Origin of the sequence: Aureimonas sp. AU4 (assembly GCF_001463765.1) — a bacterium.
Lineage (GTDB): Bacteria > Pseudomonadota > Alphaproteobacteria > Rhizobiales > Rhizobiaceae > Aureimonas.
On record NZ_BBWK01000073.1, the window covers coordinates 1 to 50,791 of the forward strand.

Here is a 50,791-nt window from a genome sequence, read left to right on the forward strand (position 1 = left end):
CGCGGAGGCCGCGCCGGTTCCGCCCAAGCGCGCCACCACGCTGCCCGCCGGACTGCCCATGCCCGAGCGCGACTCCTTCGACGGCACGGCGCCCGCTCGCGCGACGCCGCCCGCCGGCATCCCGGCACAGGAGCCCGAGGTCCAGGTCGCGGCCCTTGCGCCCGGCCGGGTTCCGGTTCCGACCTTCGTCGCCAACCGCCCGGCGCCGGCCGGCGGCGCCGCCCCGCCCGCTCCCCCCGCCGAGCTGCCCAGCCAGCTCGTGGCGGAGATCGAGGAGCAGGAGGTCGCCCCGTCCGCGCCCGGACAGCTCGCCTACTCGGTTCCCATGCCGCGCGAACGTCCGCCCTTCGAGGCCGTGCTGCGAGCCAGCGCGCCCGCTCCCTCGGAGTCCCTGGTTGCAGCCCTCGTTTCCCCGACGCCTCGTCCCGGCCTGAACGCGCCCGGCGCCGCCGCTCCGGCGTCGGACCTGACGCCCGAGGCGATCATCGCCGCCTCCGCGTCGCTCGAGGCGCCCGCCGCCAGCCGCGCCGCCCATGTCGCCGCCTCGCCCATCCTGGCGGCGGTCGTGGCACCCGCCCCGCGCGCCGTCGGCAAGCCCGTGCAGATGGCCTCGCTCCAGCCGTCCGCCGCCGCCGCCACCCCGGCGCCGGTCCGCTCGGGCAAGGGTGGACGCGTCGTCGGCGATACGGCCGTCCAGCCGCGCAGCGCTGCGCGTTCCAGCACGGTCACGCCGGCCTCCGCTCAGGCGATCGCGCGTCGCATCGAGATCGCCTCGCTGATCACCGCGCCCGAACGCCGCGCCATCGAGACCCCCATGGCCCGTCCCGTGGCCGACGGCCTGATCGCCGACCGACCGGACACGGTGTTCGACCGCGGCTTCACGCGCAAGAGCATGATGCCCTCGGCGTCGGGCCGCTTCGAAGGCAAGGCCGTGAACTTCCTGCCGGTGCGAAAGCTCGACTGACCGGTCAGGTCCGACCCACGATCCCGAGGCCCGTTGCCCCGCGCAGCGGGCCTTTTTCGTGATGGTCCCCGCGCTTGCGGGCAGGGGGTCGCATGCGCCGCGCCGTCCGCTACTTCAACCCCGTCCGCTACTCCACCCCTTCTTTGAACTGCCGGTTGTTTGCCGGGCTTGCGAAAGATAGCGCGGTATCTGTGGATGATGCGCCGGGGCCAAATAGTTGACACAAAGTATCGCCGTCTTACATGTCTTGCGGAACTTGCCGCCCCACTTGAGTCGCGGCAGAAACAGCCGTCTCGAAGCGACGCCGACATTTGCCCAAGACCGCGTGCGGCGCCAAGGCGCCGTCGCAGCTAAGGAAGACTGATGGATACGATCGAAAACACGGACGGGCGGGACGCGTTGATGGAACTGACGGCCGATGTCGTGGCCGCCTATGTCAGCCACAACTCGCTGCCCACGTCCGACCTGCCGACCCTGATCCGCGACGTCTACGCGGCTCTTGACCGCGCCGGGCCGGAGCCCGTCGTGCCCGAGCCCGAGAAGCCGCGCCCGGCGGTCCCGGTCAAGAAGTCCGTCACCGACGACTACATCGTCTGCCTGGAGGACGGCAAGAAGTTCAAGTCGCTGAAGCGTCACCTCATGACGCACTACAACCTATCGCCCGAAGAATATCGCGAGAAGTGGGATCTGCCGGCGGACTACCCGATGGTCGCCCCCAACTACGCGGCGGCGCGTTCGCGTCTCGCCAAGCAGATGGGCCTCGGCCACAAGCGGCGTCGCGGGGCGCGCGCCTGACGCGCGGCCGAAAGCCTCACCGATACGAAAACGGGCGCCCTCGGGCGCCCGTTTTCGTTGCGGGAGATTTTGTCGTTCAGCTCATCATGCCGAGCGCCTGCAGGTAGAGATCGAGGATCGCCTCCTGCTCCTGGCGCTCATTGGCGTCCTGCTTGCGCAGCGAGATCACCTTGCGCAGCACCTTGGTGTCGAAGCCCGTTCCCTTGGCTTCGGAATAGACGTCCTTGATGTCGTCGCTGATCGTCTTCTTCTCCTCCTCGAGGCGCTCGATGCGTTCGACGAAGGAGCGGAGCTGGTCCTGTGCGACTTCCTCGGTGGCGTTGGACATGGGGTGATTCCTCGATTGGGCAGAAGGCGGACGAAGGGGTCTGGGCGGGTGGCAATCGCGGCCGCGCCCTTATCCCCTTTGATGCCGTGGAATGGTTTCCGCTCCGTTACGAGCCGCCCTCGTGCGGCTTGCGCGCCTCGAAGGCGGCCAGCGCGTCCGGGCTCGCCTCGCGCTGGTAGCGGTCGCGCCACTCGGCATAGGGCATGCCGTACACGATCTCGCGCGCCTCCTCCTTGCCGATCGGAGCACCGCCGTCTCGTGCGGCGGCGTCCGCATACCAGTTCGACAGGCAGTTCCGGCAGAAGCCGGCGAGGTTCATGAGGTCGAGGTTCTGGACGTCGGTGCGCGAGCGCAGGTGGTCGCGTAGGCGGCGGAACACGGCGGCCTCGAGCTCGATCTGGCGCTGGTGGTCGTCGGACATGGCGCGTCTCCTCGCATGGGGGATTTTCTCTCCCGCCATATCGGCGCGTGCGACGCGGCGCGCAAGCAAGGGGAGGGGGGAGGCCTTGCGTCCGGATGCGGCTTGCGGCCCGCTTCGCCATGCTTTGCCCCAGTTCGGCTCTGTGGCAGAAGAGCGTTCACCGCCCAGCCGTCAGACGAGGACCATCCATGCCCGCCGCTCCCCCGTTCCGCCGCTTGCCTGCCCTGGCGCTGGGTGCCGTCCTGGCGGGAGGCTTCCTCGCGCTCGCCGCGCCCGGCGAGGCGCGCGCGGATTTTCGCGTCTGCAACGGGACGCAGACCCTGGTCGGCGTGGCGGTCGGCCAGCGCACCGCGGAAGGCTGGGTGTCGGAGGGCTGGTGGCGCATTCCCGCCACGACCTGCCGCTCGGTGGTCGAGGGCGAGCTCAACTCGCGCTACTACTATCTCTACGCCGAGGACGCCGAGGGGCTCGGCCGCTGGGCCGGCACGGTCGACCTCTGCATCGCCGAGAACGAGTTCAAGATCGTGGGCGTGAAGGATTGCTTCGCTCGTGGGTTCCAGAAGATGGGTTTCCGGGAGTATGACACCGGCGGACAGGGCAGCTGGATGGTTCAGCTGACCGAATCCCCCCGCGAAGGTGCCGAGCAGCCATGAAACGCAATCGCCGCGTCAAGATCCTAGCCACGCTCGGGCCGGCCTCGGCCGACGAGGGCATGATCCGCAAGCTGCACGAGGCGGGCGCCGACGCCTTCCGCATCAACATGAGCCATGCCGACCACGACCTGATGCGCGAGCTCGTCGCCCGCATCCGGCGCGTGGAGACCGCGGTCGGTCACCCGATCGCGATCCTGGCCGACCTGCAGGGACCGAAGCTGCGCGTCGGCAAGTTCGCTGACGGCAAGGTCGATCTCAAGGCCGGCGACGAGATCACGCTCGACGACAATCCCGAGCCCGGCAACGCCAGCCGCGTCTACCTGCCCCATCCCGAGATCCTCGAGGCCGTGAAGCCCGGTCACCGGCTTCTGATTGACGATGGCAAGCTGCAGCTCGTCGCGGTCGCCTCCGACGGCCGCTCGATCCGCTGCCGCGTCGTGGCGGGCACGCGCATATCCGACCGCAAGGGCGTGTCGCTGCCCGACACCACGCTCGCCACCGGCGCGCTCACCGAGAAGGACCGGCGCGACCTCGACGCCGTGCTCGCCGAGGACGTCGACTGGATCGCGCTCTCCTTCATCCAGCGCCCCGAAGACCTCGCCGAGGCCCGCAAGGTCTCGCGCGGCCGCGCCGGCCTCCTGTCGAAGATCGAGAAGCCGCAGGCCGTGGAGCGCCTCGACGAGATCATCGAGCTGTCCGACGCCATCATGGTGGCGCGCGGCGATCTCGGCGTCGAGATGCCGCTGGAGCAGGTGCCCGGCATCCAGAAGCGCATCACGCGCGCCGCCCGCCGCGCCGGCAAGCCGGTGGTGGTCGCGACGCAGATGCTGGAATCCATGATCACGGCGCCCGTGCCGACCCGCGCCGAGGTGTCGGACGTCTCGATCGCCGTGTTCGAGGGCGCCGACGCCATCATGCTGTCGGCCGAGTCGGCGTCCGGCGACTATCCGGTCGAGGCGGTCGCCACGATGGACCGCATCGCCCGCGAGGTGGAGAAGGACCCGCTCTATCCCGGCATCATCTTCGCCCAGCGCCCCGCCGCCGAGGCGACGGGCGCGGACGCGGTGTCGCTCGCCGCGCGCCAGATCGCCGAGACGCTGAACGTGGCGGCGATCGTCACCTACACCGCGACCGGAACGACGGGCCTGCGCACCTCGCGCGAGCGCCCGCAGATCCCGATCATCGCGCTCTCGCCGATCCTGGGCACGACGCGCCGCCTGACGCTCGCCTGGGGCCTCGACTGCGTCCATACCGAGGACGCGACCGACCTCGACGAGATGGTGGACAAGGCGTGCCGCATCGCGGTCCAGCAGGGCATCGCGCGGGCGGGCGAGCGCATCATCGTGACGGCCGGCGTGCCATTGAGGACGCCCGGCGCCACCAACATGATCCGCATCGCCTATATCGGCTCGGACGGTCTCAGCTCGATCTGAGGCAAAGGGGCAGGCGGTCCGGGCCTCGGGTCAGGCCGGCTGTCCCGCCAGTTCGTCGGAGATGCGCAGGACCGCGTCCTGCGCCTCCTTGAGGGCCGGATAGACCGCGAGTGCGCGGGCAAAGGCGTCGAGCGCCTGCCGGTTTCGCCCGAGTTCCTGCTGCATGGCGCCAAGGCCCATCAGCGCGCCGAAGTGCCGGGGCTCGCGCTTCAGAACCTCCTCCACGTCGCGGATCGAGGCGCCGTACCGGTTCGCCGCGTAGTGCAGCGTGGCGCGGCGATTCCAGGCTTCCGCAAAATCGGGATCGAGCACGATCACCTGATCCAGAAGGTCGAGCGCGGCCGCCTCGTCCTTCTTTCCCATCGCGGTCGCGGCCCGGTCCATCAAGAGGTCGACCGTCGCGCTGCCGCTCTGCGACCAGAGCGCCTGGATGCGCTCGGCTATGGCCTTGGCCTTATCGGCGTCGGGCTCGCGCTTCAGCTCCACGAACAGGGCGTCGAGGCGCTCCTGCCGGCTCGGCTCGGGCTTGGTCGGGGCGGGGGCTGCGGGAGGCTCGGCCGCGGGCGCGGCGGCCGGCTGGGCGAGGGCGGCCGGGCTGCCAAGAAGAAGGGCGGCGAGAGCAAAAGAAAAGGCGCGCATGGGAGACGAGGTTATCGCCTCCCAGCGCGCCGTCCAGTGCAAAATGCGGTGATGCGGGCCGCGCGGTGCGCGGCCCCGTGTCGCCTCAGCCCTGGCGCGCCTTGTAGCGCGGGGCTTCCTTGTTGATGATGTAGATGCGGCCCTTGCGGCGAACCATGCGGTTGGCGCGGTGGCGGCCCTTCAGCGACTTCAGCGAATTCTTGATCTTCATGGCTCTCGACCGTCGATGGCTGCGACGTTCGGATGCGAAAACGCCCGCGCCGCTCAACAAAAAACGCGCCTCGGACAAGGCGCGCGACCTGGGCGTTCGATACAGGCGGGAGCGCGGTCCTGTCAACCGGTCCGCCCCGCCGCCCGCAGCGAAATCAGGCTCGCGACAGGGGCAGGAGGCGGGTCCAATGGCCCATCTTGCGTCCCGGCCGGGCCTCGGCCTTGCCGTAAAGCGTCAGCATCACGTCCGGCTCCGCGAGGAGGGCCGGGGCGCGCTCCACCTCGTCGCCGATGAGATTCTCCATCACGCAGTCCGAGTGGCGCGCACCCGAGCCGAGCGGCAGCCCGGCGACGGCGCGGATATGCTGCTCGAACTGCGAGACGCAGCAGGCGGCCTCGGTCCAATGACCGGAATTGTGGACGCGCGGAGCGATCTCGTTGACGAGGAGGCGACCGTTCGCGGCCACGAAGAACTCCACGCCGATGACGCCGACATAGCCGAGCTGCTCCAGGATGCGGTCGGCGATCCCCATCGCCTCGGCGGCGAGCGCGGGGGAGGTGGCGGGAACCGTCGAGCGGCGCAGGATGCCCGCGCCGTGGCGGTTCTCGGCCGGGTCGAAGGCGACGACCTCGCCCGAGCGCGAGCGCGCGGCGATCACGGAGATCTCGCGCTCGAAGGGCACGCGGCCTTCCAGGATAGCCGGAACGGCGCCCAGGCTCTCGAAGGCGCCGTCGGTCGAGGCGTCGCGCGCGATCGTGGCCTGGCCCTTGCCGTCGTAGCCCAGGCGACGCGTCTTCAGGATCGTGTCGGTGCCGAGGTCGAGATGGGCGTGGGCGAGCTCGGCGGGATCGTCCACCGCGCGCCACGGCGCGGTCGCGATGCCGATCCCGTTAAGGAACGCCTTCTCGACCACGCGGTCCTGCGCGACCTCGAGCGCCTCGACGGGCGGAAAGACGTCGCGGGTGCGGGCGAGCGAGCGCATCGGCTCGACCGGCACGTTCTCGAACTCGTAGGTCACCACCGCCGTGCGCCGGCCGAGTTCGGCCAGCCCCTCGCGGCTGTCATAGGCGCCGACGATCACCTCGCCGGCGAGCTGCGCGGCGGGGCAGGCGGGGTCGGGGTCGAGGACGAGGGTCCGGAAGCCGAGCCGGGCGGCGGCCGAGGCCAGCATGCGCCCGAGCTGCCCGCCGCCGACGATGCCGATGGCGGAGCCGAAGGCCAGCGGTTCATGCGTCACGGTTCGGACGCTCCGCCACGGCCTCGCTCTGGCGCTGCCGCCAGTCGTCGAGCCGTCCCGCCAGGGTCTCGTCCGAGAGCGCGAGCACGGCGGCCGCGAGCAGCGCCGCGTTGACCGCACCCGCACGCCCGATCGCGAGCGTTCCAACCGGGATGCCGGCCGGCATCTGCACGATCGAGAGAAGGCTGTCCTCGCCCTTCAGCGCGTGGCTCTCGACCGGCACGCCGAAGACCGGCAGCGGCGTCATGGATGCAGTCATGCCGGGCAGGTGGGCCGCCCCGCCCGCGCCCGCCACGATCACCTTGAAGCCCGCCTCGCGCGCCCCGGTTGCGAAGGAAACCAGGCGCTCGGGCGTGCGGTGCGCCGATACGATCAGCGCCTCGAAGGGGATGCCGAGCGCTTCCAGCGTCTCGGCTGTGTGGCGCATGGTCGCCCAGTCGGACTGGCTGCCCATGATCACCGCGACGGGAGGCGCGCTCACGCGCTGATGTCCGGGATGACCTGATCCTCGAGGTCCTGCAGCCGATCCTTGATCATCAGCTTCTTCTTCTTCATGCGCTGGACCTGCAGGCGGTCGCAGCCCATCGCCTCCATGGCGTTGATCGCCGCGTCGAAATCCGCGTGCTCCTGGCGAAGCCGCGCGAGCGCGAGCCTGATTTCCGCCTGTTCCTGATCCGCCACCAACGTCCCCTCGAACACCGCCGTACAACTCCCCGAGAGCGCGCCGCGAGCATGAGCCCGGAAAGGGGCCCCGGTCGCGGACGGAAATCGCTGCCTGCCGCCCTGCCGGGCCCCGGTCTCCGGGGCTTTCGGGTCGCGCGGCACGCCATCCGTAGAATTCGTCCAACCGTTACCAGCCCGTCGCCGAAACGGGAAGACGGGCTTGAACCTCGTTCGACAGTGCAAACTTTATGTGACACCCTTCCTCCGTCCGGGCCGGTTCCGGCACGTGCGGGAGGCGGGGACGGACGCCACAACAGAGGAGCTCGTACATGTCCTTGGATGCTCACCTTGCGACCCTGGAACAGCGCCATTCCGCGCTCGACGACGAGATCGCCACGGCCCACACCAAGCCGGCGATCACGGATGGCGAGATGCGCGAGCTGAAGCGACGCAAGCTGCAATTGAAGGACGAGATCGAACGCCTTCGGGCGTCCCGCGACTAGGGCGCGGCGAAACCCGTCCGGCGCTCGTAGCGGCGCCGCTGATCGAGATGCATGGCCGAAGCGCGGGCGGTTCCTGCCGCCCGTGCTCCCCACGACATCCCAGGTCCGGGCCCCGGATGCTTGCAGTCGCGCCGCAATCGGGCTTTAGAGCCGATGTGCCGGCTTCGTGGCCGGCCTGCCGTCCATGCCCGCGAACGCGACCACCCGACCGGATCCGATGACCCCCGAAGACTTCATCCGCCCGCGCCTCGTCCTCGATGCGTCCGTCCTGCCCGACGGGCCGGCGGGCGAGGAGCGTCTGCGCGCGGCGCTGGACGCGGGCGACGTCGCGACCGTCGTCTTCTCGGCGGGCGACCGATCGGAGGCCGCGTTCCAGGACCTTTGCGAGGCGCTCGTGCCGATCGTCCAGGAGGCGGGGGCCGCCGCAATCGTCGCCGAGGACACGCGCTGCGCGGGCCGCGTCAAGGCCGACGGCTTCCACACGGGCACGGGAAGCCTGGAGGCGCTGGGCGAGGCGGTCGCGCGCTTCTCGCCGCGCCTGATCGTCGGCGCCTCGGGCTTCACGACCCGGCACGACGCGCTGGAGGCGGGCGAGCGCATGCCCGACTACGTCCTGTTCGGAAAGCTTGGCGCCGACGCCGAGGCCGAGCCTATGCGCCGCAACCTCGAACTTGCCGAATGGTGGGCCGAGATCGTGGAAATCCCCTGCGTCGTGCAGGGCGGTGCCTCGCTGGACACGCTCGAGGCGACGATCGCAACGGGCGCGGAGTTCGTGATGCTCGGCCGCGCCGTGTTCGGCGAGGGCGTCGATCCCGCCGAGGCCGTGGCCGGCGCCAACCGTCTCTTCGACGAGGCGCAGGCCCGCGCCCGGGCGGCCTGATCCGATGCGCCGCGCGCTCGCCCTCTGTCTCTTCCTGTCCTCCCCGGCGCTCGCGCAGGTGCCGGGTCTCGGCGTGCCGCCCGCTCCCCCCGAACCCGCGGCAAAGGCGGAGACCAGCCTGCCCACCCCCTCCGAACCCGCCCAGCCGACCGGCGGCGAGGGCGAGGGGACGGCGGCGGCCGCCTACGGCCTCTTCCAGCGCGGCTACTACCTGTCGGCGCTGCGCATGGCCGAGCCTCTCGCCAATCTTGGCGACGCCTCCGCCCAGACCCTGCTCGGCGAGATCTACGCACGGGGCCTCGGCGTGCCGCGCGACGAGGCGGAGGCCGCGCGCTGGTACGGCGTCGCCGCCAAGGCCGGCGTGCCCGAGGCGCAGTTCCGCTATGCCATGATCCTGATCGAGGGACGCGCCGTACCGCGCGACGACGCCTCGGCGCGCGATCTCATGAAGGCGGCGGCCGATGCCGGCAATCCGCTCGCGGCCTTCAACTACGGGCAGATGCTGATCCAGGCCTCGCCGACCGGCGGCTTCTCGGACGCGCTCGGCTACTTCCGCCGCGCGGCCGAGGCGGGCGTGCCGGATGCGCAATACGCCCTGTCGCAGCTCTACGCCTATGGGCGCGGCATGGCGGCGGCCGACGACGCGCAGGCCCGCGACTGGCTGGAGAAGGCCGCGCGCGCCGGCCACGACACGGCACAGATCGAGCTCGGCATCTGGCTGATCAACGGCCGGGGCGGCCCCAAGGACCCGCCCGAGGGCTTCCGCTGGCTGAAGGGGGCCGCCGAGCGCGGCAATCCCATCGCGGTGAACCGCCTCGCCCATCTCTACAAGGACGGCGTCGGCGCGCCGGCCGACCGCGCCGAGGCCGCCCGCTGGACGGTGCTCGCGCGGCGCGCCGCCAACTCCGACGCCGCGCTCGACAGCTTCTTCCGCACCCTGCCGGAGGCGGATCAGAAGGCGGCGCTAGAGGCGGCCAACCGCACCCCGACAGGGTCTCCCGAGGCCGTCCGCCCTTGAACGTCGCGCGCTTTTGTGGTTCTGCGCCCTTCTGACCCGTCGGCTCGGCCCTGCCAGACGGTCTGGCCTCGCGGGCCGGACCGCTTATCTTGCGTTCGTGCCAGCCGCCGTTTTTCCCTCGTCTTCGGAGCGCCCGCGCGTTCCGCGACTCTGAAAAAGAGCTGATATCCCATGGCCCGTTCGGCGCTGATGAACGTCATGACGCAGGCCGCCACCAAGGCGGGCCGGTCCCTCACGCGCGATTTCGGCGAGGTGCAGAACCTCCAGGTCTCCATGAAGGGACCCGCCGACTTCGTGTCGAACGCCGACCGCAAGGCCGAGGAGATCGTCTACCAGGAGCTCGCCCGGTCGCGGCCCGAATGGGGCTTCCTGATGGAGGAGCGCGGCGCGGTGGAGGGGCGCGACCCGCAGCACCGCTGGATCGTCGATCCGCTCGACGGCACCACCAATTTCCTTCACGGCATCCCGATCTTCGCGGTCTCGATCGCGCTGGAGCGCGATGGGCAGATCGTGGCGGCCGTGATCTTCAACCCCGTGCAGGACGAGCTCTACACGGCCGAGCGGGGCGGCGGCGCCTTCCTCAACGACCGCCGCATCCGCGTCGCCGCCCGCACCAAGCTGCACGAGGCGGTGCTGGCGACCGGCATGCCGTTCCTGGGCCACGGCGACCAGGCCCGCTTCCTGTTCGAGATGCGTCGCATCACCGGCGAGACGGCAGGCATCCGGCGCATGGGCGCTGCCTCGCTCGATCTCGCCTACACGGCGGCCGGGCGCTTCGACGGTTTCTGGGAGCGGGAACTCCAGCCCTGGGACATCGCCGCCGGCTCGCTCCTCGTGCGCGAGGCGGGCGGCTTCACGACCGCGACCGACGGCTCGCGCTTCGAGTTCCTGCAGGGCGACATCGCCTGCGGCAACGAGCTCATCCACCGCGCGCTCCTCGCCGAGCTGAAGCACGCCGACAACGCCTTCCGCGCCGGGCGGCAGCCGGCGCCCGCGCCCGTGCCCGAGGCGTCTTGAGGTTCTCGGCCCAGCGCCGCATTCCGCAACATATGCTGGTGGTGAGAGGCGCGCCGGGTTAAAACGGCGCGCTCTGTCCCGCCCGCGCGCCCGCGCGGGTCTCTACGCTCACAGCGGATGATGCGCCGATGCAGGTGGTGAACCCGTCGCCCGAACCCCACCGCCCGGTGCCCGAGCCGGTGGCCGGACGCCTGTCGAGCCCGCTCGTCTATCTTTGGGCGATGCTGGTCTTCCTGGCGCTGGCGGGCTTCGTCGCGATGATCCTCGGGCGTCAGGTCATCGCCGCCTTCCACACCAATCCGGGCCTCAACGGGCTGATCGTCGGCGTCATGACGGTCGGCATCGTCATGGCGCTCGGCCAGATCCTGCGCCTGGCGCGCGAGGTGCGCTGGGTCAACGCCTTCCGCGACGGCCCGGCGGCGGACCGCGTGAAGCCGCCCGTCCTGCTCGCGCCCATGGCCGCGCAGGTCGGCCACCGGCGCGGCCGGCTTCAGCTTCCCACCTCCACCGCCCGCTCGCTTCTCGACTCGGTCGCGGCCCGCCTCGACGAGACGCGCGACGTCGCGCGCTACCTCGTCGGCCTCCTCGTCTTCCTCGGCCTGCTCGGCACGTTCTGGGGCCTGCTCACGACGATCGGCTCGATCACCTCCACGATCCAGTCGCTGGACCCGGGCGCGGGCGACGCCGCGACGGTCCTGAACTCGGTGAAGAACGGCCTGTCGGCGCCGCTGTCGGGCATGGGCACGGCGTTCTCCTCCTCGCTCTTCGGCCTGTCGGGCTCCATGGTCCTCGGCTTTCTCGACCTGCAGGTCGGCCGGGCGCAGAACCGGTTCTACACCGAGCTGGAGGACTGGATCGCCTCGGTGACGGAAGCCGAGGCGCCTGCGCTCACCGGCGGCGCCGTCGCCCTCGCCTCGGCCGTGCCGAACGGGGCGGAGGAGTTCCGCGTGCTGGCCGACCGGATCAACCGGCTCGTCCTCGAGCAGACCACGAGTCCGCGCACCTCGGCCGCCATGGCGAGCCTGGCCGAGAGCATCCAGGGCCTCGTGCAGCACATGCGCTCCGAGCAGCAGCTCCTGCGCGACTTCGTGGAGGCGCAGGCCGGCGAGCAGCGCGAGGTGCGCCGTGTCCTGGAGCGGCTGAACGCGTCGCTCTCGGCGCCCGAGCGGACGTAAGGCCGGTGGCTCTGTCCCGCCGGCGCGCGCGGCGCGAGATCGATTACTGGCCCGGCTTCGTCGACGCGCTCTCGACGCTGCTTCTCGCCATCATGTTCCTCCTGTCGGTCTTCGTGATCGCCCAGTTCCTGCTCAGCCGCGACCTGTCGGGCCGCGACACGGTTCTGGAGCGCCTCAACTCGCAGATCGCCGAGCTCAACCAGCTGCTCGCGCTGGAGCGCTCCAACTCCACCGACTTCCAGGACCAGATCGCCGCCCTCCAGGCCTCGCTCGCCTCGACGCAGAGCGAGCGCTCGCGCCTCCAGGCGGCGCTGGACGAGGGGCGCGCCGCTGCGGGGGCCGGCACCGGGGGAGCGCCGAGCGTCGGCGACCTGCAGGCGCAGGTTCAGAGCGAGCAGGCGGTCTCGGCCCAGGCGCGTGCCCAGATCGATCTCCTTAACCAGCAGCTCTCCGCGCTGCGCCAGCAGATCGCCGCTCTGGAGGACGCGCTCGGAGCGTCGGAGTCTCGCGACCGCGAATCCCAGACGCAGATCGCCGACCTCGGCCGTCGCCTCAACGTCGCGCTTGCCCAGCGCGTCCAGGAACTGGCGCGCTACCGCTCCGACTTCTTCGGGCGCCTGCGAGAGATCCTGGCCGATCGCGAGAACATCCGCATCGTGGGCGACCGCTTCGTGTTCCAGTCCGAGGTCCTGTTCGCATCGGGCGCCGACGTCCTGCAGGCGGCGGGCCAGGACGAGATGCGCAAGCTCGCCGAGGCGATCGTCCAGCTGAACCGAGAGATTCCGTCTGACATCAACTGGATCATCCGCGTCGACGGCCATACCGACAACGTCCCGGTCTCGAGCGGGCGCTTTGCCGACAACTGGCAGCTGTCCACCGCGCGCGCGGCGGCCGTGGTGCGCTTCCTGGTCCAGAACGGCGTGCCGGCCAACCGGCTGGCGGCGACGGGCTTCGGCGAGTTCCAGCCGCTGGTGGCTGGCGACACGCCCGAAGACCGCGCGCGCAACCGCCGCATCGAGCTGAAGCTCACCGAGCGGTGAGCGGCGGGAGGGCCGCGCGCCTCCTCGACCTCGTGGAGATCCTGCGCCGCCATCGACGACCCGTGGCGGGCGTGGCGCTGGCCGGCGAGCTCGGCGTCAGCCTTCGCACGCTTTATCGCGACGTCGCGGTGTTGCAGGGGCAGGGTGTGCCGGTCGAGGGCACGGCGGGTCTCGGCTTCGTGCTGCGCCCCGGCCTTACCCTGCCGCCCCTGATGTTCGACGAGGACGAGATCGATGCGCTGGTGCTCGGGCTGCGCCTCGTCGCGCGCCGCCTGCCGGACACGCTCGGGTCCGGGGCGGCCGGCGCGCTGGCCAAGATCGAGGCCGTTCTGCCCGCGAAGCGTTCGCCCGACGCGGTGCAGCTCTTCGCCGACGGCGCGAGCGCTCAGGATCACGCCTGCCTCGCCGCGATCCGCGAGGCGATCCGGGCGGAAGAGGCGCTCACGCTGCGCTACACCGACGGGAAGGGGGAGGGATCCGAACGGATCGTCTGGCCGATCCTCGTCGGCTTCTTCGACGCGGCCGAGTTGCTCGCAGCCTGGTGCGAGATGCGCGGCGACTTCCGCCATTTCCGGCTCGACCGCATCGCCGGGGCCTATCGCGCCGGCCACCGCATGGGCCGACGTCACCGCGTGCTCCTGTCCGAATGGCGGCTGATGCGCGAGGCGGAGGCCGCCGGCTGCTGACACGGGCTGACAGGGGGAGCGCCTAGAACGGGTCCGTCGAACCCGAACGGAGCCTTCCATGACCCCTTATGTCCTCTTCTACGTCGAGAGTCCCGAAGCCACGGCGGCCGCGCTCGAGACGGTTCTCGGCACCCCGCCCGTCGAGGTCTCGGCGACCTTCGTGCTCTTCGTCGTCAACGGGGTGCGGCTCGGCCTGTGGCGCCGGGACGGCGTGCGGCCGACGCCGGAGGGGCACGGCGTGAACGGTGAGATCGCGATGGCGGTCGCCGCGCGCGAGGACGTGGAGGGCCATCACGCCGCCTGGTTAGCGAAGGGGCTGCCGGTCCTCCAAGAGCCCGAGGAGATGGACTTCGGCTACACCGCGACCGTCGCGCTGCCCGTCCCGTTGCGCGTGCGGGTGTTTCATCCGGGCTGACGGAACCTGTACCCGTGCCTACTCGGCGGCGGGGCGCATGCCCTGGCTGAACTGCAGCTCGGCGAGACGGGCGTAGAGCCCGCCACGCGCGACCAGGGCCGCGTGCGTGCCCTCCTCGACGATCCGCCCGCCGTCGATGACGAGGATGCGGTCCGCCTTGAGGATGGTCGCGAGGCGGTGGGCGATGACGAGCGTCGTGCGGCCCTCCATCAGCCGCTCCAGCGCGCGCTGGACCAGAACCTCGCTCTCGGCGTCGAGCGCCGAGGTCGCCTCGTCGAGAAGAAGGATCGGGGCGTCGCGCAGAACCGCGCGCGCGATCGCGAGCCGCTGGCGCTGGCCGCCGGAAAGCGTGACGCCCCGCTCGCCGATCGCGGTGTCGAAGCCCTGCGGCATGGCGCGCACGAAGCCGGCGGCGTGCGCCGTCTCGGCGGCGCGCTCGACGTCGGCCGCGCTCGCGCCCTCGACGCCGAAGCCGATGTTGTCGCGCACCGTGCCCGCGAAGACCACCGCCTCCTGCGGCACGAGCGCCATGCGGCGGCGCAGATCGTGCAGGTCCGCCTGGCGGATGTCGACGCCGTCGACGAGGATGCGACCGCCGAGCGGATCGTAGAAGCGCTCCAGAAGCGCGAAGACCGTGGACTTGCCGGCCCCCGACGGCCCGACCAGGGCGACCGTCTCGCCGGGTCGCACCTCGAAGCTGAGCGCCTCCAGCGTCGGGGCGGAGGCGCCGCCGGTCGGATAGCGGAACGACACGTTCTCGAAGCGTACGGAGCCGAGGGCGCGGGCGGGAAGGGGGGCGCGCGAGGCGGGCGAACGGATTTCTGGCTCCTCCGCCAGAAGCTCGCTCAAGCGGTCTGCCGCGCCGGCGGCCGCCGTCAGGTCGTTCCAGACCTCGGACAGCTGGCCGAGCGAGGAGGCCGCGAAGACCGCGTAGAACAGGAACTGGCCGAGCGTTCCCGCCGTCATCGTGCCCGCAACGACGCGCCCCGCCCCCACCCAGAGCACGGCGACGATCGAGAAGGTGATCAGGAAGATCGCAAAGGCCGTCAGGAAGGCGCGCGCCACGACCGAGCGCCGCGCGGCCTCGAAGGCCTCGTCCGCCGCCTGCCCGAAGCGGGCCGTGGCGATGGGTTCGGCCGTGAAGGCCTGGACGATGCGCGAGGCGGCGATCGCCTCGCCGGCATAGGCGCTGGCGTCGGCGAGGCGGTCCTGCGCGGCGCGCGAGCGGGCGCGCACGGAGCGGCCGAAGGCGATGAGCGGGCCGATGATCAACGGGATCGCCGCGATCACGATCACCGACAGGCCGGGACTGGTCCAGGCCATCATGGCGACGGCGCCGACGAAGAGGATGGCGTTGCGCAGCGCCAACGAGGCGGTCGCGCCGACGGCGGACTTGATCTGGGTCGTGTCGGCGGTGAGGCGCGAGACGATCTCGCCCGACAGGTTCCGGTCGTAGAAGCCGGGCGAGAGCTTCAGCACATGGGCGAAGACGTCGCGGCGCAGGTCCGCCACCACGCGCTCGCCGATCGTGATCACGAAATAGTAGCGGCCCGCGCTCGCGACCGCCAGAACCGCCGACAGGACGGCGAGCATCGCGAAATAGGTGTCGATGAAGGTCGTGCCGCCCGAGAAGCCGTGGTCGACCACGCGCCGCACGGCGATCGGCAGACTGAGCGTCGTCAGCGAGGCGAGAAGCAGGAAGACGAGGGCGCCCGCCACGAGCTTGCGCTGGCGCAGGACATAGGGCCAGAGGCGGCGCAGCGGCGACAGGCGGCGCATCGGCGACCGGCCGCGCGCGGGCTCGGCCGAGGCTTCGGGCGGCGTGGCTTCGGGCTGGATCTCTGGCAAGCTTCGCGTCACCGCCGGGGCGGGCCTTGTCTCTCTTGGGGGACGCATGTATAGGCTCGCCCCTGATTTTGAAAGCGATCGCGCTTCCTCTTCCATCACATCGCGGGGTGCCGCGCGGCTGAGCCGCAGGTGTCCGGTCGGGATGGTCGGTCGCGAAAGCCAGCCAGAGAGGACCGCCCCGTGAAGGCCAACATCCATCCCGACTACCACACCATCACCGTGGTGATGACCGACGGCACCGAGTACCAGACCCGCTCGACCTACGGCGCGGCGGGCGACAAGCTCAACCTCGACATCGACCCGAACTCGCACCCGGCCTGGACCGGCGGCAACCAGAACATGCTGGACCGCGGCGGCCGCGTGTCGCGCTTCAAGAAGCGCTACGAGGGTCTCGGCATCTAAGCCGATCCGCTTCAAGCGAATGCAAGAAAAGCCCGGCCGCCGCGCCGGGCTTTTTTGTGGCCGGAAACCCGCACCGTGCGGGGCCGCCTCATGCGCAACGAAAAAGGGCCGGCGATCGTCGCCGGCCCTTCGGGTCGTCTCGTCGGGGTGGGGATCGGGCGGCTGCCGCGCCGTTCAGCGTCCGAAGGCGGTGCGCAGCAGGTCGATCTGCTCGGCCACCGGGTTGCCGGCCTCCTCCTCGTCCGGCCGGCCGTAGATCTCGCGGTCGAGAAGCGCGATGCGCCGCTCCAGCATGATCGCGCGATCCACCAGCGAGCGGAAGTCCTCCGGCAGGTCCGCGTAGAAGGGGGAATCGACGCCCGAGCCGACGCCGTCGAGCTTCACCTTGACCTTCTCGGCCTCGACCTGGGCGCGCGACATGTCGCCCTGGTTGGCGGCACGCTGAAGCAGGAGCCACGAGGCGATCTGCATGAGGCGCGTCGTCAGGCGCATCGATTCGGCGGCATAGAGCGTCGAGGCGCCCTTGGAGATGGTGCGCGCGGCGCGCCGGCCGTCGCCGTCGAGATAGGCGGCCGTCTCGTCGACCAGCGTCATGCCCTCGTCGAAGATCGGCTGGAAGGAGGCGGAAAAGGCCAGACGTTCGGCCAGTCGAACGGTCCGCTTTCCCTCGCTCTGCTCGATCTGGACTGTCATGGGGGCGTAAACCGATCTGGCGTGGATTCGTTGCGCGACGCGGGCATGCGAAAACAGGCCCGACGTTCCGACTGGCGCGAAAATCTACGCTTCGTCCCGCCGGCGCAAGCCACCCGGACGGGCCTTGGTTAACGCGACCGAGATCCTGCCCGGACCTTCGAAAAAAGAGAGCCGCGCGAAGCGGCTCTTCAAGTTCAACAGGGAGGCGTCGACAACCCGAAAGGATCGCCATCCAAACCAAAATCTGGACTGCCGCGAGTTTCGCGCGGAATGGTGAAGAGGGGGTTAACAGCGCGCCGCGCCGCCCTTTCTTTCCCCGCAGGCGCCGGCCGGCGCGCAAGGCAGGGAATGGTTGCGATGAGCGAACGGGAGATGGATGTCGTCGGCATCGAGGGAGCGGGCGGCGGTCCCGAGGTGCTGCGGCTGCGCCGGGAGCCGATCCCGCGTCCCGGTTCCGGCGAGGTCCTGATCCGGGTCGAGGCGGCCGGCGTCAACCGGCCCGACGTCCTGCAGCGCCTCGGCCACTACCCGCCGCCGAAGGGCGCGCCAGACTGGCCGGGGCTGGAGGTGGCGGGAACCGTCGAGGCCGTGGGCGAGGGCACCGGGCGCCACAAGCCGGGCGACCGGGTGATGGCGCTCCTGCCGGGCGGCGGCTATGCGCGGTTCGCTCTTGCGCCGGAGGGCAGCGTGCTGTCGATCCCCGGCGGGCTTGACGCGGTCCACGCCGCAGCGATTCCCGAGACCTTCTTCACCGTCTGGCACAACGTCTTCCAGCGCGGCGCGCTCAAGGCCGGCGAGCGCTTCCTCGTGCATGGCGGAACGTCGGGCATCGGGACGGTCGCGATCCAGCTCGCCCATGCGCGGGGGGCGTGCGTCGCGACCACGGTCGGCGGCCCAGAAAAGGCGGAGGCCGCGCGCCGGCTCGGCGCGGAACTCGCGATCGACTACCGGCGCGAGGACTTCGTGGAGCGGCTGCGCGACTGGGGCGGTGTCGACCTGACGCTCGACATGGTGGGCGGCGACTACCTGCCGCGAAACCTTCAGGTCGCCGCGCCCGAGGGGCGCATCGTGCAGATCGCCACGCTTCGCGGCCAGCGTGCCGAGATCGACCTCTCGCTCGTCATGACCAAGCGCCTGACGCTGACCGGCTCGACGCTGCGGGCGCGCGACGCCGCCTTCAAGGCGCAGATCGCGCGTGAACTCGAGCGCGAGGTCTGGCCGCTTCTGGCGAGCGGCGAGGTCGAGCCGCTGATCGACACGGTCTATCCGTTCTCGCAGGCCGCCAAGGCCCACCAGCACATGGACGACGACCATATCGGCAAGATCGTGCTCGTTCCCGATCCCTAAGGGAACAGCGCCGGATCGATCGATTTGTTGCGAAGACGGGATGCAATGCCTATAGTCCCGCCATTCCCAGATCGCGTGGCCCCCACCACGGCCGGTTCCCAGCGGAGCCGGCGAACAGGAGACGTTCATCCATGGCTCAGCAGCTTCTGATGCCCAAGGCGACCGCCGTCTGGCTGGTCGACAATACTTCGCTGTCCTTCGAACAGATCGCGGAGTTCTGCACGCTTCACCCGCTCGAGGTGAAGGCGATCGCGGACGGCGAGTCGGCGCAGGGCATCAAGGGCATGGATCCGATCATCACGGGCCAGCTGACGCGCGACGAGATCGTGCGCGCCGAGAAGGACGAGAAGTACCGCCTGAAGATCGCCCCGCCCAAGGTCCGCGTGCCCGAGGCCAAGCGCAAGGGGCCGCGCTACACGCCCGTCTCCAAGCGCCAGGACCGGCCCAACGCGATCCTCTGGCTGGTGCGCAACCACCCCGAGCTGAAGGATCCGCAGATCTCCCGCCTGGTGGGCACGACCAAGCACACGATCGAGCAGATCCGCGAGCGCTCGCACTGGAACTCGGCGAACCTGCAACCGATGGACCCGGTGACGCTGGGGCTGTGCTCGCAGATCGACCTCGACCTCGAGGTCGAGAAGGCCTCGCGCGGCATGCCCCGGCCCGAGGTCGAGGCCGAGGAGGAGCGCCTCCTCTCCGCCGCCCAGACCCAGAGCTACCGCGCCCCGCGCGAGGACCCGGAGGAGCTGGACGCGGCCGCCGTCTTCGCCAAGCTCACCTCGATGCGCCGCACCGAGCCCGAGGACGAGGAAGACCAGCTCGGCTGACCGCCCGACGTCGTGAAACAAAAAAGGCGACCCGCGGGTCGCCTTTTTCTTTGATGGCTCTCGTCCCGTCAGCCGTTGCCGCGAAACTCGGGATAGAGCGTCATGCCGCCGTCCACGAAGAGGGTCTGGCCGGTCATGTAGTCGGAGGCGTCCGAGGCGAGGAAGCCGACGACCCGCGCCACATCCACCGGGTCGCCGACCCGGCCCGACGGGATCAGCTTGAGCATGGCGTCGAGGCCGCCCGGCGCCTCGCGCGCCACCTTGTTGATGTCGGTCGCGATCGCGCCCGGGCCGACCGCGTTGACGCGAATGCCCTCGCAGGACACCTCCTGCGCGATGGATTCCATGAGAAGCTTCACGCCGCCCTTGGAGGCCGCGTAGTTCACGTGGAAGGCCCAGGGAATGACCTGATGGACCGAGGAATCGAAGATCAGCTTGCCGAGCGCCCGGCTGACCTCGGGGCGGCGGCCCTTCTTGCGGAAGCGCCGCACGGCCTCGCGCCCGATCAGGAAGGCGCCCGTCAGGTTGGTGTTGATCACCGTGTTCCAGTCGTTCAGCGTCATGTCGGCGAGCTTGGCGTCGCGCTGGAGGCCGGCGTTCGAGACCACGATGTCGATCGGCCCGAACCGGCTCTCGGTCTCGTCGAACATGGCGATGACGTCGCCTTCCGCGCCGACGTCGGCCTGCACCTTGAAGGAGCGGCGGCCCATGGCGACGATGTCGTCCACCGTCGCCTGCGCGTCCCGCTCGGCGCCGTGGTAGTTCACCACGACGTCGGCGCCCCGGCTGGCCAGCTCCTTGGCGATCGCCTCGCCGATCCCCGACGACGAGCCGGTGACGATGGCGGTTTGGCCGTGGAGGGAGTTGAGGTCAGTAGACGCCATCGGGGTCCTCGATCATCTGGTGATGGAAGTTGGCGGGGTCGTCGCTCGCGCTGTTGAGAGCGCGGTCGAGCCAGATCGCCGCCGAGATCAGGGACAGGTGGGTCAGTCCCTGCGGGAAGTTGCCGAGATGGTCGCCCGACGACGACAGTTCCTCGGAGTAGAGGCCGAGATGATTGGCGTAGGCGTGGAGCTTCTCGAAGAGAAGCCGCGCCTCGGCGACGTATCCGGTGCGCGCCAGCGCCTCGACATACCAGAAGGAGCAGATCGTGAAGGCCCCTTCCTCGCCCTGGAGCCCGTCGGCTTCTTCCGTGTTGAGGTAGCGCTTCACGAGGCAGTCGTGGACGAGGTTGCGGCGCACCGCGTCCAGCGTCGAGGTCCACATCGGGTCGCGCGGATTGATGAACTTGACGAGCGGCATGAGAAGCACGACCGCGTCCAGCGTCTTGCCGCCCTTGTACTGCGTGAAGGCGCCGAGGTCCTTGTTCCAGAACTCCTCGAGGATGGTGCGCTGGATCTTGTCGCGCTCGGTGCGCCAGCGCTCGATGTCGGCGGGCAGGGACTCGTTGTGCGCGATGCGCAGGCCCCGGTCGAGCGCGACCCAGCACATGAGGCGCGACGACAGGTATTCTCGGTCCGGCCCCCGGCTCTCCCAGATGCCCTTGTCGGGCAGGTGCCAGTTGGCGCAGAGCCAGTCCATGAGGCGTGAGAGCTTGAGCCAGACGGCGTAGCTCGGTTTCCCGCGCGCGCGCGTCGAGATGTACACGGCGTCCATGAACTCGCCGAAGATGTCCATCTGGCGCTGCTGGTAGGCGGCGTTGCCGATGCGCACGGGCTTGGAGCCGTCGTAGCCCGACAGGGAGTCGAGCGTCACTTCCGGCAACCGCTCGGCGCCGTCCATGGCGTACATGATGTGGAGGCCCGAGTCCGTGCCGTTGCCGGCCTCGGTCACGCGCTCCATCAGGAAGTGGATGAAGGCCTCCGCCTCGTCGAAGTAGTTGAGGCGCGACAGGGCGTAGAGCGTGAAGGCCGAGTCGCGGACCCAGCAGAAGCGGTAGTCCCAGTTTCGCTCGCCTCCCACCACCTCGGGCAGGCCGAACGTGCCGGCCGCCGCGATCGAGCCGTTGCGCGCCGAGGTCAGGAGCTTGAGCGTGAGCGCGGAGCGCACCACGAGTTCCCGCCAGTAGACGGGGTAGGAGCCCTGCGCGACCCAGCGGTGCCAGAAGTCGCGCGTGGTCGTGAAGGCGCAGGCCACGTAGTCGCGGTTGAGCGGGGGCGCGCCCTCGCGGTTGGGGCACATGACCACGTAGGCCGTCTCGCCCTGCCGCAGGTCGCGGTGGCCGACCACGTCCTCGCCCTGGATCTCGAACTCGAACGATGTCAGGAAATGCACCTCGTCGCGCACGCCGTCGGCCTCGCGCCGCCAGGACACGGCGCAGCCCCCCTGGATGGGGCGGATCTCGGGCTTCGCGCCGCCATATTCGGGACGCGGCGAGACGAGGAGCGAGAAGCGCATGTCGCCCAGCACCGCCTTGGCGCGGCGCACGATGCGGCCCGACCCGTCGAGCGGCATGAAGTCCGACACCTCGCCGATGCCGCTGTCGCCCAGGAAGCGGGTGATCAGGATGTTGGTGTCGGGCAGGTAGATCTGGCGGAACTTCAGCCCGTCCTTGTCGACCCAGAGCCGGAACTCGCCCCCGCGCTGCGGATCGAGCAGGCCGCAGAAGAGGCTCGGGCTGTCGATGTTGGGATGGCAGAGGAAGTCGATCGAGCCGTTCTGCGCCACCAGCGCCAGCGTGTTCATGTCCCCGATCACGCCGTGTTCCGAGATCAGGTTGGGGACGGCGTGGGGATGGTTGGACGACATGGACGCGCGCGGCCTCGACTGATCGGGAGCGGGAAGATTGGTCGCACGCCCGTTTCGTCCAGCAGCGCGGCCACCCGGCGGGCAGGCGGCGACTGATTGCGGGTGCCGCCGCCATCCGGTATCCAGCGGGGCACGCCCGAACCTGGGCGTCGCAGGAAGGCGCGTTTCACCTCGGGCGCAAGGTTTCGAGGGCGCGGTCGGCAGGCAGGGCCGGGAGTCAGCATGAGCGCGATGGAAGACAGCCTGCGGCGGGCCCTGGAAGCGGGCGACACGCGCGATCCGGGCTTTCGCGAAAGCATCTACGCGGCGTCCGAGCGCGCCCTGGAGCGCATGCTGGAGACGCGCGGCTCGGACGAGGCCGAGGCGCTGCAGCAGCGCCGTCAGCTTGCCGAGACGATCAACCGCGTCGAGGCCGAGTATGCCGCCGAGGGGCCGCTGACGGAGACGCAGCCGGCCGGCCCCGCGCCCGCCGCCGACACCGCCTTCCCCGACGACGAGGCCGCCGGATACGCCCGCGAGCCACGCGCCTACGAGCCCGAAAGCGCCTACGCTGCCGAGACCACGGGAGACGAGGAACCGGACGAATGGCGGCCGGGGACAGCCGGCGCGGTGCCGCCGAAGGCCGCGCGGCGTGGCGCCCAGTCGCCCTTCGCCGTGCCGCTCCTGGCGATCGCGCTCGCGATCCTTCTCGGCCTCCTCGCCTATTTCGTGGGCGGCCTCCTGCGCGGCGACGGGCCGGCGGCGACGTCCCCTGCCGCCGATCAGAGCGCCGAGCTTCCGGCGCTCAACTGGATCGACATCTTCAACGGCGACAATCTCCAGGCGCTGTCCACGCCCAACGGCGGGCGCGTCGAGACGGTCGCGCGCGATGACGGGCGCAGCGCGGTCCGCGCCAGCGGGCCTTCGGGCGGCGAGGGCGAGATCGAGGTCGGCATCGGTCCGGGCGTGACGCGCGAGCTCGCCGGCCGCAACATCCGCATCGAGCTCACCGCAGGCTCGCCCGACGGAACATCGCGCGAGTTCGGCGTGCGCTGCCTCTTCGGCGGCGCCAGCACCTGCGACCGGCAGCGCTTCACCACGTCCATGAGCGAGGAAGCCTTCGTCTTCGACGTCGCGGTTCCCCCGGGCCTCGCCTCGGGCGGCAGCCTCGCCCTGTCGACCGGCCTCGACGGCACGGCAAGCGACGTCGACATCTACCGCGTGCGCATCCTGCGCCTGTCCTGACGGGAGCCCCGCCATGGAGGGGGAGGGCGAGGAGCGAAGACGGCGCGACTGGAGCGCCCTGCCGGCCGTCCTGATCCTGGCGGCGGGACTGCTTCTGGACACGGCGCTCGGCGGCGCGCTGCCGCGCGAGGCCGGGCTGGCGATCCTCGCGCTCGGCCTCCTGGCCTACGGCCTCAGCGGCCTCTGGCGCCGCCGCCGGCCGGCGGGGGGGCCGACGGCGCGGGTGCGCACGAGCACCGTCTGGCCGGACGCGGGCATGCGTGGCGTAGTGGAGGCCGTGCGCGAGCCGGCCTTTCTCGTCGACCGCACGCTGGCGCTGCGCTTTCGCAACGACGTCTCGCTCACACCTTTCGGGGCGATCGCCCCGGGCGATCCCATCTCGCTGCGCTTCCGCTCGCCCGACCTTCTGCAGGCGATGGAGGCGGCGGTGGCGACCGGCGAGGCGCAGACCACAGAGTTCGCCGAGCGCAGCCCGATCGACCGCTCGTGGCTGGTCGACATCCTGCCGGTGCGCGGCGCCGGCGGCGGGCCGCCGCCCTTTCTCCTCCTTCTCTTTCGCGACCAGACAGCCTCGCGGCGCCTGGAGCGCATGCGCACCGACTTCGTGGCCAATGCGAGCCACGAGCTGCGCACCCCGCTCGCCTCGCTGACCGGCTTCATCGAGACGCTGAAAGGCCCCGCGCGCGAGGACGCAGCCGCGCGGGAGCGCTTTCTCGACATCATGCTCGAACAGTCGCGCCGCATGTCGCGCCTCATCGACGACCTCCTGTCCCTTTCGCGCATCGAGACGCGCCGGCAGCTCCAGGCCGGTGAGCGCGCCGACCTCGCGCAGGTCCTGCGCTCGGTCGCCCACGAGATCGAGCCGCAGGCGCGCGAGGCTGGCGTCGAGCTGACGCTGGTCGGCCTGGATGCCGATCCGATCTGGGTGAACGGCGACACGGACGAGCTGGTGCAGGTCTTCACCAACCTCGCCGAGAACGCGATCAAGTACGGGCGCGACGGCGGCCGGATCGAGATCGGCATCCAGCCCGCGCCCCCGCTCGCCGGCAAGGCACAGGTCGAAGCGCTGGTGCGCGACTTCGGCAAGGGCATCGCCCCGGAGCACCTTCCGCGCCTGACGGAGCGATTCTATCGCGTGGAAGGCAAGACGCGCGAACGCGGCACGGGGCTTGGCCTGTCGATCGTGCGCAACGTCCTGATCCGGCACCGGACGCGCCTCAGAATCGCGTCGGAGCCGGGTGAGGGCGCCACGTTCAGCGTGCGCTTCGACCGGCTGGACGCATAGCGTTTCGATTTTTGGCGCTGGATCAGCGGCTTAGGCTGTCATCAAACGGATACTCGCTTGTCATAGAGAGGTTGCGCCCCCGCATTAGAGCGTTGGCGGAACCCGAGGCGGCCCGGCGCGGTGCGCGGCTCGGTTCGCTCTCGAAACTCCATGACGGAGAGATCCCTTGCTGAAGACCACGCTCGCCGCGCTCGCGCTCGGCACCGCCCTGGCCGCCACCTCCGCGATGGCCCAGAACGCCCAGCCGATCCAGATCGCCGGCTCCTCGACCGTTCTGCCCTACGCCCAGATCGTGGCCGAGAACTTCGGCGAAGTGTATCCCGACTATCCTACCCCGGTTGTGGAGTCGGGCGGCACGGGCGCCGGCCTCAAGCAGTTCTGCTCGGGCGTCGGCCCGGACACGATCGACGTCGCGAACGCCTCGCGCCCGATCAGCGCCTCCGAGAAGAAGACCTGCATGGACAACGGCGTGACCGACATCCAGGAGGTCAAGTTCGGCTATGACGGCATCGTCTTCGCCACCGCCGCCGGCGGCTCGGACTGGAAGCTGACGCCGACCGACGTCTTCAAGGCGCTCGGCGCCAAGATGGTCGTGGACGGCAAGCTCGTCGACAATCCGAACAAGACCTGGAAGTCGGTCAACGACTCGCTGCCCGACTGGAACATCGCCGCCTATATCCCGGGCTCGAAGCACGGCACGCGCGAGGTCTTCGAGACCAAGCTGATCGAGGCCGGCTGCAAGGCCACCGGCACGCTCGACGCCCTGAAGGCTTCCGGCATGGACGAGAAGGCCGCGGGCGCCGCCTGCCTCCAGGTCCGCAAGGACGGCGCGGCGGTCGACATCGACGGCGACTACACCGAGACGCTGGCCCGCATCGACGCCAACAAGCAGGGCGTGGGCGTGTTCGGCCTGGCCTTCTACGAGCAGAACCAGGACAAGCTGAAGGTCGCGACGGTCAACGACATCGTGCCCTCGGTCGAGACCATCTCCACCGGCAAGTACCCCGTGTCGCGCCCGCTCTTCTTCTACGTGAAGAAAGCGCATATCGGCGTGGTGCCGGGCCTCAAGGAATATGCGGACTTCTTCCTGTCCGAGCAGATGATCGGCCCCGACAGCCCGCTCGCCACCTACGGCCTCGTGCCCGCCCCCGACGCCGAGCGCGAGACCTATCGCGCCGACTTCGACGCCGGCAAGACCATGTGATGCCGAAGGGTCTCGCCGGGCTCCGCGCCCGGCGGGATCCGCCGTCTTCGGCACGGGGCGCGCCCGCTGCGCCCCGTGCCGCTCCATCGTTTCCCTTGAGGGCGGCTCGGCCGCTTCCTATAGCCGGGAGCCAACATGTCGTCCTTAGCGATCCTCGTGGTCTCGCTTCTGATCGCGCTCGGGGGTGCCTTCCTGGGCGCGCGCCGCAGCGCGGCGCTGCGACCGGGACCCGGCGAGAAGCTGCATTCGCGCCCCGTCTACCACGGGGCCTTTGTCTTCGTGTGGTCGGCTCTTCCGGCGCTGGTCGTGCTGATCGCGGCCTCGGTGGCCGGGCCGATCATCGCGGAAGGTCCGGTCCGCCAGGCGGTCGAGGACAGCGCGCCGGGCGGCGCGGTGCCGCCGAGCGTCCGCGCCCAGCTCATCGATGCCCTGGCCTCCGGCATGCGCGTCCTGCCGGCCGACGAGTTCGCGAGCGTCGACGGCCTGCCGCTCAATGAGGTCGTGCCGCTTCTCCAGCGCCGGGGCGTCGCCATCGCCACCGCGACCGATGACGCGATGGTGCGCCCGGCCGCCGCCAAGGTGCGCATCGAGAACACGGTGCAGACCGGCAAGGCGATCCTCACGATCCTCGCCGCGCTGGCCGGCGCGGCCCTCGGCCTCAAGCGCATCGCGCCGCGCCTTCGCGCCCGCAACCAAGTCGAGATCGTGGTCCGCGCGATCCTGATCCTCTGCTCCATGATCGCGATCGTCACGACCATCGGCATCATCCTGTCGATGCTGTCGGAGACGATCGAGTTCTTCCACCGCGTCGAGCCGTCGAGCTTCTTCTTCGGCACGGTCTGGGACCCGCGCTTCGCCGCCGCCGGTTCCACGGGCGAGGCGGGCCAGTTCGGCCTCATCCCGCTTCTGGCCGGCACGCTCTACATCGCCTTCGTCGCCATGCTCTTCGCCGTGCCCGTCGGCCTGTTCGCGGCGATCTACATGGCCGAATACGCCAAGCCGCGCACCCGCTCGGTGGTGAAGCCGCTCCTCGAGGTGCTCGCTGGCATCCCGACCATCGTCTACGGCTTCTTCGCGCTCGTGACGGTCGGTCCCTTCCTTCGCGACGTCTCGGCCCAGATCAACGGCCTCGTCACGGGTGACTACACCAACTTCATCCAGGCCCAGTCGATCCTGACGGCGGGGCTCGTGATGGGCATCATGCTGATCCCCTTCGTGTCGTCGCTGTCCGACGACATCATCACCGCCGTGCCGCGATCCCTGCGCGACGGCTCGCTGGGCCTCGGCGCCACGCGCTCCGAGACCATCAAGCGCGTCGTCCTGCCGGCGGCCCTGCCGGGCATCGTCTCGGCGCTGCTTCTGACCGCCTCGCGCGCCATCGGCGAGACCATGATCGTGGTCCTGGCGGCGGGCGTCGCCGCCCGCCTGACGCTCAACCCCTTCGAGGCGATGACCACCGTCACGGTAAAGATCGTCAACCAGCTGACGGGCGACCTCGAGTTCAACTCGCCCCAGACGCTGGTGGCCTTCGCCCTCGGCATCACCCTCTTCGTGATCACGCTCGGGCTCAACATCATCGCCCTCAGCATCGTTCGCAAATACCGGGAGCAGTACGAATGAGCGACGCGACCTTTCCCGACGCGCCGGTCGCGGCCGCGCCCGGCCGTTCCGCCGCGCGCCGCGACATCGGCCTGAAGCGCCGCTACGCCGCGGAGCGCCGCTTCCGGCTCTATGGCCTCTCCGCGATCCTGATCGGCCTCGTGTTCCTGGCGATCCTCCTGTGGACCGTCGTCGGCCAGGGCTACACGGCCTTCTGGCAGACCGAGATCCGCCTTCCGATCACCTTCTCGCAGAGCGTGATCGACCCGAAGAAGACGGGCGGCAAGGATCTGGCCGCGCTGCGCATCGCCAACTATCCCAAGCTCGCCCAGGACGCGATCGCCCAGAAGCTCGGGATCGACCCCAAGAACCGCACGCAGATGCGCGCGGCGAGCGATCTCGTCTCGCAAGGGGTGCGCACGCAGCTCGCCGGGATCGTCCTGGACGACGTGACCACGATCGGCACGACGCAGGAGATCTGGATCCCCGCCAACTCCACCGTCGACTCGGCGGTGAAGGGCCAGTTCGACCTGTCGATCCCCGAGGAGCGGCGTCCGATCAAGGACCAGCAGCTCCAGTGGATCCGCCAGCTCGAGGCATCGGGCGACCTGCAGCAGCGCTTCAACACGGGCCTCTTCACCTTCGGCGCGTCGAGCCGGGCGGAGACGGCGGGCCTGGGCGTCGCCATCGTCGGCTCGCTCTACATGATGGGCATCGTGCTCGTTCTGGCGCTGCCGATCGGCGTCGCGGCCTCGATCTACCTCGAGGAGTTCGCACCCAAGAACCGGTTCACCGACCTGATCGAGGTGAACATCAACAACCTCGCGGCCGTGCCGTCGATCGTCTACGGCCTGCTGGGCCTTGCGGTCTTCATCAACTGGTTCGGGCTGCCGCGCTCGGCGGCTCTCGTCGGCGGCCTCGTGCTCACGCTGATGACGCTGCCCACCATCATCATCGCGACGCGCGCCGCGCTGAAGGCCGTGCCGCCCTCGATCCGGGCCGCGGCGCTGGGCCTTGGCGCCTCCAAGACGCAGATGGTGTTCCACCACGTCCTGCCGCTCGCCATGCCGGGCATCCTGACCGGCACGATCATCGGCCTCGCCCACGCGCTCGGCGAGACGGCGCCGCTGCTCCTCATCGGCATGGTGGCCTTCGTCGCCGACTATCCGCCGAGCCCGCTCGCCCCCTCCACGGCTCTGCCGGTCCAGATCTACATGTGGGCCAACGAGGCGGAGCGGGCCTTCGTGGAGCGCACGTCGGGCGCTATCATCGTCCTTCTGCTCTTCCTGGCCGTGATGAACATCGCGGCGATCCTTCTTCGCCGCAAGTTCGAACGCCGCTGGTAGGAGCCCACCCATGATGGAACACATGTCCTTGACCGCAGCCAAGCCCACGCAAGCGCCCGCAGCCTTCGCCTCCAAGATGCGGGGCGAGAAGGTCTCGGTCTTCTACAACGCCAAGCAGGCGCTCTTCGACGTCGACCTCGACATTCCCGAGCGCCAGGTCACCGCGCTGATCGGGCCGTCGGGCTGCGGCAAGTCCACCTTCCTGCGCACGCTCAACCGCATGAACGACACGGTCGAGGGCGCCCGTGTCCAGGGCAACATCACGCTCGACGGCGAGAACATTTACGATCCCTCGATCGACGTTGTGGAACTGCGCGCCCGCGTCGGCATGGTGTTCCAGAAGCCCAACCCCTTCCCGAAGTCGATCTACGAGAACGTCTCCTACGGACCGCGCATCCACGGGCTCGCGCGCTCCAAGACCGATCTCGACGAGATCGTCGTCTCGAGCCTGCGTCGCGCCGGCCTGTTCGAGGAGGTCAAGGACCGCCTCCACGAGGCGGGTACGGGCCTGTCGGGCGGCCAGCAGCAGCGCCTGTGCATCGCGCGCGCCATCGCGGTCAGCCCCGAGGTCATCCTCATGGACGAGCCCTGCTCGGCGCTCGACCCGATCGCCACCGCGACCGTCGAGGAGCTGATCGACGAGCTGAAGCAGAACTACACGATCGTGATCGTGACCCACTCCATGCAGCAGGCCGCGCGCGTTTCGCAGCGCACCGCCATGTTCCACTTAGGCAAGATCGTCGAGGTCGGTCCGACCGAGAAGATGTTCCAGAACCCCGACGACAAGCGCACCCAGGACTACATCACCGGCCGCTTCGGCTGACCCGACACGAGACGGCCGGCACCGCGTCGGCAGGGAGGGCATCCCCCATGGAACACCACATCGTTTCCTCCTACGACCAGGAGCTGAAGTTCATCCTGCGCCGCATCTCCGAGATGGGCGGACAGGCCGAACGCATGGTCGAGCAGTCGGTCGCGGCCCTGATCCGCTCCGACTGGGGCCTGGCGCAGGCGGTGGTCGCCGACGACGTCCTGCTCGACGCCGCGCAGCGCGAGCTCGACGAGCGCGCCATCATGACCATCGCCAAGCGCCAGCCGATGGCCCAGGACCTGCGCGAGATCGTCGGCGCGATCCGCATCTCCAACGACCTCGAGCGGATCGGCGATCTCGGCAAGAACATCGCCAAGCGCGTGATCGCGGTCCACGAGCACTCCCAGCCGGTGCAGCTCGTGCGCGGCATCGAGCACCTGTCGGAACTGGCGCTCGGCCAGCTCAAGGACGTGCTCGACGCCTATGCGACGCGCGACCACGTGCGCGCCGAGGCGATCCGCTCGGCCGACGAGGAGATCGACGCGATGTACACGTCGATCTTCCGCGAGCTCCTGACCTACATGATGGAGGACCCGCGCAACATCACCGCCTGCACGCATCTCCTGTTCTCGGCCAAGAACATCGAGCGCATCGGCGACCACGCGACCAACATTGCCGAGACGATCTACTACATCAAGACCGGCAACCAGATGGAGGCCGACCGACCCAAGGGCGACCAGACGACGTCGATCTCGGACGCCACGGTCGCCGGTTCCCAGTCGGCCTGAGGATTGAGATGAGCGCACGTATCGCCGTGGTCGAGGACGAGGAGGCCCTGTCGGTCCTCCTGCGCTACAACCTCGAATCGGAGGGCTACCGCGTCGACACGATCGAACGCGGCGACGAGGCGGACCTGCGCCTCAAGGAGGAGGTGCCCGACCTCCTGATCCTCGACTGGATGCTTCCTGGCCTGTCGGGCGTCGAGCTCTGCCGTCGCCTGCGCACCCGCCCCGAGACCGAGCGCCTGCCGATCATCATGCTGACGGCGCGCGGCGAGGAGTCCGAGCGCGTCCGGGGCCTGTCGGTAGGGGCGGACGACTACGTCGTGAAGCCCTTCTCGACGCCTGAGCTGATGGCCCGGGTGCGGGCGATGCTGCGCCGGGTGAAGCCCGAGCGCATCTCCTCGCAGCTGGTCGCCGGCGACATCGACCTCGACCGCGAGACGCACCGCGTGCGCCGCGCGGGCCGCGAGGTGCGCCTCGGCCCGACGGAGTTCAAGCTCCTGGAGTTCCTGCTCCAGTCGCCGGGCCGCGTCTTCTCGCGCGAGCAGCTTCTCGACGGCGTCTGGGGCCGCGACATCTACGTCGACGAGCGCACCGTGGACGTCCATGTCGGGCGCCTGCGCAAGGCCATCAACCGGGGTCGGCAGCGCGATCCGATCCGCACCGTGCGCGGCGCGGGCTACGCGCTCGACGAGACCTTCTCGGCCGCCCGCGCGCCCGCCCCGCGCAGCCCCGTGCCCGCCGCTCCCTGACGGGCGGCGCCGATTGCGGCTATCGCGGCGCTGCGCCGCGTGCTCCAAGGCGGAAGCCGGCGATGGAGCCGCCCGATCCCGATTCGGACCGCGACCGGGAACCCGCGGCCCCGCCGCCCGCTTCAGACCGTGACCGCGACGATTCAAGGACCTACCATGCTGACCGAAGCCCAGACCGAGGAGATCTCGGAGAAGATCGCCAACCTGTTCCAGGGCATGGACCTGGAGGACGTCGCCAGCATCCTGAAGATCCAGGTCGCCATGCTGGTCACGCAGGGCAGCGACGACGCCGACGGCGCGATCGAGTTCCTCGACGAGATCTACGAGGACGTCGAGCAGATGATCGAGACCTTTCCCTTCGGCGAGGAGGACGAGGACGGCAAGCCGGCGCCCGTCGGCAACTGACCGCGCACGATTTTTTGTGGGAACGAGGTTTCCCCGTCCGGGTTGATCTTGCGACAACCCTGGAACGGAGGACGCCTCCCATGTCCAACATCGAATCCAATATCATCGACCCGCGCGAACCCGCGCCGCCGGACTCGATCGTGCCCCCGAGAGACCATGTCGGCTCGGACGAGGTGCGTGAGCCCGGTCGCAGCTCTCCTCCCATCGAGCGCGACCCGGAGGAGGGTGGCCGGACGCCGGACGATATCGAGCGGGCGCTCGACCATACGCCGATCCTGCCTGTTCCGGCCTGACGGCGGCACCCCTGCCGTCGCGCCTTAACCGGTCGGCAGCCTTCCGGCCCTAGACTTCCCGCGCGGTAGCCTGCCGGCATCGCGCGGGAGAGTTCCATGACGACACTTGCGCCCGAGCGCCGTCTCGCCCCCCACGCGGTAGACCTCGCCGTCCCCTTGCGCACCGCGATCGCCGCCCTGGTCCTCTCCTGCCTGCTCGTCAGCTTCCAGCCTTTCGTCGTGACCTTCGAGGCCAAGACGCCGGACGCCGGAAGCCCGGTTAATCAGCTCGGCTACGGCCTTCTCATGCTGGCGGGCATCCTCTCCCACCTCACCCTGACGCCGCCAGCGCTTCTGCGCCGCATGGCCCATCCGGTCTGGCTGCTGATGGGCTTCTGGCTCGTCTTCGCCTCGTTCCACTCGCCCTGGCCGGACGTCTCGCTGCGCGCCGTCGCCTTCACGCTCGCAGCCATGATCGCCGCGACGGCGGTCTTCGTGCTGCCGCCCGACGCCGGCGCCTTCCGCGTGGCGCTCGCGACCGCCGTGCTGGCCGTTCTCGGCCTCAGCTATGCCGGCATCGTTCTTCTTCCCTCCGCCGCGATCCATCAGGCCGGCGAGCTCGAATCGATCCATGCGGGCCTGTGGCGCGGCATCTACAGCCACAAGAACGTCGCGGGTCCCGTGATGGCCTGCCTTTGCTACGCGGGCTTCTACCTGTTCCGCTGCGGCTGGCGCGGGATCGGCGGCGCAATCGCTCTTCTGTCGGCCTTCTTCGTTCTCGAGACCGGCTCCAAGACGACGCTCGCGCTCCTGCCGGCCGTCGCGCTCCTGGTGCTCGGCGCCCGTCGCATGGGGCGGGTGCCCGCCGTGCTTCTTCTGGCGCTGGCCCTGTCGGCGATGGCCGCCTTCACGCTCGGCACCGTCCTGTCGCCCGCGCTCTACGCCGTCCAGCAGTGGGTACTGCCCGGCACGACGCTGACGGGACGCCTCGATCTCTGGCGCTTCGCGCTCCAGGCGCTGGCCGGGCACGAGTGGCTGGGCATGGGCTTCGACAGCTTCTGGACGACGCCGGCGGTGGCGGCTGCCGAGGTGCCGCTTGGCTCCAGTTGGGATCCCCGGGGCATCGTCAACGCCCATAGCGGCTATCTCGATCTCGTCATCGCCATGGGCTGGCCGGGCCTCGTGTTCGGCCTCCTTCTGATCGTGGCGCTGCCGCTGCGCGACTTCACGCGCGCACGCGCCGACGACGAGGCGAGGCGGCTCGCCGACCTCTTCCTGATGGTGCTTGCCTTCACACTTCTCAACGCTTTCGTGGAGTCCTTCCTGTTCGCGCGCAACGCGCCGGTCTGGATGTTGCTGTGGCTTTCGGTGGCGGGACTGCGGTTCCTGACCCGGCAGCCGCAGGTTGAATCCTCCATCAGGACATGATCAGCAAGACATATCGTGCTGTATTTGGCCGGATCCATTCGCGAGGGTTCCGCGGATATCAGGATTGCGTGCCTTTCAACTGCCACAAACGGTTTCGAGCCTCGGGTTTTCCTGCCTTCGGCTTGAACGGGTTCACAACATTACAAATCAGTCGGGAAGCGTGTGACGGGTTGACAGGCGTCGAAAAAGGTACGCATCGGTTTCCTCTCGCGATCTCGCCGCGCGTATCGTCGCATTCGAATGACCCCGGAGTTTTGTCGTGAAAGTTGAACGTGATCCGATCGATGTGCATGTCGGAAACCGCCTGCGCATCATCAGAACCGCGCGTCGGCTGTCGCTGGAGGAGTTGGGGCGCCGCATCGGCGTCACCTATCAGCAGATCCAGAAGTACGAGACCGGGGCCAACCGCGTGAGCGCCTCGACGCTCTACCGGATCTCGCAGGTCTTCGAGACGACCCCGACCTTCTTCTTCGAGGGGCTCGAGGACAATCGTCCGGAAGAAGAGCCCGCAGCGGCCCGCGAGGCGCTCCAGTCGTCCATCGCGCTCGGCCGAATCGAGGACCAGGAGGTCCGCCGCCGTCTGCGCATGCTGATCGAGGCGCTCGATCCCGGTCTCCACCGCGAGGGATGAAACCGATGCGGCGAGGCGCCTGCGCCTCGCCGCCCGACGGGCTTATTCCAGCGGCAGTGCGCGTTCCGCCAGCGTGAGCCAGTAGGACGAGCCGAAGGGGATGGCCTCGTCGTTGAAGTCGTAGGCGGGGTGGTGGAGACCCGCCGAGGCGCCGTTGCCGACGAAGATGAACGCGCCGGGCCGCTGCTCCAGCATGTAGGAGAAGTCCTCGCCGCCCATCAGCGGAACGGTGTCGCGGTTCACCGCGCTCTCGCCCGCCACCTCGGCCGCGACGTCGGCGCAGAAGGCCGCCTCGCCCGCGTGGTTGAGGGTCACCGGGTAGTTCCGGTCGTAGTCCACCTCGATCTCGACGCCCTGCGCGGCCCCGATGCCGGCGGCGATCTCGCGGATGCGGCGCTCGGCCAGATCGCGCGTGCGGGCCGTCAGCGAGCGCACGGTGCCCGACACGGTCGCGGTCTCGGGGATCACGTTGTGGGCGAAGCCGGCATGGAACTGCGTCACCGACACCACGACGGAATCCAGCGGGTCGACGTTGCGCGAGGCGATCTGCTGCAGCGCCTGCACCAGGGCCGAGCCCGCCAGGATCGGATCGAACCCCTGTTGGGGAATGGCGGCATGGCTGCCGCGACCGCGCAATTGCAGCGTGAACTCGTCGGTCGAGGCCATGATAGGGCCCGGCCGGATCGCGAAATGGCCGAGCGGCAGGCCCGGCAGGTTGTGCATGCCGAAGACCCGGCTGATCGCGAATCGGTCGAGCAGCCCGTCCTCGATCATCGCCTTGGCGCCCGCGCCGCCCTCCTCGGCGGGCTGGAAGATCACGGCGACCGTTCCCCGGAAGCGGCGCGTGGCGGCCAGCGCCTCGGCACCGCCGAGCAGCATCGCCATGTGCCCGTCATGGCCGCAGGCATGCATCGCGTCGGCACGCTCGGAGCGGTAGGGCAGGTCGGCGGCCTCGGCGATCGGCAAGGCGTCCATGTCGGCGCGAAGGCCGACGACCGGTCCGCCCTCACGGCCGTGGATGAGCCCGACGACGCCCGTGCCCCCAATTCCCTCGACCACCTCGTCGCAGCCGATCTCGCGCAGGCGCGCGGCGATGAAGCGGGCCGTGTCGGGCAGGTCGTAGAGGATCTCGGGGATGCGGTGCAGCGCGTGCCGCCACTCGGCGATTTTGGGCGCCTCCGCGGCGATGCGGTTGTTGACGGGCATGAGGACTTCCGGCGATGCCATGAAATGGCGACAAAGGGCCTGTTGATCGGCCTCGGGGCTCCCACCTTGCCACGGAAACGGATCGACTGCGAAGGGGGCGGCTGCGTCGCTCGTCCCAGGCGCGACAAGGCGAGCCGCGAGAATGGCGAACCGCGAGAATGAAAGAGACCGCACGATGACGTCGCTTCTGCGCTCCACGGCCCTGGCCGCGCTCGTGATCCTGGGCGGAGGGGTGTCGGCGCAGGCGGCCAACACGATCGTGGTGGATGTGGCGACCGGCAAGGTCCTGTCGCAGCAGAACGCCGTGCAGCGCTGGTATCCCGCTTCCACCACCAAGCTGATGACGGCCTATCTGGCGCTGAAGGCGATCGAGGCGCAGACGCTGCAGCTCGAGAGCCCCGTCGTCATGACGCGGTCGGCCGCCTTCCAGCCGCCCTCCAAGATGGGCTTCAAGCCGGGTTCGGTGATGCGGCTCGACAACGCGTTGCGCATGATGCTCGTGAAGTCCGCCAACGACGTCGCCTATGCCATCGGCCAGACGGTCGGCGGCGGCTCGGTCGAGACCTTCGTCGCCATGATGAACCGCGCGGCCGCCGACCTCGGCATGCAGGACAGCCACTTCATCAACCCGAACGGCCTGCCGGGCGAGGGTCAGTATTCCAGCGCCAAGGACCTCGCGATCCTCGCCACCACGATCCGCCGCGAGTTTCCCGCCTTCAGCGACTATTTCTCGACCGAGAGCATCACGCTCGACAAGGCGTCGATCAACAACACAAACGGGCTTCTCGGGCGCTTCAACGGCGCGGACGGCATGAAGACCGGCTATATCTGCGCCTCGGGCTTCAACCTCGTCGCCTCCGCCACGCGCGACAACCGCACCATCGTCGCCGTGGTGCTGGGGGCGGAAGGGCCGATCGTGCGCGAGCGCCTCGCCGCCGAGATCATCGAGAACGGGTTCCACGTGAACCCGCGCTCGATCCGCGAGACGGTCGCCGATCTGCCCGCCTCCGAGGGGCCGCCCGCCGACATCAGCGCCGCGGTCTGCTCGTCTGCCGGCCGCACCGCGCGCGCCAACGAGCGCGAATCGGAAGAGAAGCGCGAGGAGACGTTCGGCTCGCCCTACATGACCGAGCTCGACCGCCCCCGGAACACGGTGCCGGTGCGGCTGGGCGGCGCGGCGGCGGGTCGCAACGTCGAGGCGGGCGTCTCGATCATCGCCGACTACGGCATCCCCGTTCCGACCTGGCGGCCCGCCCGGCCGGGCGAGCCGGGCGCGGCCACGCCCGTTTCCGCGCCCATGCCCGGCAGCGCCGAGGCCGTCGAGGAGCAGCGCCGCACCGAGCTGCGTCCCGGCTCCGACCTTCTGAACGCGGCGCGGCAGAACCCGTGATTTCCGATCGCTTCGGCCGGCCGGCCGCCCCGGCAGAGCCCATTCCCGTCACCGTCCTCACCGGCTTCCTGGGCGCCGGCAAGACGACGATCCTGAACCGCCTGCTCGCCGAAGGGGCGCTCCAGGGCGCCGCGCTGATCGTCAACGAGTTCGGCGAGGTCGGGCTCGACGGACTCCTGGTCGAGGGTGCGGGCGAGGGGGTCGTCGAGCTCAACGACGGCTGCGTCTGCTGCACGGTGCGCGGCGATCTCGTGGACGCGCTCCTGCGGCTGGCCGACCGCCGCCCGGCGCCGACCCGGGTCCTCGTCGAGACGACGGGTCTCGCCGATCCGACGCCGATCCTCGCCGCGCTCGCCGCCCATCCCGAGCTTCTCGCCCGCTTCCGGCTCGACGGCGTCGTGTGCGTCGTGGACGCGCTGGCCGGTCCCGAGCATTTCGCCCACCGCATCGAGGCGCGCCGGCAGACGGCGCTCGCCGACCGGCTGGTGCTGACCAAGGCGGATCTGGCCGACCCCGCGCCGCTGCTTGACGCCGTGCGCGAGGTGAATCCCGACGCCCCGATGGTGCGGGCGGAGGCGGTGACCGGGGCAGCGATCCTCGACGCGGGCCTGCGCGATCCGCGCACAGGCCGGCTCGACCCCGACCGCTGGATGGGCGCCGACGAGGCGCGCCGCCATCACCACCATCACCATGACCACGCCGGAGCACACGGGGCGGTGCGCTCGATCGCGCTGCGTCACCAGGGCGCGATGAGCGGGTCCGACATCGAGGCCTTCCTGCAGCTCGTTTCCGCCGAGCCCGGCCTTCTACGGCTCAAGGGCCTGTTCCGCGTCGCCGAGGACGAGGCGCGCCCGCTCGTGGTTCACGGCGTGCGCAGCTATCTGCATCCGCCCGCAAGCCTTCCGGCCTGGCCCGAGGGCTCGGGGCGAGCGACGCGCCTCGTGGTGATCGGCGAGGGCTTGGACGAGCGCCGCCTTCGCGACCTCTTCGCCGCCTTCTGCCGCGCGCCGCGCGCCGACGCCCCGGACCGCGACGCGCTCGTGGACAATCCCTTGAGCGTCGCGGGCATGAGGTTCTAGGCGCGCCCTGCGCCACGCCGGATCAGGAAGCGCCAGCCGCCGCCCGGAGCATCCTCCTGCGCGAGAAGAGCATGGCCCTCGGTGCGGCAGAGATGGGCGATGTCGAGCGGGCTGAGCGGGTCGTCCGCCAGAACCTCGATCACGGATTCGTCAGCCGCCTCGCGAAGGGCCCGCGCGGTGCGCAGGGCCGGCAGCGGGCATTTCAGGCCGCGCAATTCGAGCCGCGCCGCTGTTGCGGCGTCCCGGTCGTCCCTATCTTCGCGTTCGACGTGATCCGCCATCCCTAAACCTCCGGAAGTCCGCCCGCTCATGAGCGACACCTTCATCGACAGCGACTACTCCATCGACCCGCAGAGCGTCGTCGATTTCTGGCGCGAGATCGGACCCGAGGGATGGTTCCGCAAGGACCCCGAGCTCGACCGCACCATCACCAGCCGCTTCGGGGATCTCTACGAGCGCGCCGCGCGCGGCCACCTCGACAGCTGGGCCGACGAGCCGAACGGCGCCCTGGCCCTCGTGATCCTGCTCGACCAGTTCCCGCGCAACATGTTCCGAGGCACGCCCCGCGCCTTCGAGACGGACGAGAAGGCTCTCAAGCTCGCGCGCGCGGCGCTGGCGCGCGGCGACCACTACCATGTCGGCGAGGACGTCAACCAGTTCCTGGCCATGCCGCTCATGCATTCCGAGAAGCTTGCCGACCAGGAGGACTGCGTCCGCTGGATGGGGGAGATCGGCGAAGAGAACGTACCGTTTGCGATCGAGCACCGCGACATCGTGCAGCGGTTCGGGCGTTTTCCTCACCGCAACGCGGTTCTCGGGCGCGAGAGCAGCTCCGAGGAGCTGCGTTTTCTGGAGGAGGGCGGCTTCCAAGGCTGATCGCGTCAATCCTTCATAGATTGGAGGTCAGTTCATTAAGGGCTTCGACCCTAAGCTGTGGTCTGCAAAGAACAGGGCCGATTGGCTGCGGGCAACTAGCTGATGAACGATGCCTCCACCATGCTGCGGCGTGCCGCCTCGCGCGGCGCCGCCGCGGAAGCGATCGAGCCGGGCCAGGCGATCTTCGTCGACAGTCCCCCGCTCGACGCGCACAAGATGCTGGAGCGCCTGTCCCTCCAGCGCAGCTATCGGATCTACGATGCCCATGCCGCCCTCGGACTCGTGGACGAGCTCCAGTTCCTGATGGCCAGGGCGGTCGAACCCAACGTCTTCTTCGAGCCGCGTTTCCTGGTGCCCGCCATGCCGCGCCTCGACGAGCGCGCGGTGAGGCTGCTGGTGGCCCGTGACGAGGGTGCCGATCGCTCGCGCCTGCGGTTCTTCATGCCCTTCACGGTGGAGCGGCCGTCGCTTCGCACGGGCCCGATCCTGCGGGCCTGGAGCCATCCGTTCGGGCCTGTCGGCACCTTGCCGCTCGACGGCGACGATCCCTTGCGCACCGCGCGCGACCTTCTCCTCTCGCTGCGGGACCAGCGCGACCTGCCGCGCACCCTCGTGCTGCCGGACCTCAGGCTCGACGGGCCGCTGACGGCGGTCCTGCGCAAGGCGGTAGCCGCCGAAGGGCTGTCGATCGCCGTCTGCGACCGGCGCACGCGCGCCGCGCTGCGCCCCGGCCAGCCGCTGCCCGCCCGCCAGCGGCGCGAGCGCGATCGCCTCTTGCGGCGCCTCGCCCTGTTCGGGCCCGTGCGCTTCGAGGAGGCGCGCGAACCCGACGCCGTGCGCGAGGGACTGGAGGAGTTCCTGGCGCTCGAAGCCTCGGGATGGAAGGGCCGCCGCCGCACCGCTCTCGCGCAGGACCGCTACCGCGCGGCCTTCGCGCGCGAGGCGGTGAACGGGCTTGCCGAGCGCGGGCAGGCGCGCGTCTTCACGCTCTGGGTGGGCGAGGATGCGGCCGCAAGCCTCGTGGTGCTGGAATCGGGCGGCGAGGCGGCCGCGTGGAAGACCGCCTACGACGAGCGCTTCGCCGCCGCCGGGCCCGGCGCGATCGTCCTGTCGCTGGCGGCCGAGCGGCTCATGGCCGATCCGGCGATCCGGCTCGCCGACTCCTGCGCCGTGCCCGACCATGCGGCCGCCAACCGTCTCTGGCGCTCGCGCACCGAGGTCGGCACGCTGGTGATCGGCCTGGAGCCCGGCCGCGAGCGGGCGACTAGCGACTGCGCGCAGGCGCTGACGGATCTACGCCGACGCCTTCATCGGCGCCACCGGTGGCTGGGCCGGCTACGGCGGACCCTGCGTCTGGGCTGACGGGCCGCTCCGCCTCGAGCGCGCGAATCGCCTCGCGGATCGCGCCGCCGGACACCTGGAGCGCCGCCTCCGCCTGATCTTGGCTGCAGGCCGCGACTTCGGCGACCATGCGGCGCGCGCGCTCGCGCAGCTTGCGGTTGGAAGGGCGCATGTCGACCATGCGGCCTCGAAACACCTTGCCGAGCCGCACCATGACGGCGGTCGAGAAGAGGTTGAGCGCCGCCTTCTGCGCCGTGCCCGCCGCAAGCCGCGTCGATCCCGCCAGCACCTCCGGCCCGGTACGCAGGAGAACCGGATGCTCGGCGGCTTCCAGGAGGGGCGTGCCGGGATTGTTGGCGAAGCCGATCGTGAGCGCCCCGCGCGCCCGCGCCGCTTGCACCGCCGCGATCGTGTAGGGGGTGCGGCCGCTTGCGGCCAGCGCCACGACCACGTCGCCTGGCCCGACTCGCATCTCCTCGACCGCCGTCGCGGCGGCGCCGCCCTCGTCCTCGGCGCCTTCGCGCGCCTGCGAGAAGGCGCCGAGACCGCCGGCGAGGAGAAAGACGCAACGCTCCGTCGGCCAGGAAAAGGTCGGACCGAGTTCGACCCCGTCCAGCATGGCGAGCCGGCCCGATGTGCCGGCGCCGCAGTAGACGAGGCGTCCCTGTCCGGCGGCGAGGCGATCCGCCGCCGCCTCCACGGCCGCGTCGATCTGCGGCAGCGCGGCGCGCACGGCGCGCAGCGCCTCGTCCTGGCCGCCGATGAGAGCCTCCAGAAGCCTCGGGCCGGGAAGGTCTTCGAGGTTCCTGAACCGCTCGTCGGCCCGTTCCGTCTCGTCGCTCACCTGCGTCCGCCCCGCCTGTCGTCCCATGCCTACGACGAATGCCCCGGGCGCCGGCCCGTTCCCGCCCGGGCTCGTGCCGTCTCGACGGCTCGTCATGTCCCTGTCACAACCGGCTGCCACGACCCGCCGCGTCCCGATCTATCGCGAGTCCGCCCTCCATGGCCCTGCCCATCGTCCTGTCCGGCCTTTCCAAGCGCTTCGGCTCGTCCGCCGCCGTGAACGACGTGTCGTTGCAGATCGCGGCGGGCGAGTTCCTGGCGCTGCTCGGGCCGTCCGGCTGCGGCAAGACCACGCTCCTGCGCATGATCGCGGGCTTCGAGACGGTGAGCGCCGGGCGCATCCTCTTCGGCGACCGGTTGGTGGCGGGCGAGGGCGTCTATGTCCTGCCCGAGGAGCGCAACGTCGCGATCGTGTTCCAGTCCTACGCGCTCTGGCCGCACATGAGCGTCGGCGAGAACGTCGCCTATCCCTTGCGCGTTCGTCGGCGCACGCGGGCCGAGCGCGAGGCCAAGGTCGCCGAGGCGCTCGCGGCGGTGGACCTGTCGGGTTTCGAGGGGCGGCGCATCGCCGACCTGTCGGGCGGCCAGCGCCAGCGCGTCGCGCTCGCCCGGTGCCTTGCCATGGACCCCGGCATCATCCTTCTCGACGAGCCGCTCGCCAATCTCGACGTCCACCTGCGCGCCTCGATGGAGGAGACCTTCGCGCGGTTCCATCAGCGCACCGGCGCGACCATGGTCTACGTCACGCACGACCAGAGCGAAGCCATGGCCATGGCGACGCGGGTCGCCGTCATGGAGAAGGGCCGCGTCCTCGAATGCGCGCCGCCCGTCGCGCTCTACGGCGAGCCGGCCAGCGAGGCGGTCGCCCGCTTCATCGGCGACGGCCGCGTCGTCGACGCGGACGTCCTGTCGGGCGACGGCGCGGGGCGCTGCCGCATACGCCTGCTCGGCACCGAGGCCGAAATCCGCTGCGCGCCGGGCCGAACGCTTCGCGGCCCCGGTCGCGTCTGCCTGCGGGCCGAAGGGCTCGAACTGGCCCCGCCCGGCGATGGTTTTGCGGCAAAGGTCCTGGCCGCCTCGTTCAAGGGCGCGCACACGCGCCTCTCGGTCGAGCCTTCAGCGGCGCCCGGCGTTGCGCTGAGCGTCGCCTCGCCGCGCCCCGCGGCCGTGGGCTCCACGGTCTGGCTTCGAGCGGTGGATGGCTGGCTGCTGCCGCGCCCGGGGGACGCAGCGGCCGCAACGGTCGGGGAAGGGATCCGCGAGCTCGCCTAGCGCGCCCAGGGCAGGACGCCGGGCGGCAGGCGCCGGCCGAAAAGCGTCGTGACGAGCATGATGGCAAGGATCACCGCAACGGTCGAGGTGGCGAGCGCGGCCGCCAGCGTCGAGCGGCCCGCGTCGTCGAGGTTGAACACCGCGACGCCCAGCGTCTCGTTGCCGGCCGACCAGAGGAGCGCCGAGACCGTCAGCTCGTTGAAGGCGGTCATGAAGACGAGGATGGCCCCCGCCGCCGCGATGGGGCCGAGCGTCGGCAGGGCGATCGTCACGAGACGGCGCGTGAAGCCCGCCCCACTCATGCGCGCCGCCTCGTCGAGGCTGGCGTCCATCTGCAGCGCCCCGGCCACCAGCGGGCGAAGCTCCAGCGCCAGGAAGCGTGCGAGATAGGCGATGAAGATGATCCAGATCGTGTTGTAGAGGCTGAAGCCGAGAACGGGGAGCGGGCGCAGGAACAGGAGGATCGCGGCGATCGCGAGCACGATACCGGGCAACGCGTAGGGCAGGTCGGTCGCGCCGTTCAGCGCACGCAGGAGCTTACCGGGACGCTGGGCCGCCAGGACCGCGAGCGGCACGGCGACGACGAGCAGCATCAGCGCCGCCACGCCCGCCAGCAGGAAGGAGTTGCGGAAGGCGCGGATCGTCGCATCCTGCCGGAACAGGACCTCGCGGTAGTTGTCGAGCGTCGCGGAGGTGCCGTTCAGCGGCACGCCGTAACTTGCCACCAGCGAGGTCGTGAGAAGCGCCAGAAGCGGTGCGACCACGAACAGGAGCACGAGGCTCCATGCGCCGATCTCGATCGGCAGCCGCCAGCGTCCGAGCGGATAGGCCAGCGCCTGCGAGGGCGCGCCGGCGAGCCGGTAGTCGCGCCCCCGGAGCGCCACGCGCTGCACGAGGAAGCCGCATGCCGCCAGAACCGCGACCACCACCGAGAGCACCGCGACCTCGGCGATGACGGCCGGCCCGAAGCCCGCGAGGCGCTGGTAGATGAGGGTCGAGAGCGTCGAGAGCCCGGCTGGAATGCCGAGAAGCGCCGGCACGCCGAAGTTTCCCGCCGCCGAGACGAAGCTGATCGCCCCGCCCGCCACCAGCGCCGGCGTCATCAGCGGCAGAACGACCGTGCGCAGCACGCGCCAGCGCCCGGCACCGCTGGAGCGCGCGGCCTCCACCAGCTCGCGCGGCAGGGCGCGCAGGCTGGCGCGCAACGCGAGAAAGACGAGGGGTGCGTTCTGGACGCCGAGAACGGCGACGATGCCGCCCAGCGAATAGGCCGGGTTCGGCGCGCCGAGGCGGGGTGCGATTCCGAGCGTGTTGAGGAGCGGGCTCGCCGGACCCAGCATCTGCGCGAAGGCGAGCGCGGCGACCTGCGGCGGGATCATCATCGGCACAAGGAAGGCGAAGACCAGCGCGCCCTTCAGCCGGACGTCGGTGAGTGCCACGAGAAGCGCCACGGCGCTGCCGAGAAGGAGCGCGATCACGGTTCCACCGAGCGCGGTCAGGAGCGTCGTGCCGGTGGCGGTCCAGGTCGAGCGCGCGGACAGAACCGAAGCCGCCGTCGAGAGGCCCGGTACGCCGCCGGGCGCCACCGCCTCGAGCGCGAGCCGCGTCACGGGCAGGACGCAGACCAGCCCGACGAAGAGCGCGACGAGGATCAGAGCCGTGCGCTCGCCGCGCGAGGCGGCGAGCGGGGTCGTGTTCGCCAAGGCGTCAGCCGCCGAAGAGCTCGGTGAAGCGGCGCTTGTTCTCGCCCTCGGCCTCCAGCGCCTTCGCGGCGTCGAGCGGCATGAGCTTGATCGTGTCGCGCGCCGGGAAGCCGGCCGGACCCTCGACGCCCGAGCGGGCGGGGAGGTAGCCTTGCTTGGCGGCGAGCTTCTGGCCGTCCTCGCTGAGAAGGAAGTCGACGAAGAGCTTGGCGGCTTCCGGGTTCCTGGCGGTCTTCAGGACGGCGACCGGCTCGGTCACGGCCGTCACGCCCTCCGTCGGCCAGACGAAGCGCACCGGCGCGCCCTTCTGCGCCTCTCGGATCGGCATGTAGTCGACGATCACGCCGAAGGCCTTCTCGCCGCCGGCCACCGACTTCATCACCGCGCCGTTGCCGCCCGACGCCGTCGCCCCGCCCTTGGCGAGCGCCTCGACATAGGGCCAGCCGAAGTCGGGGTTCTGGACGAGGGCCGCGAGATGCACGAGCGCGGCGCCCGAGGTCAAAGGGCTCGGCATGGTGAGCTGCGCGGCGAGCGCGGGCTGGGCGAGGTCGCGCCAGGAGGCCGGCTGCCCTTCGGCGCGCGTGTTCCCCATGAAGCCGGTCGTGATCAGCTTGGTCGAGAAGTAGGTGTGGTCCTTGTCGAAGAGCGAGGCGTCGAAGCCCTCGGTCTTCGCCTCCGGGAAGGCCATCAGGCGGCCGTCGCGCTTCAGCCCCTCCATGGTCACGCTGTCGGCGATGAGCAGGACGTCCGGCTGCGGGCTTCCGGCCGCGAACTCGGCCTGGAGCTTGGCCATGACCTTGGTCGTCCCCTCGCGCACCCATTCCACGTCGATGCCGGGATGGGCGGCCTCGAAGGCGTCGGCGGTGGCCTGCGCGTCCTCGTTCGGCTGGCTCGTGTAGAGGACGAGCTTGGACGCCTCGGCCAGGGCGGCGCCCGGCAGGAGGGCGGCGGCGGACACCGCAAGGGCGGCGAGAAGGCGCATCATTTGGAGAGCTCCCGGAATCGGCGCCGGGGCTCCGGCGCAAGAGGCGTCTTAGGATGACGACAGGCGCTTAACCAGCACACGTGACGCCTGTATGACCATGCGGACCGTCGTCGCGCCGACATGAGCGCGGTCTAAGCGGAGCAGGGCGTGGCGCTCGCCGTGCTGTTCCGGCTCGGGAGAACCTCGCCGCTTGATCGAGATGCTCAGCCCCGTTGCCGAGTTTCTGCGCGTCCACGCCGCCTGGACGGGGCCAGTGACGGCGCTCGCCTGCCTCCTGATCACGCTTCCGGGCATCGGGCTTCTCATGCCGGCGGCTGCGATCATGCTCTTGGTCGGCAGTCTCGCGGGGGCGGGCGCCATTCCCGGGACGGACGCCTTCGTGGGTTCCCTGATCGGGACGGTGGTCGGCACCAGCTTCGGCCACGAGTTCGGTCGCTGGTCGGGGCCGGGCTTCCTGCGCCGCCGGCCGCTGCGCCGCCACAGGCGGCAGATCGCCCGCGCGCGGCTCTTCTTCCGGCGGCAGGGGTCGCTCGCCCTGCTTCTCAGCCGATTTCTCGGACCCTTGCGCTCGATCGCGCCCTTCGTGGCGGGCACGATGCGCATGCCGCGCCGTCGCTTCGAGGCCGTCAACGTCCTGTCGGCGGTCCTGTGGGTGGCCGTGATGCTCGCGCCCGGCTGGCTGACGCTGAAGGGGCGCGTGAACCTTGACCCCTCGGTCGCCACCGAGATCGCCGCCCCGTCCGCACCCTGACGGGGCGGGCGGGGCGGCGGGAGCCTTACTTCGCCAGCCCGTCCACGGTCCAGAAATGCGTCTCGCCGGACGAGTCGTCGGTGCCGTCGTTGTCGGTCACGACGTAGCCGCGGCCCGTGGCGTCGATCGCGAGGCCCTCGACCTTGTCGACGACGTAGCCGTTGGTGCGCTTGAGGTCGGGCAGGAGGTCCCGCACGGTTTCCTTGGCGACGGTCGGAAGCTCCCCGCCGAGCGGGGCGGGCTTGAGATCCGCCAGCGCGACGCGCGTCACGGCCTTGAGTCTGGCCGCCTCGCCGATGCGGTTGTCGCGCTCGATCAGGTAGGCGTGGTCGCCGTGGATCGCGATCTCCGACAGCCCGACCCAGCCGCCCTCGCCGGCGGACGCCTCGAGCGGATAGCGCACCGCGCCCCAGCTCTTGGCGGCCGGGTCGTAGCTGAGGAGCTTCGTGGTGTTCTTCGGGTCGTCCTTCCAGGGGCGCTGCACCGCGACCCAGAGCTTGCCGTCGGCCATGGCGACGCCTTCCGCGCCGAAGCGGGTCTGCGCTTCGAGAAGCGCGGCCGGGAAGGGCACCTCCTCCTGGATCGCGCCCTTGGCGTCCACGTGGATCAGCGCGTGCGGCACCTTCTTCTCGGCATCGCCCTCGTTGGCGAGCCAGAAGCCGCCCTGGCCATCGGGCACGAGGCCCTCGATGTCCATGCCCTTGGCCGGCTGGCCGTCGCGCGTCACGACCATCGCATCGGTGATGCGGGCGGGGGTCTGCGTCGCATCGATCGCGTAGATCGTCGGCGCCTTCTTGTAGATCGAGTCGCTGGCCGCGTGGAGGAAGCCCGCCCGACCGGGATCGGCCGAGAGCGCCGACAGGGCGCCCCAGCCGATCGGGTGGCCGTCCTTGTCGTCCGAGACGATCTCGGGATAGCTCGAGCGGCCCTCGGCCCGCTCGTAGATCGTGACATGCGAGCGCGCACCGCCGTCCTCGACGAGGTCGGCCTCGTTGGCCACCGCCAGAAGGTTGCGCGAGGGAATGGCGACCGCGCCCTCGGGCGAGATGCCGGTCGGCAGGAGCTGAAGGAACTGCGGCGCGTCGCCCGTGTCGCGATAGACGCCGACCACCGAGGCGCGCTCGGCGAGCACGAAGAAGAGCCTCTCGTCGCCGAAGCGGCCTGTCTCGAGCCCTTCCGGCTCGATGCCCTTGGCGTCGGAGCGCTTGTCCGGGTAGTGCCCCGCTCGCATCGCCTCGTATTCGAACGCGGGACCGGACTCGTAGAGGACCTTCCCATCGCGCGCGAAGATCGTGAAGCCGCGCGTGCCGCCCTTCCAGTCGCCCTCGTTGGCCGTGACGAGGCGGTTCTCGTCGAGCCACTTCACGGCGTCGGGCTCGCGCGGGCGCGCGTCGATCGTGTCGGTCGGGCGGATCTGCCCGTCGTCCTTGGCATCGACGCCTTCCAGAGCCAGCGTTCCCGCCGAGAAGTGACCGGTGACCTTCGCGGTCTTCGGATCGACGATCGTGACGAGGTTGTTCTCCTGCAGCGTCACGGCGATCTCGCCGCTCGCGTTGAAGCTGACGAACTCGGGCTCCGGGTCTTCCGGCGCGATGTCGCCGAGCCCCGTCATGTCGACGCGCCGCAGGCCCGCGCAGTCCGGGGTGCCGTCCTTCAGCGGCAGAAGGGCGAGATAACCCGCCGGCATCTGGGGCAGGGCGCCGTCGTTGCGGTCCTCGTCGCGCTCGTTCTCAATCGCGACCGCAAGCACCGACTTGTCGGGCGAGACCGCGACCGAGTCCGGCTGGCCGCCGAGATCGCAGCTCGCCAGCTCCTGGCGCGTCGCCATGTCGACGACGCCAAGGCGGCCCGACGGATTGGCGCGGTTCTCGGACGTGTTCACCGCGACCAGCGCCTTGCCGCCCACCACGGTCACCGAGGTCGGCTCGCCCCGCATGTCGAGGAAGCCGCCCGCCTTGGGCGCGCGCGGATCGGCGATGTCGACGAAGCCGACGCCGCCGAGCGGGCTGTCGGAATAAACGAGCGTCTGCCCGTCCTCGCTCGCCGCGATGATTTCGGCCGAGGTCGTCTCGCCGGCCCGGCCCTCGGGCGCGTTAGCGGGAACTGCGAAGGAGGCGACGCGGTTGAACATCGGCTCGGCGCCGGCCGCGAGCGTCGAGGACGCGAGCAGGAGGGCGGCGAGGGCGGGCATGCGGCGCGAGGTCATACGGGGCCTTCCGGGTAGCGTTCGGAGAATCAGATGCCGCTTCCAACCAGTCGCCTGTTACAGTCGCATGACATTTCGTCCTGCCGCCGAATGTCGCGAAGAAGCCATCAAACCGTCGTGGGGTGCCGCTAGAAGCCCGCCTGCAAGACCACCGCATGAGGAGCCCACCGCGATGTACAACCTCTTCCAGCACCGCGAGGATCCGAGCATCGTCTGCGCCCTTCCGGACGGCGGACGGCTCCCCCCGTTCCTGCGAGACAGGGCTTGGCGCTTCGGCGGCAAGGTCGATGACATCCGCGCCGAGCAGCTGTCCTTCGATGTCTCCACGGTCGACGCCGTGCTGCGACAGAACGGCTTCTACATCTACACGCGGCTCTGATAGTCCGTAGCCGGGTACCGATCGCTGCCCTCAGCGTCACGGAACCGTGAGGGTGGGCGCGTTCTTACTCGGGTCGACTTCCAGACCCGAGGAGCATGCCTTGACGAACCGCTTCACCCTCCAGGACCCGCGCAAGCAGTACCCGCAGCCGCCCTTTCCGCGCCAGCCGCAGCCCGTGCCGGGCATCGCCTCGAAGATGGACCCCGTGCCCGACCACGGCGAGACGAGCTATGTCGGCTCGGGGCGGCTGAGCGGGCGGCGCGCCCTGATCACGGGCGGCGACAGCGGCATCGGCCGGGCGGCGGCGATCGCGTTTGCCCGCTAGGGCGCGGACGTCGCGATCAGCTATCTCGCCGCCGAGGAAGCGGACGCCAGTGAAGTCGTCGCGATCATCGAGGCGGAAGGGCGCCGGGCGCTTGCGCTGCCGGGCGACATCACCGACGAGACCTGGGCGCGTGAGATCGTGGAGCGCACGGTGAAGACGTTCGGCGGCCTCGACATTCTTGTCGTCAATGCCGGGCGCCAGCAGAACCGCGAGGACATCTCGAAGGTCACGTCCGAGGACTTCGACAAGACCCTCAAGACCAACCTCTACGCGCTGCACTGGATCGCGCAGGCCGCCGTGCCGCACCTGCCGGCGGGCGCCAGCGTGATCACCACGGCGTCGGTGCAGGCCTACGACCCCTCGGCCATCCTCCTCGACTACGCCACCACCAAGGCCGGCATCGTCGCCTACACCAAGGCGCTCGCCAAGCAGCTGATCGAGAAGGGCATTCGCGCCAATGTCGTCGCGCCCGGCCCGTTCTGGACGGCGCTCCAGTCGAGCGGCGGCCAGCCGCCGGAGAAGGTGCAGCAGTTCGGCGCCGAGAGCCAGATCGGGCGTCCCGGCCAGCCGGTCGAGATCGCGCCGGTCTACGTGCTTCTCGCCAGCCAGGAGGGAAGCTACATCACCGGCGAGGTCTACGGCGTAACCGGCGGCGCCGGCATAGCCTGACCCAGGGTGCCCGTTGCGGTGGCCGTCGTATGCGGTGGCCACCGCACAGATGCGACGGTTTCCGGTGCGCCGGTCATCTGCGCACCGGAAACCGTTTGCCTTACCGTGACGGGCTGCGATGAGCCGGCCGGCGAGGGAGCGAGCCGGACACCCATCGCTTGATGATCGATCTTTTCGGGGCTCTTTGCGAGAAGCGTCGTACGTCTGCCGATGGCTGGCGCGGTGAGCCTCTGCTTTTCGGCCATACTTCTCGGTCGCTCCGGTCTAGCCGAGCTGGATCGCGACCGCGACCCCAGGGTCTTTCGCGACGTTATCGCACCCGCAACCATCGCACCCCTGCGACGAACCGCCGAGACCATGGGGTTGGCCAACGCCATCCCGTCGATCGACGTCCAGGCGAAGAGCTATGGCCGCACCACGGCCTTCAACATCTCTGACGGTGGGGAGCTGCGGTTGGGCGGTGGGCTGGTCCAGCTCAATGACTGCGCCGAGCAGGCACTGTACCGCAAGGCCAAGGCGACGCTGGTCGGGGTTGGGGGCTACGCGGGCGTGCCCGCGAGTTCGTCCTGAAGATCTGAAGCGACGCAGCTCTCAGTCCGATTGAGGTGCTGGTTCCTCGCGTTATCTCGCCAAAATCCGTTACGGCCATACCGTTGAAGCCGTAACTGCCGACCTATCTCGACTGTTGCCGCAAGATCATCGACGGCGCCGTTGGAATGGGGGGCAACCTCGAGGCGCGCACCCTCGCCATCGAAGTCGCGATACAGCACGACGACCGGATGGTGGTGACCGACATTCCCGGCGCTGCGGTGGTGAACGAGGGTAAGTGCGCCCACGACGTCGTAGCGGAAGGCGAGTCCTCGTCATAATGATGCGCGAGCTGCCCGGCACCGGCACCGCGCAGGTCACAGCCGGCTTCGCCTCATGAGTGCGCCGCGTCTGAAGTTGTCGAAGCGCAGATCACGACAGTCGTGGAAGGTGCGACCGCTGAGCGTCTCAGGCATCTGCTCCGATTTCCCCGAGGCCGAGCCCGGTCAAAGCGGTATGGCGAACGATCCCAGGACCCACGGCGCCATCGACGAAGCGGTCGACGACGTGATGTCCGAGGTGGCGCGCATCGCGAATGACCACGGTGAGCAGGCTCAGGAAACAGCTCTCAAGCGACACGACGCGGTGAGGCTTCCGGCAGAGTGAGGTGCGACACCACCGTTCCTCGCAACGCTGCCCGGGCTGCGCCAGATCAAAGAGCGCTACGAGCAGGAGGAGCATCCGCCCATGTCGATCGTCAAACTGCCCGAGGAGGCCTTCTATAAGGCCGACCCAAGTCCGGATGGACTCTTCTACCAAGCGCCGCGTTTCGTGACCCACATCGACGACCGCGCGATCGACGCGCTCGCGCGTTTCTACGGAGAAATGATCCCTCCCGACGCGCGCGTCCTCGACCTCATGTCGAGTTGGGTCAGCCATCTGCCGGACGGTGGACGCTACGCCGAAGTCGTCGGTCACGGCATGAACGCGGAGGAACTCGCCGCCAATCCCCGCCTCGATCGGTGGTCCGTGCAGGATCTCAACCGCGACGCCAAGCTCGACCTGGCCGATGCAAGCTTCGACACCGCCCTGATCTGCGTTGCGATCCAGTATCTGGAGAGGCCCGTCGAGGTGCTCCAAGAGGTTCATCGCGTCCTCAAACCAAGCGGACGGGTCCTCGTGTCCTTCTCGAACCGCTGCTTTCCGACCAAGGCCGTCGCGATCTGGCAGGCACTGGGTAACGACGATCACGCATGCCTCGTCGAGCTGTATTTGGGGGAAGCGGGCTTCGGCGCGGTGGCGACACATATCCTCCGGACCGCGGACGGGAAGGGGGATCCGCTGACCATCGTAGCGGGAGTCCGTTTGTATCGTTGAGCCTTCTGGACCGAAGCCGAGGCGGCGCCGCCGACCGCCAGACAGCCGAAGGTCGGGGGCAGGCATCGGTACAAGCGCTTGGGTGGGAGGGGAGGGGGCCCATTCGAGCCGCGTCGGAGAAAAAGCGGAACTCCGAAACTTTTCCGTTGACGGGTTCGATAGACCCGCCTACATAGCAG

General features: G+C 70.0%; 54 protein-coding genes and 2 pseudogenes. 39 read left to right on the forward strand and 17 right to left on the reverse strand.

Annotated elements, in window-relative coordinates:
• Positions 1-964, forward strand: a pseudogene (locus AUL35_RS22650) (hypothetical protein); the annotation flags it as partial.
• Positions 965-1,327: 363 nt separating this feature from the next.
• The gene (locus AUL35_RS18715) at positions 1,328-1,759 is read left to right on the forward strand and encodes a MucR family transcriptional regulator (RefSeq protein ID WP_062017673.1); all 432 of its coding nucleotides are present in this window, start codon (positions 1,328-1,330) and stop codon (positions 1,757-1,759) included.
• A gap of 76 nt (positions 1,760-1,835) precedes the next feature.
• Here AUL35_RS18715 and AUL35_RS18720 read toward each other — a convergent pair whose 3' ends face one another.
• Positions 1,836-2,087, reverse strand: coding sequence for a DUF2312 domain-containing protein (locus AUL35_RS18720; RefSeq protein ID WP_062017675.1), 252 nt, complete (start codon positions 2,085-2,087; stop codon positions 1,836-1,838).
• A gap of 106 nt (positions 2,088-2,193) precedes the next feature.
• Positions 2,194-2,508, reverse strand: coding sequence for a DUF1244 domain-containing protein (locus AUL35_RS18725; protein ID WP_062017677.1), 315 nt, complete (start codon positions 2,506-2,508; stop codon positions 2,194-2,196).
• Positions 2,509-2,696: 188 nt separating this feature from the next.
• Here AUL35_RS18725 and AUL35_RS18730 point away from each other — a divergent pair, with 188 nt between their 5' ends.
• Together AUL35_RS18730 and pyk are read left to right on the forward strand one after the other, a co-directional pair.
• A complete protein-coding gene (locus AUL35_RS18730; RefSeq protein ID WP_062017679.1) occupies positions 2,697-3,161 on the forward strand; it encodes a DUF1036 domain-containing protein in 465 nt (154 codons plus the stop codon).
• Entirely contained in the window at positions 3,158-4,594 is a 1,437-nt protein-coding gene (gene pyk, locus AUL35_RS18735; protein WP_062017681.1) for a pyruvate kinase, read from the forward strand. The genes AUL35_RS18730 and pyk overlap by 4 nt, the downstream gene beginning before the upstream one ends.
• A 30-nt stretch (positions 4,595-4,624) precedes the next feature.
• On the opposite strand, the gene AUL35_RS18740 is transcribed toward pyk, so the two are convergent.
• The 5 genes from AUL35_RS18740 to AUL35_RS18760 form a co-directional block, all read right to left on the reverse strand.
• Positions 4,625-5,233 carry a tetratricopeptide repeat protein gene (locus AUL35_RS18740; RefSeq protein WP_062017683.1) on the reverse strand — a complete coding sequence of 203 codons (609 nt, stop codon included), beginning with the start codon at positions 5,231-5,233 and terminating at the stop codon, positions 4,625-4,627.
• Between the two features lie 85 nt (positions 5,234-5,318).
• The gene (gene ykgO / locus AUL35_RS18745) at positions 5,319-5,444 is read right to left on the reverse strand and encodes a type B 50S ribosomal protein L36 (RefSeq protein ID WP_062017685.1); all 126 of its coding nucleotides are present in this window, start codon (positions 5,442-5,444) and stop codon (positions 5,319-5,321) included.
• 154 nt (positions 5,445-5,598) lie between these two features.
• The gene (locus AUL35_RS18750; RefSeq protein ID WP_156418073.1) at positions 5,599-6,681 is read right to left on the reverse strand and encodes a 5-(carboxyamino)imidazole ribonucleotide synthase; all 1,083 of its coding nucleotides are present in this window, start codon (positions 6,679-6,681) and stop codon (positions 5,599-5,601) included.
• Complete coding sequence (gene purE / locus AUL35_RS18755) at positions 6,671-7,135, reverse strand: 5-(carboxyamino)imidazole ribonucleotide mutase (RefSeq protein ID WP_062017754.1); 465 nt, start codon at positions 7,133-7,135, stop codon at positions 6,671-6,673. The genes AUL35_RS18750 and purE overlap by 11 nt, the downstream gene beginning before the upstream one ends.
• Before the next feature lie 23 nt (positions 7,136-7,158).
• Positions 7,159-7,362 carry a YdcH family protein gene (locus tag AUL35_RS18760; RefSeq protein ID WP_062017756.1) on the reverse strand — a complete coding sequence of 68 codons (204 nt, stop codon included), beginning with the start codon at positions 7,360-7,362 and terminating at the stop codon, positions 7,159-7,161.
• 311 nt (positions 7,363-7,673) lie between these two features.
• On the opposite strand from AUL35_RS18760, the gene AUL35_RS21725 reads away from it, so the two are divergent.
• The 8 genes from AUL35_RS21725 (at position 7,674) to AUL35_RS18795 (ending at position 14,078) form a co-directional block, all read left to right on the forward strand.
• Positions 7,674-7,847 (forward strand): YdcH family protein, encoded by a 174-nt coding sequence (locus tag AUL35_RS21725; RefSeq protein WP_082666456.1) that lies wholly within the window; start codon positions 7,674-7,676, stop codon positions 7,845-7,847.
• Positions 7,848-8,064: 217 nt separating this feature from the next.
• On the forward strand, positions 8,065-8,727 hold the full coding sequence (locus AUL35_RS18765; RefSeq protein WP_062017760.1) for a thiamine phosphate synthase: 663 nt from the start codon (positions 8,065-8,067) through the stop codon (positions 8,725-8,727).
• A 4-nt stretch (positions 8,728-8,731) separates the two neighbouring features.
• Entirely contained in the window at positions 8,732-9,745 is a 1,014-nt protein-coding gene (locus AUL35_RS18770; RefSeq protein WP_082666457.1) for a tetratricopeptide repeat protein, read from the forward strand.
• Positions 9,746-9,916: 171 nt separating this feature from the next.
• Positions 9,917-10,762 carry an inositol monophosphatase family protein gene (locus AUL35_RS18775; protein WP_062017687.1) on the forward strand — a complete coding sequence of 282 codons (846 nt, stop codon included), beginning with the start codon at positions 9,917-9,919 and terminating at the stop codon, positions 10,760-10,762.
• A 128-nt stretch (positions 10,763-10,890) separates the two neighbouring features.
• Positions 10,891-11,937 carry a hypothetical protein gene (locus AUL35_RS18780; RefSeq protein ID WP_062017688.1) on the forward strand — a complete coding sequence of 349 codons (1,047 nt, stop codon included), beginning with the start codon at positions 10,891-10,893 and terminating at the stop codon, positions 11,935-11,937.
• Between the two features lie 5 nt (positions 11,938-11,942).
• Positions 11,943-12,977: a peptidoglycan -binding protein gene (locus AUL35_RS18785; protein WP_062017690.1), complete on the forward strand. Its 1,035-nt coding sequence runs from the start codon at positions 11,943-11,945 to the stop codon at positions 12,975-12,977.
• The gene (locus AUL35_RS18790) at positions 12,974-13,663 is read left to right on the forward strand and encodes a YafY family protein (RefSeq protein WP_062017692.1); all 690 of its coding nucleotides are present in this window, start codon (positions 12,974-12,976) and stop codon (positions 13,661-13,663) included. The genes AUL35_RS18785 and AUL35_RS18790 overlap by 4 nt, the downstream gene beginning before the upstream one ends.
• A gap of 58 nt (positions 13,664-13,721) precedes the next feature.
• Positions 13,722-14,078: a hypothetical protein gene (locus AUL35_RS18795; protein ID WP_062017694.1), complete on the forward strand. Its 357-nt coding sequence runs from the start codon at positions 13,722-13,724 to the stop codon at positions 14,076-14,078.
• An 18-nt stretch (positions 14,079-14,096) separates the two neighbouring features.
• Here AUL35_RS18795 and AUL35_RS18800 read toward each other — a convergent pair whose 3' ends face one another.
• Complete coding sequence (locus AUL35_RS18800) at positions 14,097-15,857, reverse strand: ABC transporter transmembrane domain-containing protein (protein WP_062017762.1); 1,761 nt, start codon at positions 15,855-15,857, stop codon at positions 14,097-14,099.
• Positions 15,858-16,106: 249 nt separating this feature from the next.
• Here AUL35_RS18800 and rpmE point away from each other — a divergent pair, with 249 nt between their 5' ends.
• On the forward strand, positions 16,107-16,328 hold the full coding sequence (gene rpmE, locus AUL35_RS18805) for a 50S ribosomal protein L31 (RefSeq protein WP_062017696.1): 222 nt from the start codon (positions 16,107-16,109) through the stop codon (positions 16,326-16,328).
• Positions 16,329-16,502: 174 nt separating this feature from the next.
• Here the strand turns inward: rpmE and AUL35_RS18810 are convergent, their stop codons facing one another.
• A complete protein-coding gene (locus AUL35_RS18810; protein WP_062017697.1) occupies positions 16,503-17,021 on the reverse strand; it encodes a DUF1465 family protein in 519 nt (172 codons plus the stop codon).
• Between the two features lie 357 nt (positions 17,022-17,378).
• Between AUL35_RS18810 and AUL35_RS18815 the strand changes: the two genes are divergently transcribed.
• Both AUL35_RS18815 and AUL35_RS18820 read left to right on the forward strand, forming a co-directional pair.
• Complete coding sequence (locus tag AUL35_RS18815; protein WP_062017699.1) at positions 17,379-18,368, forward strand: NAD(P)H-quinone oxidoreductase; 990 nt, start codon at positions 17,379-17,381, stop codon at positions 18,366-18,368.
• Between the two features lie 131 nt (positions 18,369-18,499).
• Positions 18,500-19,195: a DUF1013 domain-containing protein gene (locus AUL35_RS18820; RefSeq protein ID WP_062017701.1), complete on the forward strand. Its 696-nt coding sequence runs from the start codon at positions 18,500-18,502 to the stop codon at positions 19,193-19,195.
• Positions 19,196-19,263: 68 nt separating this feature from the next.
• Here the strand turns inward: AUL35_RS18820 and AUL35_RS18825 are convergent, their stop codons facing one another.
• Both AUL35_RS18825 and AUL35_RS18830 read right to left on the reverse strand, forming a co-directional pair.
• The gene (locus tag AUL35_RS18825) at positions 19,264-20,079 is read right to left on the reverse strand and encodes an SDR family oxidoreductase (RefSeq protein ID WP_062017703.1); all 816 of its coding nucleotides are present in this window, start codon (positions 20,077-20,079) and stop codon (positions 19,264-19,266) included.
• Complete coding sequence (locus AUL35_RS18830; RefSeq protein ID WP_244493831.1) at positions 20,066-21,943, reverse strand: glycoside hydrolase family 15 protein; 1,878 nt, start codon at positions 21,941-21,943, stop codon at positions 20,066-20,068. Before AUL35_RS18830 ends, AUL35_RS18825 begins: the two co-directional genes overlap by 14 nt.
• A 222-nt stretch (positions 21,944-22,165) precedes the next feature.
• Here AUL35_RS18830 and AUL35_RS18835 point away from each other — a divergent pair, with 222 nt between their 5' ends.
• The 12 genes from AUL35_RS18835 (at position 22,166) to AUL35_RS18890 (ending at position 33,682) form a co-directional block, all read left to right on the forward strand.
• Positions 22,166-23,167: a hypothetical protein gene (locus AUL35_RS18835; protein WP_156418074.1), complete on the forward strand. Its 1,002-nt coding sequence runs from the start codon at positions 22,166-22,168 to the stop codon at positions 23,165-23,167.
• A 13-nt stretch (positions 23,168-23,180) separates the two neighbouring features.
• Complete coding sequence (locus AUL35_RS18840; RefSeq protein WP_062017707.1) at positions 23,181-24,452, forward strand: ATP-binding protein; 1,272 nt, start codon at positions 23,181-23,183, stop codon at positions 24,450-24,452.
• A gap of 226 nt (positions 24,453-24,678) precedes the next feature.
• Positions 24,679-25,656 (forward strand): PstS family phosphate ABC transporter substrate-binding protein, encoded by a 978-nt coding sequence (locus tag AUL35_RS18845; protein WP_082666461.1) that lies wholly within the window; start codon positions 24,679-24,681, stop codon positions 25,654-25,656.
• A 135-nt stretch (positions 25,657-25,791) separates the two neighbouring features.
• Positions 25,792-27,276 (forward strand): phosphate ABC transporter permease subunit PstC, encoded by a 1,485-nt coding sequence (pstC, locus tag AUL35_RS18850; protein WP_062017711.1) that lies wholly within the window; start codon positions 25,792-25,794, stop codon positions 27,274-27,276.
• Positions 27,273-28,601 (forward strand): phosphate ABC transporter permease PstA, encoded by a 1,329-nt coding sequence (gene pstA, locus AUL35_RS18855; protein ID WP_062017713.1) that lies wholly within the window; start codon positions 27,273-27,275, stop codon positions 28,599-28,601. The genes pstC and pstA overlap by 4 nt, the downstream gene beginning before the upstream one ends.
• Before the next feature lie 13 nt (positions 28,602-28,614).
• A complete protein-coding gene (gene pstB / locus AUL35_RS18860) occupies positions 28,615-29,424 on the forward strand; it encodes a phosphate ABC transporter ATP-binding protein PstB (protein WP_062017766.1) in 810 nt (269 codons plus the stop codon).
• A 47-nt stretch (positions 29,425-29,471) separates the two neighbouring features.
• A complete protein-coding gene (gene phoU, locus AUL35_RS18865; protein WP_062017715.1) occupies positions 29,472-30,200 on the forward strand; it encodes a phosphate signaling complex protein PhoU in 729 nt (242 codons plus the stop codon).
• A gap of 8 nt (positions 30,201-30,208) precedes the next feature.
• The gene (gene phoB / locus AUL35_RS18870) at positions 30,209-30,946 is read left to right on the forward strand and encodes a phosphate regulon transcriptional regulator PhoB (RefSeq protein ID WP_062017717.1); all 738 of its coding nucleotides are present in this window, start codon (positions 30,209-30,211) and stop codon (positions 30,944-30,946) included.
• 156 nt (positions 30,947-31,102) lie between these two features.
• Positions 31,103-31,351: a hypothetical protein gene (locus AUL35_RS18875; protein ID WP_062017719.1), complete on the forward strand. Its 249-nt coding sequence runs from the start codon at positions 31,103-31,105 to the stop codon at positions 31,349-31,351.
• Between the two features lie 80 nt (positions 31,352-31,431).
• Positions 31,432-31,644: a hypothetical protein gene (locus AUL35_RS18880; RefSeq protein WP_062017721.1), complete on the forward strand. Its 213-nt coding sequence runs from the start codon at positions 31,432-31,434 to the stop codon at positions 31,642-31,644.
• Positions 31,645-31,740: 96 nt separating this feature from the next.
• Positions 31,741-33,051 carry an O-antigen ligase gene (locus AUL35_RS18885; protein WP_062017723.1) on the forward strand — a complete coding sequence of 437 codons (1,311 nt, stop codon included), beginning with the start codon at positions 31,741-31,743 and terminating at the stop codon, positions 33,049-33,051.
• Positions 33,052-33,310: 259 nt separating this feature from the next.
• Positions 33,311-33,682: a helix-turn-helix domain-containing protein gene (locus tag AUL35_RS18890; RefSeq protein WP_082666459.1), complete on the forward strand. Its 372-nt coding sequence runs from the start codon at positions 33,311-33,313 to the stop codon at positions 33,680-33,682.
• A gap of 42 nt (positions 33,683-33,724) precedes the next feature.
• On the opposite strand, the gene AUL35_RS18895 is transcribed toward AUL35_RS18890, so the two are convergent.
• Positions 33,725-34,888 carry a M20 aminoacylase family protein gene (locus AUL35_RS18895; protein ID WP_062017727.1) on the reverse strand — a complete coding sequence of 388 codons (1,164 nt, stop codon included), beginning with the start codon at positions 34,886-34,888 and terminating at the stop codon, positions 33,725-33,727.
• Between the two features lie 175 nt (positions 34,889-35,063).
• On the opposite strand from AUL35_RS18895, the gene AUL35_RS18900 reads away from it, so the two are divergent.
• Together AUL35_RS18900 and AUL35_RS18905 are read left to right on the forward strand one after the other, a co-directional pair.
• On the forward strand, positions 35,064-36,278 hold the full coding sequence (locus AUL35_RS18900) for a D-alanyl-D-alanine carboxypeptidase family protein (RefSeq protein WP_062017768.1): 1,215 nt from the start codon (positions 35,064-35,066) through the stop codon (positions 36,276-36,278).
• Entirely contained in the window at positions 36,275-37,357 is a 1,083-nt protein-coding gene (locus tag AUL35_RS18905; RefSeq protein ID WP_244493832.1) for a GTP-binding protein, read from the forward strand. The genes AUL35_RS18900 and AUL35_RS18905 overlap by 4 nt, the downstream gene beginning before the upstream one ends.
• Here AUL35_RS18905 and AUL35_RS18910 read toward each other — a convergent pair.
• Positions 37,354-37,638 (reverse strand): sulfurtransferase TusA family protein, encoded by a 285-nt coding sequence (locus AUL35_RS18910; RefSeq protein WP_062017729.1) that lies wholly within the window; start codon positions 37,636-37,638, stop codon positions 37,354-37,356. The two genes, AUL35_RS18905 and AUL35_RS18910, sit on opposite strands and share 4 nt — an antisense overlap.
• A gap of 28 nt (positions 37,639-37,666) precedes the next feature.
• Here AUL35_RS18910 and AUL35_RS18915 point away from each other — a divergent pair, with 28 nt between their 5' ends.
• Together AUL35_RS18915 and AUL35_RS18920 are read left to right on the forward strand one after the other, a co-directional pair.
• Positions 37,667-38,233 carry a DUF924 family protein gene (locus AUL35_RS18915; protein WP_062017731.1) on the forward strand — a complete coding sequence of 189 codons (567 nt, stop codon included), beginning with the start codon at positions 37,667-37,669 and terminating at the stop codon, positions 38,231-38,233.
• A gap of 102 nt (positions 38,234-38,335) precedes the next feature.
• Positions 38,336-39,595 (forward strand): GNAT family N-acetyltransferase, encoded by a 1,260-nt coding sequence (locus AUL35_RS18920; protein ID WP_062017733.1) that lies wholly within the window; start codon positions 38,336-38,338, stop codon positions 39,593-39,595.
• Here AUL35_RS18920 and AUL35_RS18925 read toward each other — a convergent pair.
• Positions 39,498-40,418: an N-acetylmuramic acid 6-phosphate etherase gene (locus tag AUL35_RS18925; RefSeq protein WP_244493833.1), complete on the reverse strand. Its 921-nt coding sequence runs from the start codon at positions 40,416-40,418 to the stop codon at positions 39,498-39,500. The genes AUL35_RS18920 and AUL35_RS18925 overlap by 98 nt on opposite strands.
• Before the next feature lie 158 nt (positions 40,419-40,576).
• Here AUL35_RS18925 and AUL35_RS18930 point away from each other — a divergent pair, with 158 nt between their 5' ends.
• Entirely contained in the window at positions 40,577-41,689 is a 1,113-nt protein-coding gene (locus AUL35_RS18930) for an ABC transporter ATP-binding protein (protein WP_062017737.1), read from the forward strand.
• Here AUL35_RS18930 and AUL35_RS18935 read toward each other — a convergent pair.
• Together AUL35_RS18935 and AUL35_RS18940 are read right to left on the reverse strand one after the other, a co-directional pair.
• A complete protein-coding gene (locus AUL35_RS18935) occupies positions 41,686-43,392 on the reverse strand; it encodes an iron ABC transporter permease (protein WP_062017739.1) in 1,707 nt (568 codons plus the stop codon). The two genes, AUL35_RS18930 and AUL35_RS18935, sit on opposite strands and share 4 nt — an antisense overlap.
• A 4-nt stretch (positions 43,393-43,396) precedes the next feature.
• Positions 43,397-44,377 (reverse strand): ABC transporter substrate-binding protein, encoded by a 981-nt coding sequence (locus AUL35_RS18940; protein ID WP_062017740.1) that lies wholly within the window; start codon positions 44,375-44,377, stop codon positions 43,397-43,399.
• A gap of 199 nt (positions 44,378-44,576) precedes the next feature.
• On the opposite strand from AUL35_RS18940, the gene AUL35_RS18945 reads away from it, so the two are divergent.
• Entirely contained in the window at positions 44,577-45,128 is a 552-nt protein-coding gene (locus AUL35_RS18945) for a DedA family protein (RefSeq protein ID WP_244493838.1), read from the forward strand.
• Between the two features lie 25 nt (positions 45,129-45,153).
• Here the strand turns inward: AUL35_RS18945 and AUL35_RS18950 are convergent, their stop codons facing one another.
• Positions 45,154-47,334: an esterase-like activity of phytase family protein gene (locus tag AUL35_RS18950; RefSeq protein ID WP_062017744.1), complete on the reverse strand. Its 2,181-nt coding sequence runs from the start codon at positions 47,332-47,334 to the stop codon at positions 45,154-45,156.
• Positions 47,335-47,506: 172 nt separating this feature from the next.
• Between AUL35_RS18950 and AUL35_RS18955 the strand changes: the two genes are divergently transcribed.
• From AUL35_RS18955 to AUL35_RS18975, 6 genes and pseudogenes are all read left to right on the forward strand, one after another.
• Positions 47,507-47,713, forward strand: coding sequence for a hypothetical protein (locus AUL35_RS18955; RefSeq protein WP_062017746.1), 207 nt, complete (start codon positions 47,507-47,509; stop codon positions 47,711-47,713).
• A gap of 100 nt (positions 47,714-47,813) precedes the next feature.
• A pseudogene (locus tag AUL35_RS18960) lies at positions 47,814-48,707 on the forward strand (SDR family oxidoreductase).
• A gap of 210 nt (positions 48,708-48,917) precedes the next feature.
• Positions 48,918-49,277 carry a hypothetical protein gene (locus AUL35_RS18965; protein WP_062017748.1) on the forward strand — a complete coding sequence of 120 codons (360 nt, stop codon included), beginning with the start codon at positions 48,918-48,920 and terminating at the stop codon, positions 49,275-49,277.
• A 146-nt stretch (positions 49,278-49,423) separates the two neighbouring features.
• Entirely contained in the window at positions 49,424-49,576 is a 153-nt protein-coding gene (locus AUL35_RS22270; protein ID WP_156418075.1) for a hypothetical protein, read from the forward strand.
• Positions 49,577-49,631: 55 nt separating this feature from the next.
• The gene (locus AUL35_RS22275) at positions 49,632-49,901 is read left to right on the forward strand and encodes a hypothetical protein (RefSeq protein ID WP_156418076.1); all 270 of its coding nucleotides are present in this window, start codon (positions 49,632-49,634) and stop codon (positions 49,899-49,901) included.
• Between the two features lie 81 nt (positions 49,902-49,982).
• Complete coding sequence (locus AUL35_RS18975) at positions 49,983-50,612, forward strand: class I SAM-dependent methyltransferase (protein WP_062017752.1); 630 nt, start codon at positions 49,983-49,985, stop codon at positions 50,610-50,612.
• Positions 50,613-50,791: the final 179 nt, after the last annotated feature.

Bases quoted from the DNA above. Each gene is read 5' to 3' on its own strand.
- AUL35_RS18715 (WP_062017673.1), top strand. From the start codon at position 1,328: ATGGATACGATCGAAAACACGGACGGGCGGGACGCGTTGATGGAACTG.
- AUL35_RS18720 (WP_062017675.1), bottom strand. From the start codon at position 2,087: ATGTCCAACGCCACCGAGGAAGTCGCACAGGACCAGCTCCGCTCCTTC.
- AUL35_RS18725 (WP_062017677.1), bottom strand. From the start codon at position 2,508: ATGTCCGACGACCACCAGCGCCAGATCGAGCTCGAGGCCGCCGTGTTC.
- AUL35_RS18730 (WP_062017679.1), top strand. From the start codon at position 2,697: ATGCCCGCCGCTCCCCCGTTCCGCCGCTTGCCTGCCCTGGCGCTGGGT.
- pyk (WP_062017681.1), top strand. From the start codon at position 3,158: ATGAAACGCAATCGCCGCGTCAAGATCCTAGCCACGCTCGGGCCGGCC.
- AUL35_RS18740 (WP_062017683.1), bottom strand. From the start codon at position 5,233: ATGCGCGCCTTTTCTTTTGCTCTCGCCGCCCTTCTTCTTGGCAGCCCG.
- ykgO (WP_062017685.1), bottom strand. From the start codon at position 5,444: ATGAAGATCAAGAATTCGCTGAAGTCGCTGAAGGGCCGCCACCGCGCC.
- purE (WP_062017754.1), bottom strand. From the start codon at position 7,135: ATGGGCAGCCAGTCCGACTGGGCGACCATGCGCCACACAGCCGAGACG.
- AUL35_RS21725 (WP_082666456.1), top strand. From the start codon at position 7,674: ATGTCCTTGGATGCTCACCTTGCGACCCTGGAACAGCGCCATTCCGCG.
- AUL35_RS18765 (WP_062017760.1), top strand. From the start codon at position 8,065: ATGACCCCCGAAGACTTCATCCGCCCGCGCCTCGTCCTCGATGCGTCC.
- AUL35_RS18770 (WP_082666457.1), top strand. From the start codon at position 8,732: ATGCGCCGCGCGCTCGCCCTCTGTCTCTTCCTGTCCTCCCCGGCGCTC.
- AUL35_RS18775 (WP_062017687.1), top strand. From the start codon at position 9,917: ATGGCCCGTTCGGCGCTGATGAACGTCATGACGCAGGCCGCCACCAAG.
- AUL35_RS18780 (WP_062017688.1), top strand. From the start codon at position 10,891: ATGCAGGTGGTGAACCCGTCGCCCGAACCCCACCGCCCGGTGCCCGAG.
- AUL35_RS18795 (WP_062017694.1), top strand. From the start codon at position 13,722: ATGACCCCTTATGTCCTCTTCTACGTCGAGAGTCCCGAAGCCACGGCG.
- AUL35_RS18800 (WP_062017762.1), bottom strand. From the start codon at position 15,857: ATGCGCCGCCTGTCGCCGCTGCGCCGCCTCTGGCCCTATGTCCTGCGC.
- AUL35_RS18810 (WP_062017697.1), bottom strand. From the start codon at position 17,021: ATGACAGTCCAGATCGAGCAGAGCGAGGGAAAGCGGACCGTTCGACTG.
- AUL35_RS18815 (WP_062017699.1), top strand. From the start codon at position 17,379: ATGAGCGAACGGGAGATGGATGTCGTCGGCATCGAGGGAGCGGGCGGC.
- AUL35_RS18820 (WP_062017701.1), top strand. From the start codon at position 18,500: ATGGCTCAGCAGCTTCTGATGCCCAAGGCGACCGCCGTCTGGCTGGTC.
- AUL35_RS18825 (WP_062017703.1), bottom strand. From the start codon at position 20,079: ATGGCGTCTACTGACCTCAACTCCCTCCACGGCCAAACCGCCATCGTC.
- AUL35_RS18830 (WP_244493831.1), bottom strand. From the start codon at position 21,943: ATGTCGTCCAACCATCCCCACGCCGTCCCCAACCTGATCTCGGAACAC.
- AUL35_RS18835 (WP_156418074.1), top strand. From the start codon at position 22,166: ATGAGCGCGATGGAAGACAGCCTGCGGCGGGCCCTGGAAGCGGGCGAC.
- AUL35_RS18840 (WP_062017707.1), top strand. From the start codon at position 23,181: ATGGAGGGGGAGGGCGAGGAGCGAAGACGGCGCGACTGGAGCGCCCTG.
- AUL35_RS18845 (WP_082666461.1), top strand. From the start codon at position 24,679: ATGGCCCAGAACGCCCAGCCGATCCAGATCGCCGGCTCCTCGACCGTT.
- pstC (WP_062017711.1), top strand. From the start codon at position 25,792: ATGTCGTCCTTAGCGATCCTCGTGGTCTCGCTTCTGATCGCGCTCGGG.
- pstA (WP_062017713.1), top strand. From the start codon at position 27,273: ATGAGCGACGCGACCTTTCCCGACGCGCCGGTCGCGGCCGCGCCCGGC.
- pstB (WP_062017766.1), top strand. From the start codon at position 28,615: ATGGAACACATGTCCTTGACCGCAGCCAAGCCCACGCAAGCGCCCGCA.
- phoU (WP_062017715.1), top strand. From the start codon at position 29,472: ATGGAACACCACATCGTTTCCTCCTACGACCAGGAGCTGAAGTTCATC.
- phoB (WP_062017717.1), top strand. From the start codon at position 30,209: ATGAGCGCACGTATCGCCGTGGTCGAGGACGAGGAGGCCCTGTCGGTC.
- AUL35_RS18875 (WP_062017719.1), top strand. From the start codon at position 31,103: ATGCTGACCGAAGCCCAGACCGAGGAGATCTCGGAGAAGATCGCCAAC.
- AUL35_RS18880 (WP_062017721.1), top strand. From the start codon at position 31,432: ATGTCCAACATCGAATCCAATATCATCGACCCGCGCGAACCCGCGCCG.
- AUL35_RS18885 (WP_062017723.1), top strand. From the start codon at position 31,741: ATGACGACACTTGCGCCCGAGCGCCGTCTCGCCCCCCACGCGGTAGAC.
- AUL35_RS18895 (WP_062017727.1), bottom strand. From the start codon at position 34,888: ATGCCCGTCAACAACCGCATCGCCGCGGAGGCGCCCAAAATCGCCGAG.
- AUL35_RS18900 (WP_062017768.1), top strand. From the start codon at position 35,064: ATGACGTCGCTTCTGCGCTCCACGGCCCTGGCCGCGCTCGTGATCCTG.
- AUL35_RS18910 (WP_062017729.1), bottom strand. From the start codon at position 37,638: ATGGCGGATCACGTCGAACGCGAAGATAGGGACGACCGGGACGCCGCA.
- AUL35_RS18915 (WP_062017731.1), top strand. From the start codon at position 37,667: ATGAGCGACACCTTCATCGACAGCGACTACTCCATCGACCCGCAGAGC.
- AUL35_RS18920 (WP_062017733.1), top strand. From the start codon at position 38,336: ATGAACGATGCCTCCACCATGCTGCGGCGTGCCGCCTCGCGCGGCGCC.
- AUL35_RS18930 (WP_062017737.1), top strand. From the start codon at position 40,577: ATGGCCCTGCCCATCGTCCTGTCCGGCCTTTCCAAGCGCTTCGGCTCG.
- AUL35_RS18940 (WP_062017740.1), bottom strand. From the start codon at position 44,377: ATGATGCGCCTTCTCGCCGCCCTTGCGGTGTCCGCCGCCGCCCTCCTG.
- AUL35_RS18945 (WP_244493838.1), top strand. From the start codon at position 44,577: ATGCTCAGCCCCGTTGCCGAGTTTCTGCGCGTCCACGCCGCCTGGACG.
- AUL35_RS18950 (WP_062017744.1), bottom strand. From the start codon at position 47,334: ATGACCTCGCGCCGCATGCCCGCCCTCGCCGCCCTCCTGCTCGCGTCC.
- AUL35_RS18955 (WP_062017746.1), top strand. From the start codon at position 47,507: ATGTACAACCTCTTCCAGCACCGCGAGGATCCGAGCATCGTCTGCGCC.
- AUL35_RS18965 (WP_062017748.1), top strand. From the start codon at position 48,918: ATGGCTGGCGCGGTGAGCCTCTGCTTTTCGGCCATACTTCTCGGTCGC.
- AUL35_RS22270 (WP_156418075.1), top strand. From the start codon at position 49,424: ATGGGGGGCAACCTCGAGGCGCGCACCCTCGCCATCGAAGTCGCGATA.
- AUL35_RS22275 (WP_156418076.1), top strand. From the start codon at position 49,632: ATGAGTGCGCCGCGTCTGAAGTTGTCGAAGCGCAGATCACGACAGTCG.
- AUL35_RS18975 (WP_062017752.1), top strand. From the start codon at position 49,983: ATGTCGATCGTCAAACTGCCCGAGGAGGCCTTCTATAAGGCCGACCCA.